The 57,671-nt window shown below is 34.8% G+C and carries 43 protein-coding genes, 2 tRNA genes and 1 pseudogene (2 of these 46 cut by a window edge); 23 read left to right on the top strand and 23 right to left on the bottom strand.

What is annotated here, in order from left to right; genetic code table 11:
• The 10 genes from B0A67_RS03040 to B0A67_RS02990 all read left to right on the top strand — a co-directional run.
• Positions 1 to 124, top strand: partial view of a TerD family protein gene (locus tag B0A67_RS03040; RefSeq protein WP_072959637.1) — the final stretch only. 536 nt of this gene lie to the left of the window's left edge; the window shows 124 of its 660 coding nt (coding positions 537–660); its start codon lies off the left edge, out of view; the stop codon is at positions 122 to 124.
• Entirely contained in the window at positions 124 to 537 is a 414-nt protein-coding gene (locus B0A67_RS03035) for a hypothetical protein (RefSeq protein WP_072959635.1), read from the top strand. The genes B0A67_RS03040 and B0A67_RS03035 overlap by 1 nt, the downstream gene beginning before the upstream one ends.
• A gap of 13 nt (positions 538 to 550) precedes the next feature.
• Complete coding sequence (locus B0A67_RS03030; RefSeq protein WP_072959632.1) at positions 551 to 1,189, top strand: vWA domain-containing protein; 639 nt, start codon at positions 551 to 553, stop codon at positions 1,187 to 1,189.
• A 159-nt stretch (positions 1,190 to 1,348) separates the two neighbouring features.
• Positions 1,349 to 1,984, top strand: a complete 636-nt coding sequence (locus B0A67_RS03025; RefSeq protein ID WP_072959629.1) for a vWA domain-containing protein — start codon at positions 1,349 to 1,351, stop codon at positions 1,982 to 1,984.
• 2 nt (positions 1,985 to 1,986) lie between these two features.
• The gene (locus B0A67_RS03020) at positions 1,987 to 2,475 is read left to right on the top strand and encodes a hypothetical protein (protein ID WP_072959627.1); all 489 of its coding nucleotides are present in this window, start codon (positions 1,987 to 1,989) and stop codon (positions 2,473 to 2,475) included.
• Positions 2,476 to 2,727: 252 nt separating this feature from the next.
• The gene (locus tag B0A67_RS03010; RefSeq protein ID WP_072959621.1) at positions 2,728 to 3,780 is read left to right on the top strand and encodes a TerY-C metal binding domain-containing protein; all 1,053 of its coding nucleotides are present in this window, start codon (positions 2,728 to 2,730) and stop codon (positions 3,778 to 3,780) included.
• A gap of 3 nt (positions 3,781 to 3,783) precedes the next feature.
• Complete coding sequence (locus B0A67_RS03005; RefSeq protein WP_072959618.1) at positions 3,784 to 5,190, top strand: PP2C family serine/threonine-protein phosphatase; 1,407 nt, start codon at positions 3,784 to 3,786, stop codon at positions 5,188 to 5,190.
• A 2-nt stretch (positions 5,191 to 5,192) separates the two neighbouring features.
• A complete protein-coding gene (locus B0A67_RS03000; RefSeq protein WP_072959616.1) occupies positions 5,193 to 6,704 on the top strand; it encodes a helix-hairpin-helix domain-containing protein in 1,512 nt (503 codons plus the stop codon).
• Positions 6,705 to 6,735: 31 nt separating this feature from the next.
• Positions 6,736 to 7,734: a TerC/Alx family metal homeostasis membrane protein gene (locus tag B0A67_RS02995; protein ID WP_072959613.1), complete on the top strand. Its 999-nt coding sequence runs from the start codon at positions 6,736 to 6,738 to the stop codon at positions 7,732 to 7,734.
• Positions 7,735 to 7,988: 254 nt separating this feature from the next.
• The gene (locus B0A67_RS02990) at positions 7,989 to 9,902 is read left to right on the top strand and encodes an ABC-F family ATP-binding cassette domain-containing protein (protein ID WP_072959609.1); all 1,914 of its coding nucleotides are present in this window, start codon (positions 7,989 to 7,991) and stop codon (positions 9,900 to 9,902) included.
• Positions 9,903 to 10,419: 517 nt separating this feature from the next.
• On the opposite strand, the gene B0A67_RS02985 is transcribed toward B0A67_RS02990, so the two are convergent.
• On the bottom strand, positions 10,420 to 11,382 hold the full coding sequence (locus tag B0A67_RS02985; RefSeq protein WP_072959607.1) for an App1 family protein: 963 nt from the start codon (positions 11,380 to 11,382) through the stop codon (positions 10,420 to 10,422).
• A gap of 66 nt (positions 11,383 to 11,448) precedes the next feature.
• Here B0A67_RS02985 and B0A67_RS02980 point away from each other — a divergent pair, with 66 nt between their 5' ends.
• On the top strand, positions 11,449 to 12,318 hold the full coding sequence (locus B0A67_RS02980; RefSeq protein ID WP_072959604.1) for a diacylglycerol/lipid kinase family protein: 870 nt from the start codon (positions 11,449 to 11,451) through the stop codon (positions 12,316 to 12,318).
• A 53-nt stretch (positions 12,319 to 12,371) separates the two neighbouring features.
• Here the strand turns inward: B0A67_RS02980 and B0A67_RS02975 are convergent, their stop codons facing one another.
• Complete coding sequence (locus B0A67_RS02975; protein ID WP_072959601.1) at positions 12,372 to 13,517, bottom strand: peptidogalycan biosysnthesis protein; 1,146 nt, start codon at positions 13,515 to 13,517, stop codon at positions 12,372 to 12,374.
• A gap of 118 nt (positions 13,518 to 13,635) precedes the next feature.
• Positions 13,636 to 14,124 (bottom strand): DUF1761 domain-containing protein, encoded by a 489-nt coding sequence (locus B0A67_RS02970; protein ID WP_072959598.1) that lies wholly within the window; start codon positions 14,122 to 14,124, stop codon positions 13,636 to 13,638.
• 253 nt (positions 14,125 to 14,377) lie between these two features.
• Between B0A67_RS02970 and B0A67_RS02965 the strand changes: the two genes are divergently transcribed.
• Complete coding sequence (locus B0A67_RS02965; RefSeq protein WP_072959595.1) at positions 14,378 to 14,683, top strand: hypothetical protein; 306 nt, start codon at positions 14,378 to 14,380, stop codon at positions 14,681 to 14,683.
• Positions 14,684 to 14,809: 126 nt separating this feature from the next.
• On the opposite strand, the gene B0A67_RS02960 is transcribed toward B0A67_RS02965, so the two are convergent.
• From B0A67_RS02960 to B0A67_RS02950, 3 genes are all read right to left on the bottom strand, one after another.
• Positions 14,810 to 15,343, bottom strand: coding sequence for an STM3941 family protein (locus tag B0A67_RS02960; RefSeq protein WP_072959593.1), 534 nt, complete (start codon positions 15,341 to 15,343; stop codon positions 14,810 to 14,812).
• A gap of 186 nt (positions 15,344 to 15,529) precedes the next feature.
• Positions 15,530 to 15,601 (bottom strand) — tRNA-Glu (locus B0A67_RS02955).
• Between the two features lie 728 nt (positions 15,602 to 16,329).
• A complete protein-coding gene (locus B0A67_RS02950; RefSeq protein ID WP_072959589.1) occupies positions 16,330 to 17,028 on the bottom strand; it encodes a pseudouridine synthase in 699 nt (232 codons plus the stop codon).
• A gap of 377 nt (positions 17,029 to 17,405) precedes the next feature.
• Between B0A67_RS02950 and B0A67_RS02945 the strand changes: the two genes are divergently transcribed.
• Positions 17,406 to 19,418, top strand: a complete 2,013-nt coding sequence (locus B0A67_RS02945) for a M13 family metallopeptidase (protein ID WP_072959586.1) — start codon at positions 17,406 to 17,408, stop codon at positions 19,416 to 19,418.
• 162 nt (positions 19,419 to 19,580) lie between these two features.
• Here the strand turns inward: B0A67_RS02945 and B0A67_RS02940 are convergent.
• Positions 19,581 to 19,653 (bottom strand) — tRNA-Met (locus B0A67_RS02940).
• A 116-nt stretch (positions 19,654 to 19,769) separates the two neighbouring features.
• Here B0A67_RS02940 and era point away from each other — a divergent pair.
• The 3 genes from era (at position 19,770) to B0A67_RS02925 (ending at position 25,195) form a co-directional block, all read left to right on the top strand.
• Positions 19,770 to 20,651 (top strand): GTPase Era, encoded by an 882-nt coding sequence (gene era, locus B0A67_RS02935; RefSeq protein WP_041517423.1) that lies wholly within the window; start codon positions 19,770 to 19,772, stop codon positions 20,649 to 20,651.
• Positions 20,652 to 20,973: 322 nt separating this feature from the next.
• Positions 20,974 to 22,284: a ribosome biogenesis GTPase Der gene (der, locus tag B0A67_RS02930; protein ID WP_072959582.1), complete on the top strand. Its 1,311-nt coding sequence runs from the start codon at positions 20,974 to 20,976 to the stop codon at positions 22,282 to 22,284.
• A 157-nt stretch (positions 22,285 to 22,441) separates the two neighbouring features.
• Entirely contained in the window at positions 22,442 to 25,195 is a 2,754-nt protein-coding gene (locus B0A67_RS02925; RefSeq protein ID WP_072959579.1) for an outer membrane beta-barrel protein, read from the top strand.
• A gap of 124 nt (positions 25,196 to 25,319) precedes the next feature.
• Here B0A67_RS02925 and B0A67_RS02920 read toward each other — a convergent pair whose 3' ends face one another.
• The 8 genes from B0A67_RS02920 to B0A67_RS02880 form a co-directional block, all read right to left on the bottom strand.
• A complete protein-coding gene (locus B0A67_RS02920; protein ID WP_072959576.1) occupies positions 25,320 to 26,063 on the bottom strand; it encodes a DUF2490 domain-containing protein in 744 nt (247 codons plus the stop codon).
• Between the two features lie 177 nt (positions 26,064 to 26,240).
• A complete protein-coding gene (locus tag B0A67_RS02915; protein ID WP_072959572.1) occupies positions 26,241 to 28,787 on the bottom strand; it encodes a TonB-dependent receptor in 2,547 nt (848 codons plus the stop codon).
• Positions 28,788 to 29,037: 250 nt separating this feature from the next.
• Positions 29,038 to 29,451: an RrF2 family transcriptional regulator gene (locus B0A67_RS02905; protein ID WP_041517419.1), complete on the bottom strand. Its 414-nt coding sequence runs from the start codon at positions 29,449 to 29,451 to the stop codon at positions 29,038 to 29,040.
• A 105-nt stretch (positions 29,452 to 29,556) separates the two neighbouring features.
• The gene (locus tag B0A67_RS02900) at positions 29,557 to 30,375 is read right to left on the bottom strand and encodes a TPM domain-containing protein (protein WP_072959566.1); all 819 of its coding nucleotides are present in this window, start codon (positions 30,373 to 30,375) and stop codon (positions 29,557 to 29,559) included.
• Positions 30,376 to 30,378: 3 nt separating this feature from the next.
• Positions 30,379 to 30,816, bottom strand: coding sequence for a TPM domain-containing protein (locus tag B0A67_RS02895; protein WP_072959562.1), 438 nt, complete (start codon positions 30,814 to 30,816; stop codon positions 30,379 to 30,381).
• Positions 30,817 to 30,914: 98 nt separating this feature from the next.
• A complete protein-coding gene (locus tag B0A67_RS02890) occupies positions 30,915 to 31,496 on the bottom strand; it encodes a LemA family protein (RefSeq protein ID WP_072959560.1) in 582 nt (193 codons plus the stop codon).
• Positions 31,497 to 31,541: 45 nt separating this feature from the next.
• Positions 31,542 to 31,874 (bottom strand): MerR family transcriptional regulator, encoded by a 333-nt coding sequence (locus B0A67_RS02885; RefSeq protein ID WP_072959557.1) that lies wholly within the window; start codon positions 31,872 to 31,874, stop codon positions 31,542 to 31,544.
• A 47-nt stretch (positions 31,875 to 31,921) separates the two neighbouring features.
• Entirely contained in the window at positions 31,922 to 32,899 is a 978-nt protein-coding gene (locus tag B0A67_RS02880; protein WP_072959554.1) for a M23 family metallopeptidase, read from the bottom strand.
• 262 nt (positions 32,900 to 33,161) lie between these two features.
• Between B0A67_RS02880 and alaS the strand changes: the two genes are divergently transcribed.
• Positions 33,162 to 35,798, top strand: coding sequence for an alanine--tRNA ligase (gene alaS / locus B0A67_RS02875; protein WP_072959550.1), 2,637 nt, complete (start codon positions 33,162 to 33,164; stop codon positions 35,796 to 35,798).
• Between the two features lie 184 nt (positions 35,799 to 35,982).
• Positions 35,983 to 36,359: pseudogene (locus B0A67_RS02870) on the top strand (GxxExxY protein).
• A 156-nt stretch (positions 36,360 to 36,515) separates the two neighbouring features.
• Here B0A67_RS02870 and B0A67_RS02865 read toward each other — a convergent pair.
• Positions 36,516 to 38,261 (bottom strand): ABC transporter ATP-binding protein, encoded by a 1,746-nt coding sequence (locus B0A67_RS02865; protein WP_072959547.1) that lies wholly within the window; start codon positions 38,259 to 38,261, stop codon positions 36,516 to 36,518.
• 494 nt (positions 38,262 to 38,755) lie between these two features.
• Between B0A67_RS02865 and B0A67_RS02860 the strand changes: the two genes are divergently transcribed.
• The 5 genes from B0A67_RS02860 to B0A67_RS02840 all read left to right on the top strand — a co-directional run bounded on the left by B0A67_RS02860 (position 38,756) and on the right by B0A67_RS02840 (position 48,943).
• Positions 38,756 to 39,424 carry a hypothetical protein gene (locus tag B0A67_RS02860; RefSeq protein ID WP_072959542.1) on the top strand — a complete coding sequence of 223 codons (669 nt, stop codon included), beginning with the start codon at positions 38,756 to 38,758 and terminating at the stop codon, positions 39,422 to 39,424.
• A gap of 106 nt (positions 39,425 to 39,530) precedes the next feature.
• Positions 39,531 to 40,490, top strand: a complete 960-nt coding sequence (locus B0A67_RS02855; protein WP_072959533.1) for a GSCFA domain-containing protein — start codon at positions 39,531 to 39,533, stop codon at positions 40,488 to 40,490.
• A gap of 193 nt (positions 40,491 to 40,683) precedes the next feature.
• Positions 40,684 to 45,786, top strand: a complete 5,103-nt coding sequence (locus B0A67_RS02850) for a translocation/assembly module TamB domain-containing protein (RefSeq protein WP_072959529.1) — start codon at positions 40,684 to 40,686, stop codon at positions 45,784 to 45,786.
• Positions 45,770 to 48,088: a translocation and assembly module lipoprotein TamL gene (gene tamL, locus B0A67_RS02845; protein ID WP_084074542.1), complete on the top strand. Its 2,319-nt coding sequence runs from the start codon at positions 45,770 to 45,772 to the stop codon at positions 48,086 to 48,088. The genes B0A67_RS02850 and tamL overlap by 17 nt, the downstream gene beginning before the upstream one ends.
• Positions 48,089 to 48,313: 225 nt before the next feature.
• On the top strand, positions 48,314 to 48,943 hold the full coding sequence (locus B0A67_RS02840; RefSeq protein WP_072959526.1) for a DUF4230 domain-containing protein: 630 nt from the start codon (positions 48,314 to 48,316) through the stop codon (positions 48,941 to 48,943).
• Between the two features lie 208 nt (positions 48,944 to 49,151).
• Here the strand turns inward: B0A67_RS02840 and B0A67_RS02835 are convergent, their stop codons facing one another.
• The 7 genes from B0A67_RS02835 to B0A67_RS24895 form a co-directional block, all read right to left on the bottom strand.
• Positions 49,152 to 50,927, bottom strand: a complete 1,776-nt coding sequence (locus B0A67_RS02835; protein ID WP_072959523.1) for an aromatic amino acid hydroxylase — start codon at positions 50,925 to 50,927, stop codon at positions 49,152 to 49,154.
• 295 nt (positions 50,928 to 51,222) lie between these two features.
• Complete coding sequence (locus tag B0A67_RS02830; RefSeq protein WP_072959917.1) at positions 51,223 to 51,606, bottom strand: group III truncated hemoglobin; 384 nt, start codon at positions 51,604 to 51,606, stop codon at positions 51,223 to 51,225.
• Positions 51,607 to 51,746: 140 nt separating this feature from the next.
• On the bottom strand, positions 51,747 to 52,991 hold the full coding sequence (ilvA, locus tag B0A67_RS02825; RefSeq protein ID WP_072959520.1) for a threonine ammonia-lyase IlvA: 1,245 nt from the start codon (positions 52,989 to 52,991) through the stop codon (positions 51,747 to 51,749).
• Between the two features lie 343 nt (positions 52,992 to 53,334).
• On the bottom strand, positions 53,335 to 53,874 hold the full coding sequence (locus B0A67_RS02820) for a DUF4136 domain-containing protein (protein WP_072959914.1): 540 nt from the start codon (positions 53,872 to 53,874) through the stop codon (positions 53,335 to 53,337).
• A gap of 65 nt (positions 53,875 to 53,939) precedes the next feature.
• Positions 53,940 to 55,916 (bottom strand): urocanate hydratase, encoded by a 1,977-nt coding sequence (locus B0A67_RS02815; RefSeq protein WP_072959517.1) that lies wholly within the window; start codon positions 55,914 to 55,916, stop codon positions 53,940 to 53,942.
• Positions 55,917 to 56,550: 634 nt separating this feature from the next.
• Positions 56,551 to 57,525, bottom strand: a complete 975-nt coding sequence (locus tag B0A67_RS02810) for a 2-hydroxyacid dehydrogenase (protein ID WP_072959514.1) — start codon at positions 57,523 to 57,525, stop codon at positions 56,551 to 56,553.
• 139 nt (positions 57,526 to 57,664) lie between these two features.
• Positions 57,665 to 57,671: the 3' end of a DUF5522 domain-containing protein gene (locus tag B0A67_RS24895; protein WP_207557304.1), read on the bottom strand. Its footprint extends 170 nt past the window's final position; 7 of the gene's 177 nt are visible here — the last part of the coding sequence; its start codon lies beyond the right edge, outside the window; its stop codon occupies positions 57,665 to 57,667.

Raw genomic sequence — 57,671 nt, 5'->3', positions numbered from 1 at the left:
TTCTATTATAATGGGTAAATTATATAAACGTAATGGCGAATGGAAATTCAGTGCCATTGGAGATCCTACAGACGATACGTTCTTAGGTCAGACGATTCATAAAATAGTGCAGTCTTACCTGTAATGCAAATCAAAAATATAGAAGGGCTAAGAGTTTCGCAGGTGCGGGATTTGGTATATCAGGGAGGTAAATTTGTAGTGTTTCCGTACACTGTTTCACTTGTATTAATGACCTTAAAAAGAAGTTCTGATATTTATTTTATCAGACCTGGTGAAAATACTTTTAAGTATTCTTATGGTTTTGTATTTCTGAATCTGCTTGTTGGATGGTGGGGAATTCCGTGGGGCCCCATTTATACCATAGGTTCAGCCTATCATCATGTAGTTGGCGGTAAAGACCTTACTCAGGTTGTGTTGAGTCATTTAACGCAGCATGATCCTGAAGCCAATACAAGCACGTATAATATCAATGGTATTGAAAGTGCTAATCAGGAAAGTAATAGTACTGACGCACCAACTTACAATATTCCCGTATAAATAAATTATAACTATGAGAAGACTGCCTGTATATTTAGTATTAGACACATCCGGTTCAATGACCGGAGAGCCTATCGAAGCTGTAAAAAATGGCGTTCAGATGATGATCAGTTCATTAAGACAAAATCCGCAAGCCATTGAAACCGCTTTTTTAAGCATCATTACCTTCGATACTACAGCGCAGCAAATCATTCCGTTAACAGATTTGGCCTCTTTTCAGATGGTAGATCTTAAAGCAACAGGAGTAACTGCTCTTGGAGACGCATTGAGATTAGTGGCACAAAAGATAGAAACTGAAGTTGCCAAAACAACAACAGAACAAAAAGGAGACTGGAAACCGTTGGTTTTTATTATGACTGACGGAATTCCAACCGACAATTGGGAAAGTGGTCTGAATGAATTTAAAAAAGCAAAAGTAGCTTTTACAGTTGCCTGTGCGGCAGGGGGCGGTGCAGATACCGCTATTCTGCAAAAAATTACAGATAATGTAGTAAGCCTTGATACAGCAGACAGTTCCAGTATTGGAAAGTTCTTTCAATGGGTAACGGCTTCTATTGGAGTCAGCTCAACAAAAGTGGAAGATTTTGGTAAAGATTTTACAAATTTTAAAGAATTACCTCCACCACCATCTGAATTAAACATCGTGGTTTAGACTTCAGGATGGCGGAGTTTATAATACCGTTTTAATTCAATACACTTTTTTGTATTACAACTTTTTTAGAAAAGCTGTACCAATCAAGTATGCCTGTGAATTTCTAAAACTAATTTTTATAGTTCAGAAATTCCATTTATTAAAATCATTTTTAAAGTTATGAGAAGACTACCCGTTTATTTTTTACTAGATACATCAGGTTCTATGTATGGAGAGCCAATTCAGGCTTTAAATAATGCTTTAAGCGGCATGATTAACACCTTGCGTTCTGATGCTCAGGCGCTGGATTCGCTTTGGATCAGTATTATAACCTATGATCGTGAAGTAAAAGAAATAGTTCCGTTGACAGAGCTCGTTAACTTTCAGCTGCCCGAAATTACCTGTCCGCAAAGTGGGCCTACAAATACAGGTGCAGGATTAGATTTTGTGATTCAAAAAGTAAACAAAGACGTTATCAAAGGTTCTGCAACCCAAAAAGGCGACTGGAAACCGCTGTTGTTTGTTTTTACAGATGGTAAACCTTCAGACATTCAGTTTTACAGAGAAAAAACCCGTGAGATACGAAACATGAGTTTTGGTGCTGTTGTGGGCTGTGCAGCCGGACATATGGCAAACGATGATATTTTGAAAGAATTGACAGATAATGTCGTGCATTTGGCTTCAGCAGATAGTTCTACATTGAAACAATTTTTCAAATGGGTTTCTGAAACCATCGAACAAGGCAATAAAAGCCAGGGAACGGGAGAAAGCGTAACGTTACCGCCACCGCCAAGCGAAATTACGGTTGTTATCTAATTATGGAAGTGTTAGGGACGTTAATATCAATCATTAGTATAATTGTACATATCGTTCATAAAGTAAATCAATCCTCATATGGAAGCGATAACAGCAGAAGTTCCTATACGGACACAACTTATCAGGTCGTTCATGAATTTACTGCAGAAGAAAAACTGGAAAATATGAATATCGACAGCTTAAACATTTGTTATCAAACTGCCGGAGTGAATAATTTTTCTATTACAAACGCCAGACGTACTTTGCTGAATCATTATGTGCAAAATGATTTTTACATAGACGATATTATAATACGTCAGAATTGTATGTATATAAAAGTGTTGCATTCTATCCCGTTCAGAGGAAGTAATAAATGTTACGGAGCTTCTTTTTCAATCAATTATATGATAGTAAATAATGGAGTTTCAGTATACGGATCAAAAAAAATAAATGATGACGAAACTCAGGTTTTCAAAGAAATTTCACAAGAACTAATAAAAGCAGTTTCATAATGTATATCCTAAAAATTTTTATTCAGATTTTAATTGTTGGCCTGTTTTTGTATTCTAAATTATTGCCTTACAAAGAAAAATTAAATCTGCGATACCGGGGGATTTTTAATTTTTTTGACAGTATTTTTTCTCCCCTGTTTAATTTTCTAAAAACAATGGTAAAACCTTTTCAGGTAGGAGTTGGTTTAGCCGTTGATATGACGCAGATTGTACTTTTAATTATTTTTTTAATGTTATTAAACTTCCTTTAAAATGAGAAGACTACCCATATATTTTTTAATTGATATTTCAGAGTCAATGGTCGGAGAGCCTATTCAACAGGTCGAAGAAGGATTGGCGACCATTATTCAGGCATTAAAAACAGATCCGCATGCGTTAGAAACTGTTTTTGTTTCGATTATCGTATTTGCAGGTCAGCCCAAAACATTGGTTCCTTTGCAGGAAATCGTGAGCTTTTACCCGCCAAAATTTCCAATTGGCAGCGGTACATCGCTTAGCAAAGGTCTAGGGCATTTGATGCATGAATTAAGAAGTAATATTGTTAAAACAACATATGAAGTCAAAGGAGACTGGAAGCCGATTGTTTTTTTATTCACAGACGGAGTTCCTACTGATGACAGTCGGGCAGCAATCAACGAATGGAAACAAAACTGGCAGAGAACAGCCAATTTAATTGCGATTTCTTTTGGAAGCGAAACAGATACAAAATTATTAGGCGAACTTACAGAAAATGTACTTCATTTTAAAAATACAAATGTACAGTCCTACAAAGAGTTTTTTAAGTGGGTTACAGATTCCATAAAAACAAGCAGTATAAGTGTCGAAAATAATTCGAGCGGTTTTGAACTGGCAAAATTAGACGGAGAAACACTTTCGAAAATCGATTTAACCAAAGAAACTCCCAATCGTCAATATGTCGATGATAATTTTGTGGTTTTAAACGGGAAATGCCAGAATACCAAAAGACCGTATCTGATGAAATACCGTAAGACTATTGCGGAATCTATTTATGCGGGAATCGAATTGTCGTCTAAAAATTACAAATTAGTGGGTGCTTATCAGGTGGATAATGCTTATTTTGAATTGGCAGATTCAGGTAATTTTAGCAATAAAGTAAATACAGATGAACTTATTGGCGGACCAACTTGTCCTTGCTGTGGCAATCAAGTTGCTTTTGCCGTTTGTGTCTGCGGTAAAATACATTGTATTGGAGATGAAGATATAAGTACTTGTCCGTGGTGCAACAATCAGGGAAGTTATGGTTGTGGCGAAGGCGGATTTGATGTCAACAGAACGCAAGGATAATGTATGGAAGAGACTAAAAGATATATTCAGTCTTTTTTATCCCAAAAGAAAATTGACATTTCTTCAGGTAAAGCCGCTTTATTTGCTGCCTTTGCGTCTGATGAAAAAAATGTTGATGCAGTAAAAATAATTCAGGAAAACCAAAAAATGATTATGCAGAATTGGATATTGAAAAATAGAATTGACGATATTTTGACGCAGACTGTCTCAATACCAAATGGCACAGTGAACAAAAAATATCACGCAAAAATTGATTTCAATACTTTGGGTTGGAGTGATTTTGTTTCCTTTCAAATTATAGGTTTAGAAAATACCGGACTTGAATTTAATGAGAATGATGAATTAACCGGAGTTCCTGAAATAAGCGGAGATTTAAAAATAAAAATATTATTTAGAATTGAAGGCGAGCCCGAAGATTCAGTTTTAAATGAAAAAATAATAACCCTTATTATAAATCCCGACCCAAAATCATTGTGGAAGAACCTTGAAAGTGATAAAAATGATCCTTTTTGGAAACCGGATAATGCAGCAGTTTTAGATCAGTTTTTAGATAAAAATATTGTGGTAGCTTCTAAGCGAGGCCGAAGCCATGCCAATACAGGATCTTTTAGAGAAGATGATTTTGCCTTTAAAAACTTTAAGGAAATTGGCTGGAGCGTTCTGGCAGTTTCAGATGGTGCAGGTTCAGCAAAACTATCCAGAAAAGGTTCTAAAATAGCATGTGATGCTGTAATTCAATATTTTGAACAAAATCTAAATACAGAACAGCTAAAAGAATTCGATCAGGTTTTAGTAGAGCACCACAATAAAGTAACTGACGAAACATCAAAAAAAATAAGCCATTTCGTTTACCAGAACCTTTCGAAAGCAGCACATTTTGCACATCAGAAAATCGAGGAATTTGCGATACAAAACGAAACGGAACTAAAGAATTTCCATGCGACCTTAATTTTTACTTTAGTTAAAAAATATGATTTTGGTTATGCCATTCTAACATTCGGAATCGGTGATTGCCCAATTGGATTATTAAATAAAGAGCTTACCGAAATTAAATTAATGAACTGGCTTGATGTAGGTGATTTTGGCGGCGGAACGCGTTTTATTACCATGCCCGAGATTTTTCAGAGTGATAGATTTTCGACCCGATTTGGTTTTAAACTGGTTGATGATTTCTCTTATTTGATGTTGATGACAGACGGGATTTACGATCCTAAATTTGTAGTGGAAGCCAATCTGGAAAAAATAGAAAAATGGAATGATTTTCTGGAGGATCTAAAAGGCAAAAATGAAGATGGAATTAAAGTTGATTTTGATAAAGAAAATACTGAAATTGCACAGCAGCTTTCGGCCTGGATGGATTTTTGGAGTCCGGGAAATCATGATGACAGAACCCTCGCTATAATTTATTAAGTATGAGTACGATTACAGTAAAATCAATTAATGACACCGCGAAGTCCTATCAGTTTGTTGATAATGGCGAACCTATGCGCGGTGGTGTAAAGGATGTTTATTTTAGTCCTGACAGAAAATATGTTGTGGCAATTTTTAGGGATAAACTGGATTTCAATCAAAAAGAAAGATTACAACGAATCACCAATAAATATTTAGCGCAAATTCAGAACGGCGATGCCGGCGATTATTATCTGAATGAAGTCTACCGATGGCCAACTGATGTTATTGAACATAAAGGTTTAACTGGAATCATTGTGCCTATTTACGATTCGAAATTTTTCTTTAAAAAAGGATATGAAACCAGCGATTTAATTCAGGGAAAAGAAAAGAATGGAAAATGGTTTGCGGGGCCAAAATTCAGGAATCCACATTTTCCGCTTCGTGTAGCAAAATCAGAGCTCGGCGATTGGCTGAGTTATTTTCAGGTGAGTGTTAATCTGACACGTGGTGTAAAAAAAATGCACGCAATGGGATTGGCACATTCTGATTTATCATACAATAATGTGCTAATAGATCCAATTAGTAAATCAGCCTGCATGATTGATTTAGACGGATTAGTAGTTCCGGGATTATTTCCGGCAGAAGTAATAGGAACAGCCGAGTTTATTGCTCCGGAAGTTCTTTCGACAAAACATCTGAACAAGACAGACCCAAATAGAAAATTACCAAGCAGGTTAACAGATCTGCATGCATTACCCGTTTTAATCTATATGTTTTTATTGCACAGACATCCGCTAAAAGGAGGGAAGGTGCATGATCTGGATACTGAAAAAGATGATTTGCTGTCGATGGGCGAAAAAGCAATGTTTATCGAACATCCAACAGACGCAACAAACCGGCCGAAAATCAATCAGGTGTCAAAGTGGGATTTGCCTTGGGCAGACATCACAAAATTGCCTTACAGTATTACGGGGCCTTATCTGAAAACCTTGTTCGATAAAGTCTTTATCGACGGATTACACAATCCGATGCAAAGACCAAATGCCGAAGAATGGGAAATAGCGTTGCTGAAAACAACAGATTTAATGCAAAAATGCCATAATACGTCCTGCGAGCAAAAATGGTACGTTTTTGATAATACCAATACACCAAGATGCCCGTTTTGTAATACGGCCCACAAAGGCACGCTTCCTGTTTTAGATTTGTACTATCAGTTTCAGGAAACTGTCTGGAAACCTGAAAATCACAGATTAATGGTTTATAACGATCAATACTTGTTTCAATGGCACGTTAATCGTAATATTGCCAGAAATGAAAAGCTTACGGCAGAACAAAAAGTACCTGTGGGATACTTTACATTTTTTAATGATAAGTGGGTCTTTGTCAATCAAAAACTAACCTCATTAAAAGATGTGACCGAAGACAAAGAAATTCCTGTCGGAACAATGCTGGAGCTGACAGACGGTAAAAAAATATTGCTTTCAAAAGAAGAAGGCGGCAGAGTGATAGTAGTTACAATGGCGAATAAATAATTTTAAATCCTAATTTAATTAATATATAAAAATGAATCAACACCCTATTTTTTCAGAACATCCCGGTTTAATAATAGTATTTGCGGTCGCAGTAGTAATCATGCTGTTGTTGGATTTAGGAATTTTCAATAAGAAAAGCCATGTCGTAAGTAATAAAGAAGCTATAACCTGGTCATTAGTTTGGATAAGTTTAGCAATGATTTTTAGTGGTTTAATTTATCACTTTGCAGGTGCTACCAAATTTTACGAATTTCAATCTGCTTATTGGATCGAGAAAGCACTTTCTGTAGATAATCTGTTTGTCTTTATATTAGTCTTTAAGTTTTTTGATGTACAAAACGAAAACAAACATAAAGTTTTATTTTGGGGGATTATAGGAGCATTGGTTCTAAGAGCTATTTTTATATTCTCAGGAGCATTCCTTATCGAGCTTACTTATTTAAACAAATTATTGAGCCTTGTTGGAGTAGAAGGTTTCAAATATGATATCAATCTAATCATGACTGCATTTGGATTATTCCTGGTTTACGCCGGAATCAAGTCCTGGTCTGCAGGTGATGAAGACGATGATGAAGATTATAACAATACAAGAGGAGCAAGACTGATCAGAAGATTTTTCAGTGTCAGCGATAAATACGATGGCGATAAATTCTTTACAATCGAAAACGGAAAAAAATTAGCAACACCGCTTTTAGTGGTTGTAGCAGTAATTGAGTTTACCGATTTACTATTTGCAGTGGACTCTATTCCAGCTATTTTTGCGATTTCAAATGATCCGTTTATTCTTTATACATCTAACATTTTTGCTATCTTAGGTTTAAGAGCATTGTTCTTTTTATTAGACAATTTTATTCACTTGTTCAGCAAATTACAATACGGACTGGCTATTATCCTTTCGTTTATTGGTGTTAAAATGATCATAGCTCCATTTTATCATATCGAGTCAATTTATTCATTGATCGTTATCGGAGGAATTTTGGTGATATCAGTAGTATTATCTATTTTGATGCCGGAGCCAAAAGAAGTATAAAAAGTAAAATTTTTAATAAAATAAAAACGGATGAAGGATCTAAAGATCTTTTATCCGTTTTTTTATGGCTATTATATAATGAAATAACAAAGTACAAAATCAGGAAATAGTATTGGGCAGTAGAAAGTGCCGTGTCGATATGTTTTTAAAACCGGGGTCGAAACTTCAATTAATTGTCTTACTTTTGCACTTTCAAAAAGTAAAGTAAAAAAGTACTTAAAACCTTTACTGCCTGTAACAATAGTCACAAAATTATGCTTAATATACACAATCTTTCGGTTTCTTTTGGAGGAACATATTTATTTGAAGAAGTTACTTTCCGTTTAGGTGCCGGTGACCGCGTAGGTCTTGTTGGTAAAAACGGAGCCGGTAAATCGACAATGCTAAAAATGTTAGCACGAGATTTTGCCCCTGATTCAGGAGTTATTTCTCAGGAGAAAGATATCAGAATGGGGTTTTTACGTCAGGATATTGATTTTGAACGCGGAAGGACAGTTTTAGAAGAGGCTTATGAAGCCTTTACTGAAATTAAAATTGTAGAGAAAAAATTAGAAGAAATCAACCATCAGTTGGTGACCAGAACGGATTATGAAAGTGAAGAATACAGTCAGATTATCGAAGATTTATCTGATTATACCCATCGTTTTGACCTTCTTGGAGGTTACAATTATGTAGGAGATACAGAGAAAATCCTTTTAGGTTTAGGTTTCAAAAGAGATGTTTTCAATAATCAAACCGAAACATTTTCGGGAGGCTGGAGGATGCGTATTGAGCTGGCAAAACTATTATTGCAGGCAAATGATGTATTGCTTCTGGATGAGCCAACCAATCACCTGGATATCGAGAGTATTATTTGGTTAGAAAGTTTCCTTCGCAATTATCCCGGAGTTGTTGTAATCGTGTCGCACGATAAGATGTTTTTGGATAATGTTACCAATCGTACCATCGAGATTTCTTTAGGAAAAGCGTATGATTTTAATAAGCCATACTCACAATACTTAGAGCTGCGCCATGAAATTCGTGAGAAACAATTAGCGACTCAAAAGAATCAGGCGAAAAAAATTGAAGAAACAGAAAAATTAATCGAGAAATTCCGTGCAAAAGCTTCAAAAGCTTCAATGGCGCAATCGTTGATTAAAAAATTAGATAAAGTAGAAAGAATCGAAGTCGATGAAGATGACAATTCAGTAATGAACATTTCGTTTCCTGTTTCAAAAGAACCGGGAAAAGTGGTAGTCGAAGCTGAACATGTAACAAAAGCGTACGGAGATAAAGTCATCTTAAAAGATATTGATTTATTGGTAGAACGCGGAAGCAAAATTGCTTTTGTGGGACAAAATGGTCAGGGAAAGTCGACATTCATTAAAGCGATTGTAAACGAATTTGAATACCAGGGAAATATCAAATTAGGACATAACGTGCAATTGGGGTATTTTGCTCAAAATCAGGCCGAATATCTTGATGGCGAAATCACGCTGCTGCAAACCATGGAAGATGCTGCAACAGACACCAATCGTTCTAAAGTTCGTGATATGCTGGGGTCATTCTTATTCCGCGGTGATGATGTAGAGAAAAAAGTAAAAGTACTTTCAGGAGGCGAGCGAAACCGTTTGGCACTTTGTAAGTTGTTATTACAGCCTATCAATGTTTTATTGATGGATGAGCCTACCAATCACTTGGATATTAAATCTAAAAATGTTCTAAAAGCAGCACTTCAAAAATTTGGAGGAACTTTGTTATTGGTTTCTCACGATAGAGATTTCCTGCAGGGAATGTCGAATATGGTTTACGAATTCAAGGATCAGAAAATCAAACAATACTTAGGAGATATCAATTATTTCTTAGAGCAGCGCAATCTTGAAAACATGCGTGAAGTCGAGAAAAAAGATGTAGATAAAGCTGCTGCTCCAAAAGAAAGCAATAAAACATCTTACGAAGACCAGAAAAAAGGAAAATCATTACAAAATAAACTGAGTAAAGTCGAAAGTCAAATCAAGCAATTAGAGCGAGACATTCAGCACGACGACAAAATGTTGGCTTCAAATTATGACAAACATATCGAAGATGCTTCATTTTTTACAGCATACAATAAAAAGAAAGCAGATCTTGATCAGTTACTTCTTGACTGGGAAATCGTTCAGGAAGAGATTGATAATTTTAAGGCTTAATTAGTTTTCAGTCTCAGTGACAGTTTTCGGTTTCTGAGATTAAATCCTATAGTTTAAAATAATCCTTTGTTAAAGTTTCGAGCTTTGACAAAGGTTTTTTTTTATTTAATATTTAGAAGCTATTTCCAGCTTTCCGTTACAAGTCCGGACTTAAAAAAACTATTTTTCTAAGCCATAAAACGAGCTTCCGTTGGTCGCTGTTTTCTGGCAAGAAAAATTATTTTTTTTAGTTCCGGGCTTTTCTCTTCAATCTGGGCTAGGAGTTACAGTTTTCAGTTTAAGAATTTTTTGCAACGTTTGTCATTTCGACCGAAGGGAGAGATCACACGCGAAACTCGACAAAGATTGGCGATTCTGATGGGGTATTTCTAGTGCGATTTCTCCCTTCGGTCGAAATGATACAAATGAGATACAATTGACAAAAGAAAAAAATCCGTTAAAATCCGCGTCATCCGCGTGCCAATATCAACAGCATTTTCACATCCCGTATTTCACATCCCACATTTCACCAAAAAAACTACTGAATAAGTCCAATGCTTTTAGAATGCATAATAGCTTCACTGCTATCTTTATAATAGCATACTGAGACTTCCAGATTTTCAAGGTTTTTCATAATAACCTGAGTAGCTTTCTTTTGATGTTTGCCGGTTTGCCTGATATAAACGGCTTTTACGGTTACGGGAAATATTTTGCAGATACGCTCGTATAAAATGGGATCGTGTTGCGAATCGTCACCCAATAAAACATATTTAAGGTTAGGGTAAAACTCCAGAACGTGTTTTATTTTGTCGAATTTATGATCGTGATTTCCACGTCCGCTCATAAAAAAGTCGGTGATACCTCTTCTAATATCTTTCAGTAAAATTACAGCTCTGGGCAGTTTGTGTATTTTAGTAAATTTTACAATAAAACGATACAAATTCCATTCGCTGCTTGAAACATAAAAAAAAGCATTTTCTTCTTCTTTATTGTTTCTTCCGGCCGAACTCAAAGCCTGATAATGCGGTACAACATCAGTAAATACCTTGCGGTCATTTACATTTTTAAATAAGAGAATATAGATTTTTTTAAAGAAATTCTGAGTATGCGAAATCAAAAAAGTATCGTCAATATCAGATATAATGCCTAGTTTTCCTTTGTGAGGCCTGATAAAACTTCCTTTCTCAGTTATCGTTTCATTTTCGTCCCTGATGCTCACTTCGTATTCCATCCAACCAAAATTAGTTTCGGTTTCAAGCGGAATGCAAAACTTAAAATAACCGTCATCTAATGTTTTGGTATGAATTTCCTGAGTGCCGCACTTTAGATAAATATCAAAATTTTCAAGCGTTTTTATCCTAAACTGATTGATAATTGAACGCGCATTTTTTAAATTTTTCTTCTGAAAATCATAATCATACGTTCTTTTAAAAACATGGCCCATTACAATTAATTCTTCTTCATTGGCATAACCTCGATATAATTGTAAAATTGGTTTCATTAATTGCGTATATTTATAGATAGATGCTGTAAATTAATTATTTTAATTGACTTTAAAAATAAAACTTTGAAAAAGAATATCATATTTGTTGTAAATCCTATTTCCGGAGACCTTGATAAATCAGATTTGATTGAGGCTGTTGAAGAATTTGCAACTACGAATAATTTTGACCTGGAAGTTTATGAAACTACAGGGAAAAGTGACCAAAAAGAAATACAATCACTTTATAACCAATATCAACCCGAACGAATTGTAGTAGCGGGAGGCGACGGAACTATAAAAATGGTTGCCGAAGCGGTAGAACAATTTGATGTAATTATAGGTATTTTGCCCGCAGGATCAGCAAACGGATTGTCAGTAGATCTCAATTTGCCTGCTACAATTGAAGAGAATCTAAAAATTGCTTTTTTGAACCGTTATATCGAAATGGATATGATTTGTATCAACGGTAAAAAGAGCATTCATTTAAGCGATATTGGTGTCAATGCTAATCTGGTTAAGAATTACGAAGAAAGCAACCTGCGTGGTTTCTGGGGATATGCCTTGCAGGCGTATTCGGCGCTGAAAGAGTCCGAAGAACCTTTTGTGGCAACTATTACTGCAAATAATAAAACTGTCGAGCATACGGCAAGAATGATTGTAATTGCAAACTCTCAGAAGTACGGAACCGGAGTTGTTATCAATCCGCATGGCGTGATGAACGACGGGAAATTTGAATTGGTTATCCTGAAGAATCTTGATTTGTTACTAATCGGAAAAATCATTACAGGCAATATGCCTATTGATTCTGATGATGTAGTGATTATTTCAACAGACAAAGCCACCATAAAAACAGATTATCCTGTAAATTTTCAGATAGACGGAGAGTATTGCGGCGCGCAGACTTCTTTAGAAATTCATATTCTGCACAAACAAATGAAAATTGCGATTCAGTAGATGGAAAAAAAACTTTGACAAAGTTTCAAAACTTTGTCAAAGTTTTTTTATAGCTATTTAAACGGATTTCGTTCCTGCCATTCCGTTTTAGGTTCGAGGTAATTGAATAGTTTGGCAATATTATGATTGATCAAAGCATTGCTGTGCGTGATCAATCCGTACATTTTTACAGGTTTTGCCCCAACAGAACTTTTAATTTCCAGAGCCGTTCGTGCAAAAACAATTTCAGAAAAACCCTGATTGATCGAACAGGCAATCATATCATACAGCATATTCAAATACAGCATTTTCTCGCGCTGAATTGTTTCGTCATAACCTAGGAAATAGGTGTCCATTGCCGTTCCGTTTTTGATCAGCGTATTAAAACCTATTAGCTTTTCGTCTAGAAAATAACCGTAAAACAAAAAGTTATCTTTCATGATTTCTTTAAAAAAACTAAAGTGATTTCGGGCTAAGAAAAAAGTGTTGAAAGGTGCATTTTTAGCCACATGAAAATACAAATCATAAATAACATCCTCATATTTTTTAATGTCAGTCAGCGACATTTTCTGTTTTATAATTCCCTCCGCTTTTTTTCGCGCACGTTTGTACTGGTCGCGGTATTTTTTTGATAAGGCATCGATGTAATTCTGCTCAGTTGTCCAGCTTTTATTGATCTCAAAAACCATATTGGGTTGAGTCGAGAACGTATAGTTATTCTTGAATTCAGCTTGTAGAGGTTCTATTTCTGCGGCGGTAAAATCTTTTATACTTGTAATATGTACTTTCCTTCCGCTTGCTTTCAGGTCTTTCTTAAGTTGGTTAATTGCTTTATGAAGTGTTTTGATTGCTTTAGACTGCTTTATGTCTTTGGCAAAAGCAAAAGCATTTTGTCCGGTGAGCATATTATTACCAACGAACAAGACATGAGAAGCAAAATTTTTGAAAGCAAAATTGCGTACAGAAGTTTTTAAACACTGATCGCGTTCGCCAAAAGAATCGAGTTTTTCTGCGAATAAAAATTGCGTCAAAGCAATTCCTGCCAGTTGATCTTCATTAAAAATGCCAATAAAATGACAAATCATATTTACCGGAGAAGAATTTTCCAGTACTTCGAGATATTCTCTGGTCAAAAAAATGTTATCTGCAGCCAGTGAATTCCATTCTAAAGGTAGTAATGATGCGCTGTTGTAGATTTGAAAAGAATAAGTTGTATTCAAAAGTGTGAGCTAATTTTTTCAAAATTAGATAATATTTATAATAACTCACTTTGTTTAAGTTATTATTAAGAAAAACCCGTTTGAATTGTCGTTTCAAACGGGCTTATATTTTTTGAGATTATGCATATGCACATATAATTCCGCCCATAAGCGTTAGGGTTAAAATCCAGTATCCGGAATTGATAAAAATGTATTTCCAAGATTTTCTTTCGAATAAACCATTAATAGCTAACATTGGAAAAGCAAAAAACAAACCCGATATAAAACCGTGAAGGGCTCCGTGTTTAAAAGTACGATAAGCAGTTCCGTAATCGGCCATAAACGCAGCGAACGAAGGTTTTGCAGTTTCTATTAAAGGTGGTCCGCCAACCATGCCTACTGCTCCGGACTGGTGAATTGTTAATGCAGAGATAATCATGGTCATCATTAGGGAAAAGATGTAGGTGAGTCCAAAAATTTTAATCATATTTCCGTTTTTTAGCGCTTCCGGTGTTAGTCCGGCTTCTCGCATCCAGACAGTTCCAAATACTTTAGGATTGTACCAGATAAAACCGGTTACAAGCGTAATTAATGCTGAAATAAAAAAGGGTAAGAAATTCATTTCCATGAGATTAGGTTTTTAGATTAGTTGTTCAAATTTAAACAAAAAAGTAAAAGAATTACTGTTTATATGATGTAATAGTTTTGAGGAATATTGTTCTTCTATTTAGGTTTGAAGTTTGTTATTTCTTCGGATAAAAAAATAATATATAATTAAGAGTTAATTTTTTAAGAATTTGCTTTTTTTTCATAACTTTAATTCATCAATTTGCATAATCAAATAAAATGATAAAATATTCTAACCTTTTAATAGCAAAATTATGGTAGTACAATATCAAGGTGAACAACACGGAAAAGCAGCTACATTTACAATAAGAATTATAGGGAACAATTTGTCTAAAAGCAGTTCTAATTATCAAATCGATTTATTGGTGGGAGATAAAAAATTGCCAACATTTACAACGGCAATTCATCAGAGTTTATCAAATTGTTTAAAAGAAATTTATTTATTCAGAAAACATAACGGGATAAAGTTCGATGCTGCTTCAGAAAAAATAGCACCGCTTTTAGTGCCTTACGATTTGGTTTTATACAATTATAACAAAGGAGCTTTGTTTATGGCTTAATGATTTTAATTTGATTAAAACAAAAAAAAGACTGTTCGATTGAGCAGTCTTTTTTTTGTTTTGCATTTTATTGCAGCTTCGTTTCGCTTTTAATTTGTTTGAATTAACAAAGCTTCAGTTTTATTTTTAATTATTTGCCGTACTTTCTTTCCAGAATGTAGTAAATGAGGTAAAAAGGGCATCAGCATCAATGTCAATTTCAGAAGCTGAATACATTAAAGTGAGCTGATTGGTATTTTTGTCATGAGCCATATTCCACATCATTTTCGAAAGTCTTCCTTCGTATTTTTCAGGATTGTTAATTGTAACAACAACCAGAGTATCTCCTCCTGTTTTTTCTAATTGAATATCCGTAACATCAACCCAATTAACGGTTCCAAAAGATTTTGACATTGGAGTAGTTTTTCCGTAAAAGTTCTGATTGTTTAATTCAATTAAAGGGCTTTTGTCTTTTAGGCTCAGAAGACTTTTTAATAAAAGAATGAACATGATTAAAAATGCCGCGATCGAAAATACAAGCGGTTTGGTTTTTAATACATTGTCAAATATTCCCGCACTGTAAATAACGACAGCAAGCAAAATAAGACAAACTCCCAGAGAGGTGAATAATAGTTTTTTTGTTTTTTTTGAATCACGATATAACTTTATTTCCTTTTCCATTTGTGTTTTATTTCTGTGCGGTTTTGAATTTAATTAAGGCTGATTTAGAATAATGCTATGTCCGAAGATATATTTAAAGATAGAGGAGAGGGCGAAAGGATCCTGATCCTTGTTTACTGGAAGTGACAATCTCGCTGTATGTTATCTAAAAATAAAAAGCTCCAGATTTCTCTGGAGCTTTTTCAGTAGCCCGTAGCGGAATCGAACCGCTCTTACATGGATGAAAACCATGCGTCCTAACCGATAGACGAACGGGCCAACTTCTCTAATGCGGGTGCAAAAGTGCAACTAATTTTAAGAATACACAAAAAGATTTTGCGTTTTTTTTTAATAGATATTTTAAAAAATATCACATTAAGAAATAATCAAACGCAAATAAATGGGGTTAAGTAATGTGTATTTGTTTGATTAATAATTGGTTGTTTTTACTCTAAAAATGGAATAATGAAGTTTTTTTTCCTGTTTTGCAGATGGAATAAATTTTGAAAAAAAATGACAATTACTATTATTTGAAAGAATATTCTTTCGGTTTTTTTGTTGTTTGTCTTTGTTAATGTTATCTTGAATAGATATATTTACTTAAAATTCGTTAAATTTCATCATATGGAATTTAGTTGCAACATGAAAATAATAGCTAACAGGCGACTGAAATTAGTTGAAGTTGTCAAAAAAAAAAGATAAGTTATGTCAAGAATTTTAATGGCAATAGGTTTGACGGTCGTTTTCCTGGGTTGGATTTTATATCGACTTATAGTTAAAAAGGATTTAAAGAAAAATTTAAATAACATGTACCTTGGATTCTTTTTTATAGGAACCTGGGTGCTTTTCTATTTCTTTATTGTTGAGTTTTTTTAAATTCTTGAATGTTTCAAAAGCATCAGATTTGTCTGAAGTTTTGTTTTTAGGAAGCATCAATTTATCTAACGAGATTGTTGAGGATTATTATAGAGGTATAAAATGTGTATCTAAATTTTAAAATTATTGTCCTACTTATAATTACTCAAATCCAGATTAAGAATAGTACCTACTCTGCTAAACTCTTCATTAATCTTTGCATTCAGGATTAGTTGTTCATTTTTTATCGGATGATTAAAAATCAACTGATGGGCATGAAGCATCATTCCTGTCAGGTCATAATTCTCCAGCCATAATTTGTTTTGTTTGTTACAACCATGTGGACGACTTCCTAAAATGGGATGAAAAATATGTTTGAAATGTTTTCGTAATTGATGCATGCGTCCGGTTTCAGGAATCGCTTCTACCAAACAATATCGTGACGTTGGCCGGTTGTTAAATTCTAACTCAACTTCGGTATTTTGCAAGCGATGAAAGTATGTTATTGCATTTTGTTTAATGTCATCGTCATTGGTTAAATCATAATCAATCGTTAGCTCTTCAGGTGACCAGCCACGTAAAATGGCTAAATATTTTTTTTCGACTTCGCGTGTGGCAAAACGATCATTCATGATTTTCAAAACTTCTTTATTCAATGCAAATAACAAGACACCGGATGTTTTGCGGTCTAACCGATGAATAGGATAAACGTGTTGTCCTCCTATTTGATTTCTCAATTCCTGAATAGCATACACTTTTGCATCGCGCGCATAAAATGATTTGTGAACCAGCAATCCGCTTGGTTTATTAATTGCTATAATATATTCGTCCTGATAAAGAATTTCTAACATTTGGCAAAAGTAGACGAGATTTCGATTAAAATCACTTTTATTATTTATTTAATTCTGTGCTTTCGTTTTTTATTTTAGATCTAAAAGTAGAAGATTTCCATTGCAAAAACGGTTATTAAAATTGCATCCAAATGTTCTTTTATATATCTGTTGATTATATTCCCTGTCTCTTCCTGAAATAAGTTATTGGTGATCTTATTCAGGGTAATAGATGAAAAAAAGCTTTTATAACAATAACAATAAGGTCGATAAACTTTAGAATTAAAAACTGAATTCGTATATTGTTCTGCTAAAATTAACTATGCCAGATATATACATTTTTAAAATATTGGCTTTCAAACATTTTTCAGTTCATTTTAATAGAAATAGTCCAGATTATGAAAAAATCATTAATGCTCTTCATGGCAGTCTTAGCTTTTACAGCCTGCTCAAAACATCAGAGTAAAAAAAATATTGCTATCACCGGAATAGATTCCACATTGCGGCCTGGTGATGATTTTTTTCGATATGTAAATGGCAAATGGTACGATTCTGTGTCAATACCTGCATCTCAATCCGGAGTTGGTGCCTATATGTTTATGAATTATCCACAACGAATGCGCCTGCAAGGAATATTAGACAGTATTTCGCAAAGCAAGAATTCAGCAGGAAGTATAGCACAAAAAGTAGGAGACTTTTATGCATCAGGTATGGATACTGTAACCATTGACAAACGCGGTTATACACCTATAAAACCGTTACTTGCCAAAATTGAAGCCATTAGCGATTTGCCGTCCTTGATGAACTTTGTTGTTAATGAAGAAAAAGTGAACAATTCTTCTATTATAGGTTTTGGAGTGGGACCTGATGATAAAAATAGCAGTATGAACATTGCACAAATTTATCAAACAGGTATCGGTTTGCCTGACAGAGATTATTATTTCAAATCAGATTCATCGACTGTTGCTATACAGAAATCGTACAAAAAATACCTTGCTACATTATTTCAGCAAACAGGCAGTAACATCCAAGAGGCTCAAAAGAATGCTAATTTGGTTTATGATATAGACAAACAACTCGCCATTTCGCATAAAACAAAAGTTGAACTTCGCGATGTGCAGGCCAATTATAATAAACTGGCTGTGACAGATCTTGTAAAAAGACATCCCAACATCAACTGGACTACTTTTTTAAATACTTTAGGAGCTCAAACCGATTCTATTAATGTAGGTCAGCCTGCTTATTATGATGTCCTAAACAAGCTTTTGAAAACAATTCCCATTAATAATTGGAAAATTTACCTAAAAGCAAATTCTCTCGAAAGATATGCAGATGATCTAAGTAAACCTTTTGCAGATGCTTCATTTGAGTATACCAAGGTGCTTTCTGGTCAGGCTGTTCAAAAATCACGTGGCGAAAAAATGGCTAATGTCGTAGATAATTACTTAGGCGAAGCGTTGGGTGAATTGTATGTAAAGAAATATTTTCCGGAAGATGCCAAAAAGCGTATGTTGGTGCTCGTGAATAATCTGCAAAAAGCGTATGCCAAAAGAATTGATAAATTAGAATGGATGAGTCCTGATACGAAGCAAAAAGCGAAAGAAAAATTGGCAGCCATGACTAAGAAAATAGGATATCCGGATAAATGGAGAGACTATAGTTCGGTAAAAATAGCCAGAAATACCTATTTTGAGAATATGGTTTCGGCTGCTACAGCTGCATATCAGTTTCAATTGGCAAAATTGGGCAAGCCGGTAGATAAATCAGAATGGTATACTACAGTTCCAACAGTTACAGCATATAATAATCCTACTGCAAATGAAATTGTTTTTCCTGCAGGTATTTTACAAGCCCCATATTTTGATAATAATGCAGATGATGCTCTTAACTACGGAGGTATCGGAATGGTTATAGGTCACGAAATAACCCATACTTTTGATGATCAGGGTGCGCAATATGACAAGGATGGCAACTTAAAAAACTGGTGGACAAAAGAGGATTATGCAAAGTTTAAGGCAAGAATACAACAGGTTATCAATTTGTACAGTACATACACCGTTTTAGGCGATCTGCATATTAATGGCGCAATGACAGTGGGTGAAAATACGGCGGATATTGCCGGAATAGCAGTTGCCTATGATGCTTTTAAAATGACAGAACAAGGAAAAGGAAATGTAAAAATTGACGGTTTTACTCCAGACCAACGCTTCTTTATTTCCATAGCCAAAATATGGAGAGTAAAAATGAAAGACGAGTTCCTGCGTTTGTGGATTAACAATAATCCGCATTCTCCACCAAATTGGCGTGTTAATGGTCCTCTAATGAATACGACACCTTTTTACGAAGCGTTTAATGTAAAAGCCGGAGATAAAATGTTTGTGCCAAAGGAAGACAGAATAACAATTTGGTAATTTCGTTCTTCGAAGTGTGACCATGAAAAACTGCGCAAATGTCTCTGTGATCTTTGCGCAGTTTTTTTTTTTTTTAATCGTAAATTTTATAAATGCCTCCTGAATTTTTACTTTTTAGCTTAAAACAAAAAAGCTCCAGATTTCTCTGAAGCTTTGTGTTAGTAGCGGGAACAGGACTCGAACCTGTGACCTTCGGGTTATGAGCCCGACGAGCTGCCTACTGCTCTATCCCGCGATGTTTCGGGTGCAAAGATACGCCGATTTTTAAGAAATCCAACGAAAACTTTAAAAAATGTTTTATTTTCTGTATTGAGTTGATATGACTACCTTTGCAAAATAAATATTACGCAAATGTCACATAAAGCAGGTTTTGTAAACATCATCGGGAATCCAAACGTTGGAAAATCAACATTGATGAACGCCTTTGTTGGAGAAAGATTATCAATCATTACATCAAAAGCACAAACAACTCGTCACCGTATTCTAGGAATCGTGAATGGCGAAGATTTTCAACTTATATTATCGGATACTCCCGGAATCATCAAACCCGCTTATGAAATGCAGGAATCGATGATGAACTTTGTAAAGTCAGCTTTTGAAGATGCTGATATACTGGTTTATATGGTCGAAATAGGAGAGCAGGACTTAAAAGATGAAGCTTTCTTTAATAAAATCATTCACGCTAAAATCCCGGTTTTGTTATTGTTGAATAAAATCGACAACTCAAATCAGGAACAATTAGAGGAGCAAGTAGCATTCTGGACAGCAAAAGTGCCCAATGCTGAAATCTTCCCAATCTCGGCGCTACAGAATTTTAATGTACCGGAAGTTTTTGGAAGAATCATTGAGTTGTTGCCGGAGTCACCGGCATACTATCCAAAAGATCAATTAACAGACAAACCGGAACGTTTTTTCGTAAACGAAACGATTCGTGAAAAAATCTTGTTGAATTACAGCAAAGAGATTCCATATGCAGTTGAAATCGTAACTGAGGAATTCTTTGAAGACGAAAATATAATCAGAATCCGTTCGATCATTATGGTAGAACGCGAAACGCAAAAAGGAATCATCATTGGACATAAAGGTGCGGCTCTTAAAAAAGTGGGTACTGAAGCTCGTGCTGATCTGGAGAAATTTTTTGGAAAACAAATTCACATTGAACTGGTTGTAAAAGTGAATAAAAACTGGAGAAGCAATGCTAATATGTTGAAACGATTTGGTTATAACCAGTAGTTTTTGTTGAATTGGTGAATGGTTTATTTGTTTAATCGTTAAACGAAAGTTCTTGAAATCCTGAAAACCCTAGCCCAGATGGAAGCGGCATCCTTTTTCTGGCTCCTTTAGCCAGGAAAAGATATAGCGGACAGCTGGAAATAGCTTCTTAAAATAACAATAAAAATAATAAAAAGCTTAGGTGCTTAGAAACTTAGCGACTTAGTCACTTTTTTAACTACCTTTGCAAAAAATTAAAATAAAGCATTTTGAATGTATAAGTGATAGAATTTTAGGAAACTAAAGTCTAAAATGGAAGATTCAAAATCTAAAATTTACAAAAATGAATAACATTGTTGCGATAGTAGGAAGACCTAATGTAGGGAAATCAACCCTTTTTAATAGGCTGATACAAAGAAGAGAAGCTATTGTAGATTCGGTTTCTGGAGTTACCAGAGATAGAAACTACGGTAAAAGCGAGTGGAACGGAAAAGAGTTTTCTGTCATTGATACCGGTGGATACGTTCGCGGGTCCGATGACGTTTTTGAAGGCGAAATCCGTAAACAAGTAGAATTAGCGATCGACGAAGCTGATGTTATTATTTTTGTGGTTGATGTTGAAGAAGGAATTACACCAATGGATGATGTTGTTGCGCGTTTATTGCGTAAAGTAACAAAACCGGTTTTATTGGCGGTGAATAAGGTAGATAATGCTATGCGTGAAAAAGATGCAATTGAATTTTATAACCTTGGTTTAGGGGAGTATTTTACATTTGCAAGTATTTCAGGTAGTGGAACAGGAGATTTATTAGATGCGTTAATTGACTCTTTTCCGGTAAAAGCGGAACCGGTTCAGGAAGAAGTGGTTTTACCTCGTTTTGCTGTTGTTGGACGTCCGAATGCAGGAAAATCAAGTTTTATCAATGCATTAATTGGTAAAGAACGTTTTATGGTAACCGACATTGCGGGAACAACCCGTGATGCAATTGATACTAAATTTGACCGTTTTGGTTTTGAATTTAACCTGGTAGATACAGCGGGAATCCGTCGTAAAGCGAAGGTAAAAGAAGATTTAGAGTTTTACTCAGTAATGCGTTCTGTTCGTGCGATTGAACATGCCGATATTTGTATCCTGGTTATCGACGCTACTCGTGGATTTGAAGGTCAGGATCAGAGTATTTTCTGGTTGGCTGAGAAAAACCGTAAAGGTGTTGTGATCTTAGTAAACAAATGGGATTTGGTAGAAAAAGATACCATGTCGACCCGTGATTACGAAGAGAAAATCAAAAGAGAATTAATGCCATTTACAGATGTGCCAATTTTGTTCGTTTCGGCTTTAACGAAACAGCGTTTGTTGAAAGCATTAGAAGCTACAGTTCAGGTTTTTGAAAATAGAAAACAAAGAATTCCAACTTCTAAATTCAATGAGTTTATGCTGAAAGTGATCGAAGCATATCCGCCGCCTGCAACAAAAGGTAAATATGTAAAAATTAAATATTGTATGCAGTTGCCAACTTTAACGCCGCAGTTTGTGTTTTTTGCAAATATGCCACAATACGTTAAGGAACCGTATAAAAGATATCTTGAAAATAAGATTAGAGAAAATTGGGATTTTTCAGGAGTACCAATCGATATTTATATCAGAGAAAAATAAAATAAAAAAGTCCTCACAATGGGGACTTTTTTTACGCCTTGTTTTTAATCGAATTGATAGTAGCCTTCGTAAATGGCATGCTATTTGAATAAATGTTGAAATTACAATTAAACCTTTTAGCTCTTTTTGAGTCTTACTGTTTCTAACTAACCAATTTATGACCAAAATTTATTATTTCCTGATTTTCACCCTTTTTTGTTATTCTGCAAATGCCCAGAGTGACATTGTTCTTAAGGGAACTGTTGTTGATATCAACACACAATTGCCGCTCGAGCTGGCGACCGTTTATTTTACAACCGTAAAAGATTCTACAGTAATCGAATATGCTACAACAGATAAAAACGGTTCTTTTACGATCAAGACCAAAAAATACGATAAGCCTATTTTTCTAAAGGTAAATTATATGGGGTACCAGCCTTATTTTGAGGAAGAAAAAGGACTTCTGGAAAGTAAGGATTTTGGAAAACTGTATTTACTTGAGGCCGCAAATGCTTTGGATAATGTGGTGATCAAAAGTGAAGCACCGCCAATTACAATCAAAAAAGATACTCTTGAGTTTAATGCCGCTTCGTACAAAGTCAGGCCTGACTCGAATGTAGAGACTTTGCTAAAGCAATTACCGGGATTTGAAGTGGGTACTGATGGTAAAGTGACCGTAAACGGGCGCGAAGTCAATCAGGTATTAGTAAACGGAAAAACATTTTTTGATAAAGATGGTGCCATTGCCTTGAAAAACCTTCCGGCAGAAATCATCAAGAAAATTCAGGTTTCTGATTTTAAAACAAAAAAAGAAGAACTCTCGAAACAAGAATCGACTTCAGATTTTTCGAGTATTAATATCACAATCGACGAAAAGAAAAACAAAGGCTACTTTGGTAAAATTCTGGGAGGATACGGTTCTGATGATCGTTATGAAAGCAGTTTGCTTTTGAACTTTTTTAATAATAAACAAAAAATTAGTGTTTTGGCTTCTTCAAACAATATCAATTCTACCGGTTTTGCGATGGATGAGGTATTTGATAATATGGGAGGCGGAAGAAACAGCAAAGGAAATGGTGGTAGCTCAGGAAGCGGTAAAGGAATTACGCAATCGAACCTTATTGGACTAAACTATTCTGATGATTGGTCTAAAAGTTTAGCCGCTATGGGGAGTTATAATTTTTCGAACTCCGTTAACAATAACGAAAGTAAATCGGATCAGGTTAGTTTCCTGCCAACAGGTAATATTGCCACTTCAGCTGATTCTAAAACAAGAAACGAAAGTACAGGAAATAATGTAAATTTTGAATTAGAATATAAAATCAATCCAACAACGCGATTGGTAGTCATTCCAAAAGTCAATCAATCCCGTACGAATAGTAATTCGACATCTTCTAGTTTTTCTGAAGATGAAAACGGAGATGCTTTGAATGAAAGTACGGCAAAAAATTATTCAGAAAGTACCAATACAACCTTTGGAAATACAATTAATTTCAATAAAGCATTTAAGAAAAAGTCCCGTAATTTCAGTGTTGTCTTTGATAATAACAACGCCAAAACAGATGCTGAAGCACTCAATCTTTCTCAGACTATTTTTTATCAGGACAGTAAGCCCAACGACGACAGGAACCAGCAGAGTAAAAATGCAAGTAAAGCAGATACTTATTCTCTTGAGCTTGAATACACAGAACCCGTTACTGATTCGTTAAGGATAAGGTTTGGTTCTGATTTTGACTGGAAAAGTGAAATGAAAGATATGAAAACGTACGATTTTGATGCTGCATCACAATCGTATAATAATCTAAATGAATCTTTGACCAATTATACTACTTCAAAACAAAATTCATTCAGCCCTAAAGTTGGGATTACCTGGCAGAAGAGCAAGTTTACTGTCAACCTGAATTCGAGAACTGCAATCGTAGAGTTCGATAATCACTCTTTGTACCTTAATAATGCAACAGATCTCAATAAAAGATATGCTTTGCCTTATGGTGATTTTCAGATCAGGTACAAGTTTAGCCGTTCAAAGAATCTGTCGTTCAGATATGATTACTCTAATGCACTTCCGACTGCAGTTCAGTTGATGCCGGTTTTAAATTTAACCAATCCATTAAATACAATTACGGGAAATCCGGATTTGAATCCTATCGAAAAAAACAGCGCAAATTTTAGTTTTAGAAATTATGATTTCCGTACGCGTTCCGGTTATAGCCTGTATGTAAAAGGAGATTATTATAACAACGATGTCGTTTCGACTTCAATTTATGACGATAGCGGAAAAAGAACGACTACTTATGTAAATATATCCGGTACTTATATTGCCTCAATTGGCGGAAACTGGAATCAATCGATAAAATGGGATGCGCATGTTCTGCGATATGGTTTCGGATTAAATGGAAGTTATTCCTTTGATAAAGGTTTTACAAATGCGGTTTTATACAATGCAAAATCGACCGCCATTACACCAAAAGTAAATATGACGTATGAGTACGGAGATTTGCTTATCATTTCGCCATCGTATAGTTTATCATACAATCAAACTGATTATGAGAATTCATCCAGAGATGCCAGTTCGAATGTAGTACACAGAATCAATCTGCAAACGACAAGTTACTGGCCGGCCAATTTAATTTTTGGAAATGATTTTGGATACACATACAACTCCAGTATTTCGAGCAATTTCAAGAAAGATTTCTATTTGTGGAATACGAGTTTGTCTTATGGTTTTTTTGATAAAAAAATCTATGCCAAAGTAAAGGTTTATGATGTTCTGAACCAGAATTTAAGTGCAACAAGAACGATTTCAGCAACTTCGATTCGTGATGAAGAAAACACAGTTCTGAAACGTTATGTAATGTTTTCTCTTAGTTATAAAATTGGAAATTTTGCAGGTGCAGAAAAAGGAGGGAAGAAAAGACAGAGAATGGATTAATAAAGGTTCAAAGGTTTTAACGCAGAGACGCAGTACAAGCAGTGCGTCTTTTTTTGTGCCCACAGACTTGCTTCGGCTGATTTTTTTACTGGAGTTTAGAATTTTTAGATTGAAATTTTATTTTCTAAATCCTCGGTTTCCTATTTATTCTATGATAAACAGTAAATCTGATAATATCGCGATCATAAAAATCGACTCCGCTCGAGCGTCTTTGAAAACTGTTGAGATATCCTGCTTCTAAGCCTGTATTGGGGTTGAAATGATAACGTAATGCAAGGTAAATTCGGTTTTGATCGAAAGTGTTTCTTTTATTGTCTTTTCCAAAATTGAACATTATTTCATCTGAAATTGTTCCTTTTAGACTTCGTTTTTCTTTTTTCCAAAGATCAAATGTTGCTTGTAATCGGTATCTAAACCGGTAAGCAAAAGCAAAGTCATTGAGTAATGCTGTTTTACTTGCTTTTTGAATGAAACGCTCTTCTAGCTGAAGACGATTGTGAAAAGTAATTTTAGCAACATCATTAATAAAAGTAACATCCTGCTGGATTCTGTATTCCGGAATAGAAAAATCAGGATCAACGTCAGGATCTTGTGTATTGACATTAAAATAAGCTAGGCCGCTGCCTAAATCGATGTTTTTATGAATTCGATATCTTCCCTGAACTCTTATAACAAATAAATTTTCATGAATAGGATTTAGGAAATTTCTGTTATCAAACTCAGAGTGAATTGCCCATTTTTCGGTTAAAGGCAAAATATTGTAATACCGGATCCAGGTTAAGGTTTGATGATCTGTCTTTTTTAGACTTTGTGCCGATAAAAAAGGACTTATCAATCCCGTAAATAATAGTAATCTGAGAACTTTCATTCAATTTGTATCAATTCAGGCTGCGAATATATACAAATCATGATGTATCTCCCGAACAATAAAACTTGTTTTAAGGGCTATTTTGTGATTTTAGAGATTTGATTCCATAAAAAAAAACGAGGTAAGTTTTATAAACCTGCCTCGTTTTATCTATTTAAACTAACTAACTAACTGTGTTTATAAGGAATACTTTAAAGTAACACCATAAGTTCTTTGGTCGCCAATTACACCGGCATATTGACCTGTATTTCCACCGGCAGGTAATAATTGTTCGTAGTAATCTTTATTTAAAAGGTTACGTCCCCAGAAATGAACAGATAAACCCTGAGCAGTACGGAAACCTAAACGGGCATTGAAGATCGCGTATCCCGGAACTACTAAATATTTTGAAGCTGATGGGCTTGAAGAAAATTCAGAACGAGCGTAAGAGTCTAAAGCAAGAAATATTTTTCCTGAGTTACCGAAGAATTTAGCTTGATCAGATAATTCTCCGCCTAAAGATCCTGCCCATTTTGATGCACCTGGCAATTCAGTTCCTGAAACATCTTTGAAGGCTACAGGAGCTCCTGTTTCTTCTAACGGAAGTGGTGCATTTGTAAATTTAATGTATTTACCATCAGTATAAGTGGCAGCACCATTAATTGTTAAGTGCTGGCTGATTACAAAACTGGCATCAAGTTCAGCACCTCTTACACGTACTTTATCAGCATTGGCAAGATATCCACGGTTTACACCTAATTCAGCTGCCTGAACATTTGTTTGAAAATCTTTGATGTCTGTATTAAAGAATGCAAGGTTGAATACTGAGTTTCTAAATGGTGAAGTTTTTACTCCTATTTCGTAATGATTTACTTTTTCTGGTTTGATAACTGCAAGATCAAGTAATGGCAAACCTTTTGAATCCGTTGGAAGTCCGGCCACATTCACACCAACCGGTTTGTAGCTTTTTGCATAAGTGGCATAAGCATTGATTTTATCAGAAGCTTTAAAAGATATTGTGATATTTCCTGAGAAATCTGTGTTGTCAGTACTAGAGTCAAAAGCCTGATCAGAATAAACAGATTTTTTCAAAGCAAGTAATGCAGGGTCGGTAGTTTGCAGACCTCCGTATGTTGTACGGCTGTAATCAGCATCTTTTTTATCAAAGTTATATCTCAAACCCGGTAATACATGCAAACGATCTGTAATCGCCCAGTCTAATTGTCCAAATACAGCAGCACTTGATGATCTGATACGAGCGTCAGTTTTGATTCCGTATCCTTCAAAAAGACCCGGAGTTTTCCATAACGGGCTTGTAGAACTTTGTGCGAATCTCCATTGTGCATTACCGGATTCTTCAGTACCATTTGTTTGTGAAGTCTGGTCTATAAAAAATACACCAACAACTCCGCTTATTTTAGAAGTTAACTGACCTGCGTAACGAACCTCTTGTGTAAATTGTGTTTGTCTTGTTGGGTTTTGTGATTTTGCCAATACTTGCAATCCAGTAAAATCCCTGTCATTTGACGGATCCCAGTTCCAAAAACGCCATGCTGTAGTCGAAGTAAGTGTTCCTGATCCAATTTTAGTATCAACATTAAGAGAAATACCTCCCATATCCTGACCTGAACGCCATGGAGTATCATGATCGATTTTACGGTCAAAAGCATTTAAGCTCGGAAGCTGATAATTTAAATCTTTAATAATGGCATCAAACTGGCGATAAGCGGCTCTTTGCGTAGGAGCAACACCGGCAACAACTTGTGCATATCCGTCAGGACGCTGTGTTGTGATATCTGCAGCTAGTATAATATTAGTATTTGTAGTTGGGGTCCAGAGTAACTGACCTCTAATTCCCTGATTGTTCAAACTATTGGTAGGTCTTCCTGTTGCAACATTGTCAATAAGACCGTCACGTTGTGTACCTGAAAAAGATAAACGACCTGCTACTTTTTTTCCTAATGCTCCGGTAACAGAAGCTTTAGCTTGTAGAAAAGCATAATTTCCGTAGCTCAGTTCAAAATCAGCCCCTGAAGTAAAACTTGGTTTACGGGTAGTGATGTTAAATGCTCCTGAAGTCGTGTTTTTACCAAACAATGATCCTTGTGGGCCGCGTAATACCTCAATTTGCTCCACATCGATAAAATCTAAAGTTGTTGCAGCCGGACGTGCAAAATATACACCGTCAACATAAAAACCAACTCCGGGATCAATACCGTCATTCGTAAGTCCAAATGGGGAACCAAGACTACGAATGTTAATACCAGTATTTCTAGGGTTCGATGAATACAATTGTACTGAAGGAACCAATTCTTTAATTCTGTTCACATTAAATGCTCCTGTTTGTTCCGCTTGTTTACCAGTTATAACGGATATTGCAATTGGCACATCCTGAACTTTTTCTATTCTGCGTCGTGAAGAAACAACCACTTCTATAAGTTCATTTTCTTCTTTAAGAGTTATTTGTAGTGGAGTAACAGGTAAATCAGCAAGTTCAATCTCAGTAGTTTTGTAGCCTACATATTGAACTAAAATTGTGATAGGAAGTTTTCCTTTTGTGTCAAGGATAAATTTTCCATTAGAGTCTGTAGTGGTATTAGAAGTAGTTCCCTTTATAACAACGTTTACGGCTTCTAGTGGAGTGTTTTCACTTGTTTTCACTACACCTTCGATATTTTGTGCAAATGAAATTGAGAAAGTTAAAACAGCTAGTAATGTAAGTATATTTTTTATAGAATTTTTCATTTTTATATTAGTTATATGTGATTAGTAGAATTTAAAATAAATTTTTTTTACCAGCACATACACATCATAGAAGAATTGTTTTTCACGGTAGTGAATTGAATATTTTGATTTTTTTGCAAAAGGTTTTTTGACGCACCCGATCGATTGTAATTTACTTTCATATTGGTTAAAATTTGTAAATTGGTTAGTTGATTTTTTTTGCAAATATATGTAAATTCTATAGATTTACTAGGAATTAGAAAATATTTTTTTATTTCTTTACTAGTGAGGCGATTGTAATGCCTTGCATTGCTTTAAGAGTCTCGTCACGAATGATCATTAGACCATGTCTTAGACTGCATTCTTCCTCGGTTTTACAATCGGAGCATGGTTCGTAAAAGTTTAACGAAGCACATGGTAAAAGCGCAATTGCACCGTCAAATAAACGGTGAATTTCTGCCAGAGTAATATCATTTTTGGAGCGTATCAGATAATATCCGCCAAATTTTCCTTGCTTACTGCTCACAAAACGTCCTCGTTTTAGATCTAATAAAATCTGTTCTAAAAACTTTTTAGGAATATTGGCGCCATCAGCAATTTCTATCGTTCTGGAAATGTGATTTTCGTCTTGTTCTGCTAAATAAAGTAAGGCCTTAAGGGCGTATTTTGCTTTATGTGATAACATCTATTTTGAATTATAAATTGTAAATTATGAATGATAAATTTAAACTAAATTTTCTTAGTACCAACTTAAAAACCTGAAACTATAAAAAACTTGGAAAATAAGACTTTACCAGCCTCCACTGGAACCTCCACCGGAGAAACCGCCTCCGCCAAAACCTCCGCCAAAGCCGCCGCCTCCGGATGATCCGCCGCCAAAACCTCCAAATCCGCCTCCGCCACTTCTGCCAAGGCTGCTTAGAATAATAACGTCAAGCAGGCTGGGGCCGCCACCACCATTGTTCCCTGAATTTCCTCCACCGCCTTTGTTTCGAGACAGCAAAATTAATACAATTACAACAATGACTATAAAGGGAAGTATTGGAAAATCATTTCCTTTGGCTTGCTTTCGTTCGCCTTTGAATTTGCCTTTAAAAACATCAATTATCGCATCTGTTCCTTTGTCAAGACCATTATAAAAACTGCCTGCTTTAAACTCCGGAATGATAATATTTCGGATTATTGTTCCTCCAATTCCGGCAGTCAGTCTGTCTTCCAGACCGTAACCGGGATTAATAGCAATTTTTCTTTCGGCTTTAGCCAATAATATAATTACACCATTGTCGTCTTTTGCAGTTCCTCCAATTCCCCAGGTTTGTCCCCATTTTGTAGCAAGCTGACTCACATCTTCTCCTTTCAGACTTTCGATTGTAATGACTACAATCTGCGTTGTGGTAGAGTCAGAATAGCGAATTAGTTTTTCTTCCAGTTGTGCTTTTTCAGAGGCACTTAAAACATTCGCATAATCATAAACCGAGGTTTGAAAACTTGGTTTTTCAGGAATCGTAAATTGTGCAAAAATACAATTGGTGGTAAAAAAAGCGATGAACAAAAAGGTAAACTGAAAAAGTCCTTTTGAATGAGATATTTTGTTTTTGGAAATTTTCATTATTTATCCTTTTGAGATTTCGTTTGATAATTCGTTAGTGTCACCATCAAACGAAGGAAAATATTTTTTTAATTGTTCGCCGGCATTCAGAATGCCATCAACAATACCTTGTTTGTAGTTTCCTGACTTAAATTGGGTAATCATGGCCTCTTTGGTACAGTCCCAAAAATCAGCTGCAACGACATCGTTAATGCCTTTGTCTCCACAAATTGCAAATGTTTTATCTGCTACCGCAAAGTAAAATAAAACCCCGTTTTTGAGCTGGGTTTCATTCATTTTTAATTCGTGAAAAACTTCTAAAGCCCTGTCAAAAGGAACCTTAGAGGTTGTTTGTTCGATATGTACTCTAATTTCGCCGGAAGTATTTTTTTCAGCCACGCAAATAGCATCAACAATATGTTGTTCTTCTTCTTTGGATAAAAAATCTTCTACTTTTGACATTGAAATTATTTTTTAAAATTAAGATTAACGTTTTCAAATTTCAGAAGGATTTCTCCTTAGAAATTTAAAAACGTTAATCAAAAATAGTATATCTTTTTTTAGAATTTTACTTCAACTGGTTTATCAGCACCTGCAACAGCTTCAAAATATGGTTTTTCTTTGTAATCTAAGAACCATTTGTTTGGGATAGCAAGTATGTAACCATTATATTCCTGTACAGCTTCATTGAAACGTGTTCTTGCTGTCAAAATTTGATTTTCTGTACTGGCCAATTCATCCTGTAATTTAAGGAAATTTTCATTTGCTTTTAATGTTGGATATTGTTCAACAGAAACTAATAATCTTGATAAAGAAGATGATACGCCACTTTGAGCCTGATTGTACTGAGCCAATTGTTCAGGTGTTACGTTACTTGGATCAATAGTTACCGAAGTAGCTTTTGCTCTTGCCTCAATAACGGCAGTTAAAGTTGATTTTTCGAAATCTGCAGCACCTTTTACTGTGTTTACTAAGTTCCCGATAAGATCATTTCTTCTTTGATAAGTAGTGCTTACATTTCCCCACTCTTTGTTAACAGCCTGGTTGTATTTTAACCCGGTGTTTTTAATTCCAATTGACCAAAAAGCAATAATAGCAATTAGCGCTATAATAATTCCTACGGGGATTAACCATTTTTTCATATCTGTTTTAATTTAAGTTTGTTTTTGATTTATTTAATAAATATACTATAATTCGTTCTTAATTTCGTTTAATTGTGTTTTTATTGTCTCTAATTTACGGATTATTTCGAATTTGTCTAAGGTTTTCTTTTGTCCTTCTTTCAAATGTGTTCTGGCGCCATCTAGTGTAAAACCTCTTTCTTTTACCAAATGATAAATTAATTGCAGGTTGGTGATATCATCCGGAGTAAACATTCTGTTGCCCTTGGCATTCTTTTTTGGTTTTAGAATGTCAAATTCACTGTCCCAAAATCTAATTAATGATGCATTGACATTAAAAGCTTTGGCTACTTCGCCAATGCTATAATACCTTTTATCTTTTGAAAGCTCAATATGCATATTTTATAATTTTCTATTTTATTCCAAAAATACTACTTTTTAGAGTATTAATCTAATGACTGATTTTCGAGGTTTGCCATTTGCGAAATCGCGACATATTCTACTGCAGATATATTGCCGTAGTAGAAGTTCAGCGGGTTAACGACTTTTCCGTCTTTATGCACTTCATAATGACAATGCGGACCTTCGGATCTTCCGGTGCTGCCAACATAACCTATGACATCGCCGCGTTTGACATGTTGTCCGGCCCTGCAGTTGTATTTGCTTAAATGGGCGTATAAACTTTCGTATCCAAAACCATGCCTGATGACAACATGATTTCCAAATCCCGAAGCCGAGTTATCTGCTCTTTCTACGACACCATCGCCTGTGGCATAAACAGGAGTTCCTGTGTTGACTGTAAAATCCATCCCATTATGCATTTTTCGCACTTTCGTAAAAGGATCAGTTCGATATCCAAAACCGGAAGCCATTCTTTTAAGGTTTTCATTACGTACAGGCTGAATTGCCGGAATTGCTAATAATAAATTGCCTTTTGTACTCGCGAGCTTCAAAATTTCATCTAATGATTTCGACTGAATAGCCAGTTCTTTCGATAATCGGTCAATGCGTTTTGTAGTATTGAGAACCAATTGCGAGTTGTTATAACCTTCTAAATCTTTGTAGCGCTTAGAATCTCTAAAACCGGCTTTTCTGATAGAATCCGGAATTTCGGTTTTATTAAAATAAACCCTGTATATATTATTGTCCCTGTTTTCTAATGCTTCAGTTACATCATCTATTTCATCCAGTTTTTTGTTTAAAATGGCATATTGCAATTTTAAGTTTTCGATTTCACGCGCTTGTAAACGATCTTTTGGAGTCTCAAAATAAGGGGTGTTCAGTAATAGTACAAAAACTAAAAAACCAAACAGCGCCGAAGCCAGCAAAAACAATAATGCATAGCCAAATTTGATTCTTTTTCTGGTCTTTATTTTCGTATAAGCCAGATTTTCTGAGTCGTAATAATATTTTACTTTCGCCATATTTTAAAATACCCTATTTTTGCAGCTTGTAAAATAAGTTAGTCGAACAAATTTAATAAATGTTTCAGATGTTCGAAGCTTTTTTTCAAGAATAAAATAGAATTAGATAATGTGTCAATTTGATAATTAGATAATGTTTTTAAGGTGAAATTTATTGTTTTGAATGGTAAATTTCTAATTAAAAAACAACATTAACATATTTTCAGACGAAGTAAATTATCTAATTGACACATTATCAAATTATCACATTTCTAATTATCACATGAAATCACAAGACGTACGTAAACAATTTCTAGACTTTTTTAAAAGCAACGGACACTTAATCGTTCCGTCGGCTCCTATTGTGCTTAAAGACGACCCAACCTTAATGTTCAACAACTCGGGAATGGCCCAGTTCAAGGAATATTTTTTAGGAAACGGAACTCCAAAAAGCAAAAGAATAGCCGATACGCAAAAATGTCTTCGTGTTTCAGGAAAACATAACGATCTTGAAGATGTAGGTTTTGATACCTATCACCACACCATGTTCGAGATGCTGGGTAACTGGTCTTTTGGTGATTATTTCAAAAAAGAAGCGATCAACTGGGCGTGGCAATTATTGACAGAAGTATATAAAATTCCAAAAGAGAATCTTTATGTTTCTGTTTTTGAAGGAAGTAAAGAGGATAATGTTCCGTTTGATCAGGAAGCGTGGGATATCTGGAAAACATTAATCGATGAAGACCGAATCATTCTTGGAAACAAAAAAGATAATTTCTGGGAAATGGGAGATCAGGGACCATGCGGGCCATGTTCTGAAATTCACGTTGATTTACGTCCGGAAGCTGAAAAAGCTTTAGTTTCAGGAAAAAGCCTGGTGAATAATGATCATCCTCAAGTAGTTGAAATCTGGAATAATGTATTCATGGAATTCAACCGTAAAGCAGATGGATCTTTAGAAAAACTTCCTGCACAACACGTAGATACCGGAATGGGATTTGAGCGTTTGTGTATGGCGTTGCAAGGAAAAACATCCAACTATGATACTGATGTTTTTACACCGCTTATCGAGAAAGTAGAACAAATTACAGGTTTGAAATATACATCTGATGAAGTTAAGAACATCAGCGAGGAACAAAATAAAACTAATATTGCGATTCGTGTCGTGGTAGATCACGTTCGTGCGGTTGCATTTGCAATTGCAGACGGACAATTGCCATCAAACACCGGAGCGGGTTATGTAATTCGTAGAATTTTACGTCGTGCGATTCGTTACGGATTTACATTTTTGGGTACAAAAGAACCTTTTATCAATAAATTGGTAGAAGTTCTGGCAAACCAAATGGGAGAATTTTTCCCGGAAATCAAATCGCAGCAGCAATTGGTTACGAATGTAATCCGCGAAGAAGAAGCTTCTTTTTTAAGAACTCTTGATCAGGGCTTACAATTGTTAGACAATGTAATTGCACAAACTAAAGGATCAGAAGTTTCTGGTGCTAAGGTTTTTGAATTGTATGATACATTTGGTTTTCCAAAAGATTTGACCGCTCTAATTCTAAAAGAAAAAGGTTTCTCCTATAATGAAGAAGAATTTGAAGTTGAATTACAAAAACAAAAAACACGTTCTCGTGCAGCATCAGAAGTTTCAACAGAAGACTGGACCGTTTTGATTCCAGGAAATGTAGAAACTTTCGTTGGTTATGATAAAACAGAAAACGAAGTAAAAATTACCAGAATTCGTAAAGTAGATTCTAAGAAAGACGGAATTCTATACCAAATCGTTTTAGACAATACACCATTCTATCCTGAAGGTGGTGGACAAGTTGGTGATAAAGGAACATTAGTTTCTGCAAACGAAACGATCGAAATCATCGACACTAAAAAAGAAAACAATTTGATTTTGCATTTTGCAAAACAATTGCCGGAAAATATCGAAGCTGGTTTTACAGCAAAAGTAAATAACGATTTAAGAAGTTCAACTTCTAAAAATCACTCGGCTACGCATTTAATGCATTTGGCTTTGAGAAACCTTTTGGGAACTCACGTAGAGCAAAAAGGTTCATTAGTGAATCCGAATTATTTGCGTTTTGACTTTTCGCATTTTTCTAAAGTTTCCGATGACGAATTACGTCAGGTTGAGGCAAGTGTAAATGCGCAGATTGAAGCACAATTGCAATTGACAGAACACAGAAATATTCCAATTAAAGAAGCATTAGATAAAGGTGCAATGGCTTTGTTTGGAGAGAAATACGGAGATAATGTCCGAATGATTGAATTTGGTGAAAGTAAAGAACTTTGTGGTGGAATTCACGTGAAAAACACAGCAGAAATCTGGCATTTCAAAATCATTTCTGAAGGAGCAGTAGCGGCTGGAATTCGCCGTATTGAAGCGATTACAGGTGACGCAGTAAAAGACTTCTATCAAAATCAGGAGAATACTTTAGCTGAAATAAAAGAGACATTAAAAAATCCTCAGGATATTTTAAAATCAGTAGCTTCTTTACAGGATGATAATGCTAAACTGAAAAAGCAGGTAGAGCAATTGCTTAAAGAAAAAGTAGGCGCTTTAAAATCTGAATTAGAGAAAGATTTCCAGGAAGTAAACGGCGTAAATTTCCTTGCAAAACAAGTAGATTTAAGCATGGCTTCGACGAAAGATTTAACTTCTGCATTAGGAAGTTCAAAAGCAGATTCTTTTGTATTCCTGGCTTCTGTAGAAGATGGTTTGCCAAATATTCATTGTTATATCGCTAAAGATTTAGTAGCAGGCAAAAGCTTAAATGCAAATGCAGTGATCAAAGAATTAGGAAAATATATTGAAGGAAATGGAGGAGGACAGCCTTTCTTCGCTTCTGGAAAAGGTAAAAATGCAAATGGAGTTGCTGAGGCTTTGGCTAAGGCAATTGAGTTTGTTAAATAAGGTTTTTTATTTCGCGCAAAGACGCAGAGTCGCAAAGTTTTTTTAAGCTTTGCGACTTTTTTTTAAGCTTTTTTTTTTTTAATCTTGCAATCCCGATAACTATCGGGAGCTAAGTCGCAAAGTTTTTTATTTTTTATGGTTTTGTTTTAAATAAGCATTTGTAAGTTTATACTTTTTTTTTAAAATGACTGAAAATGAAATTTCAGCTGTTGTAGTTGATGTTTGCTATAAAATATACGTTAAACTTGGCCCAGGATTATTAGAATCAGTATATGAAGCAATTTTGTTTCACGAACTAACAAAAGAGGACTATTTGTGGAAAGACAAAAAAGTCTTCCTGTAATGTGGGATGGAATTAAATTAGATATAGGTTTTAGAACTGATTTGATAGTAGGAAATAAAGTACTTCTAGAGATAAAATCTATCGAGCAAATTACAGACGTTCATGCCAAACAGGTATTGACTTATCTTAAAATCACAAAAACGAAATTAGGCTTATTGATAAACTTTAATGTACCAATAATTAAATTTGGCATCAAAAGAATAGTTTGTAATCTATAGCTTTTTAAACTTAAAAAATTATTATAAAAAAAATCGCAAAGCTTAAAAAAAAACTTTGCGACTTCGCGACTTTGCGAGATTTTTTCTCTTTCAAGGCTAAAAAAAAACAAAGCCGCAAAGCATAGAAAAACTTTGCGACTTTGCGCGATTAAAAACTTACTTACGTTCCCCAATTTGCTGACGCCACATTGCGTAATACAATCCTCTATCAACAATCAAATCCTCGTGTTTACCGGATTCGATGATTTTACCTTGTTCTAATACAAATATCTTGTCAGCATGCAGTACCGTAGATAGTCGATGTGCGATTAGAACCGTAATTCTGTTTTGATCTGATATATTTCTAATGGTAGCATTGATTTCCTCTTCGGTGATCGAATCCAGAGCAGAAGTAGCTTCGTCAAAAATCAATAAATTTGGATTTCTTAAAATAGCACGAGCGATAGACAAACGTTGTTTTTCTCCACCGGAAACTTTAATTCCGCCTTCACCAATTGTAGTGTTTAAGCCGTCTTCGGCACGTTGCAGTAATTTTTCGCAACTGGCTTTTTTCAGGGCATCATATAAATCTTCATCGGTTGCATTAGGTCTTACAAACAATAAGTTCTCACGAATAGTTCCGGAAAATAACTGAGCATCCTGAGTTACAAACCCTAATTGTTTTCTTAAATCTAGCAAGTCAATTTCGGTAGAATCAATATCATTATAAAGCACTTGTCCTTCAGCAGGCGTGTACAATCCGACTAATAATTTTACTAAAGTCGTTTTTCCCGAGCCTGATGGGCCAACAAAAGCGACGGTTTCACCTTGTTTAATTTCAAAATTAATGTTTTCTACCGCCTTGAATTTGGCAGTTTTATGCTGAAAACTCACATTGGTAAAAAGTAAAGACCTGATTGCTCCCACATGTTTAGGGCTTTTTGGGCGAAATTCTTTTGGAGCGCTTAATAAAGTTTTAAAATTTTCCATTGAAACTTTAGTCTCATTCAAGGCGATAATGAAATTTCCTAATTCCTGTAATGGTCCAAAAATAAAGAAGGTAAAGAATACCATAGTCAATAAATCGCCCACGATTATTTTATGTCCAAACAAGAAATAGTACAAAGTAAAGACAACACAAGTTCTTAGAAAGTGTACGGTTGTACCCTGAATGAAACTCAAACTTCTGATAAAACGGATTTTTTCTAATTCTAATTGCAGAATTTTAAAAGTGTTTAAATTCAGACGTTTTTCTTCCTGGTACGTTAATCCAAGACTTTTTACCAATTCGATGTTTCTTAAACTCTCGGTTGTAGAACCGGCCAGAGCATTGGTTTGATTGACAATTTTTCGGGAAACGATCTTAATTTTTTTACCCAAATACGAACTGATTAAAGCAATAATTGGAGCTGTTACTAAAAAGATAAGCGAAATACGGTAATCGATTCTGGCAACATATACAATTACGAATATAAAACCGATAATGGTCTGAAAGATCAAAGAGATCGAAAGCGTAATTAATTTTTCAGAATCGGAGCGTACTTTTGTCAATTTGCTTAATGTTTCACCACTTCGCTGATCTTCGAATTCAGCGTAAGGCAAATCAAGCGATTTTTTAATACCATCCGTATACATTTGTGCTCCGGTTCGTTGGATCACAACATTGGTGAAATAATCCTGAAAGTTTTTGGTAATTCTGGAAATCATTGCGGCACCAAGCGAAAGTCCCAGCCAGAAGGATAAAGATTTTAAAAAACCGATTTCATTTCCTTCATATTTATGCAGACCAACACCGCAATCCTGCATTAATTTACCGGTAATAATAGAGTCAGATAAGCTGAAGCAAATGTTTATAGAGGCCATAATCAAAGCAAAAAGCAAAAGCATTTTGTGCTTGATTATATAAGAATATAATAATTTCATGTGTGAGTTTAAATTTATTGAAGATGCAAAAGTAGTGAATAGTTTGGCTTTGTAAAGTTGCTTTTAGTTATTAAAAAACTAATTTTTTTGCAGCTGAAGTTAGCAGTGTGTTTTTTTAGTATTGAGTATTTTAATTTTTTATAAAATATATTTTTTAACACTGTCGCAATAAAAAAAACGAAGAAAATAACCAAGTATTTAGACAATATTGCTTTTGGCTCAATTTTATTACTAATGTAATTATTTTTTTTATGTTGTTCTTTATTAGTGTTTTACTAAGTAATGGAGTTGCATGATGTATTTTTTTACTTTCAATGTGGGATGCCGTAAGGTTTTGGTTTTGGGTTGCACTAAGTTTGCGCCAATAATAAATCTAACAAATCAAAATGAAAAAAATTTTATGCCTTTTTAGTGCTTTATCTATGGTGCTAATTTCTTCTTGTTCTAGTGATGATTCAACAGACGTTGCATCTGAAACATTATTACCTTAAAAAATGGTTGAAACAACTGTTGAAAATGGAAAATCAGGAAGTCTTGATTTTACGTTCACTTACGACGGAAATAAATTAAAACAAATTTCTCTTTCAGACGCTTCTAAATTTGTTTATACCTATACAGGAGAAGTAATCACTAAAGTTGAGGAGTTTAAATCAAGTGAATTGCAGTCTACAGATGTGTATACGTACGAAGCTGGAAAATTAGTTTCTAAGCTTACTACCAGAGCTTTCGGTTCTACTCCTCCACAAAAACTAACTTTTGTTTACAATGCAAACGGTACTGTTAACGCAAATTATTCTGAGATAATTAACAAACAGGAAATTAAATATGATGCAACTAGACTTTATACTTTTGCAAATGGAAACATACTTTCTACTGAGTATATCGATGCTGTAAGAGAGAAAAGCACAAATACATTTGATGACAAGAAAAGCCCTTTTACTAATATAACGGGAGTTAAACTTTTATTGGATTTAGATGATAATTTTGATTTTTATTCAGCAAATAATGCAGTTAAAAATGTTACTGTAGAAACTGATGGTTCAGGAAAAGTGATTGAAACAGTAACAGTAACGAATACTAATAAATACAATGCCAATAGTTTTATAACAGAAGTGTTTTCTGGCGATGCTAAAGATTCTTTTAAATTGGAGATTACTTATTAATTAGCTTATAATGCAATAATAAATCCCCAATCATCAATAATTGATGTTGGGGATTTTTTTTGATCTTTAAATGAGTTTTAAACTGTATTTTTGAATAAAAAAACTCATGCAATTCAGAACCCAAATACCGATTTCTAAAACCAATAATCCAATCGATTATAATGCAAAGATCATTTCTATTGGTTCCTGTTTTGCAGAAAACATGGCAGAAAAATTTGATTATTTTAAATTTCAGAATGCGGCAAATCCGTTTGGGATAATTTTTAATCCGGTTTCGATCGAGAAAATTATTAGTAGGATAGTTAAAGAAGAATTTTATACAGAGAAAGACGTTTTCTTTTATAACGAGCGCTGGCATAGTTACGAAGTACATTCTGATTTAAGCAATTCAGACCGACAGGAATTGCTGGAAACGCTCAATAAAGCGATTTCAGAAACCTACAAATATTTAAAAGAAGCCACACACATTATCATTACTTACGGAACTTCCTGGATTTACAGAAATACAGAAAACGATGCAATTGTTGCCAATTGTCATAAAGTACCTCAAAAACAATTTCTAAAAGAATTGCTATCGGTAGATGTGATTGAGAAAAGTGTTCAAAATACTATTGATTTAGTTCAGGTTTTAAACCCTGATATAAACTTTATTTTTACTGTTTCGCCTGTACGACATATAAAAGATGGTTTTGTAGAAAATCAATTAAGTAAATCACATTTATTTGCTGCAGTTCATGAGGTTTTAAAAACTCATAACTCACAACTCACAACCCATAATTATTTTCCTTCTTATGAAATCATGATGGATGAACTTCGTGATTATCGTTTTTATGCCGAAGATATGCTGCATCCTAATCAGGTAGCAATCGATTATATCTGGCAAAAGTTCAGCGAAAATTATATGGCTGAAAGCAGTATTGCTACGATGCAGGAAATCGCAGAGATACAAAAAAGTTTGCGCCATCGAAGTTTTAATCCGGAATCAGAACAACATCAGAAATTCTTAGCAAAACTTCAGGAGAAAATAAAACTTGTTGAGGCAAATTGGACTCATATTAAGTTCTAATATCAATTTTCTTTGTGTCTTAGCACCTTCGTAACATATTTTAAAGTAAGAAAATAATTATTTGTTCATAAAATTTTAGAATAATTGCGTGTAATTATGTAAATTGTTAAAATTTAAAATCCACAATTTTGTAAACTGTAGCAATACAGTTTTATAATAACGCAACTTTAATCTAATCGTGTTTTATTGACGTATGAATAAGAAACCCATTCATTTTCTTAAAAAAACACTACGTATACTTCTTTGGTGCGTGGTTGCTATCATTGCACTTTTGTTACTTCTAATTGTTTTAATTCAGGTTCCGTCCGTTCAAAATTATGCAAAGGATAAGGCCATTACCTATCTTCATAATAAGATTAAAACCAAAGTTGCCTTAGATCATATTTCGATCAAATTCCCGAAAGATATAGTTTTGGAAGGTTTCTATTTTGAAGATCAAAAGAAAGATACTTTACTGGCAGGTAAACGTTTAGAGCTTGATGTTGATTTGTTTAAACTAATAAGCAGCCAACTGGAGATCAATTCGGTTTCACTTGAAAATGTCAATGCCAATATTTCCAGAAATAAAAATGGCGTTTTTAATTTCGATTATATCATAAAAGCTTTTGAATCAAAAGAACCAAAAGTAGAAGATCCGGATAGTAAACCTTTTAAAATTTCGGTTGTAAAAGTTAATCTTGATAATGTGAAATTCAACTTTAAAGATGATTTTTCTAAGAATGATGTCAAAGTCAATCTAACCCATTTCGATACAAAATTTAAGGAATTCGATTTAGATAAAATGACTTTCGATATTCCGAACATTAAATTAGACGGATTAAAATTGGTTTTAGACCAGGATGCAGTCGAAAAAATTGCAGAAGTATCGGTAGAAACTGTTGATACTATTTCGAAAAGACAAGATTTTAATTTGAGTTTAGGTAAAATCAGTTTGTCGAAAATTGATATCGCATACGATAATAAAGATTCCAAATTAGACTCAGGAATAAAATTGGGTAATCTTGATTTGTCTGTCAATAAAATCGATCTGAACAATCAGCTTTTAGATTTTGATACTTTCGAACTAAAAAATCTAAAAGGAAACTTACGATTAGGTACAAAAGACAAACAAATAAAAACTCCCGATTTAGATTCGACTGCCATTAAACAGGCAGGATGGAAAGTAAAACTGAATGACATCGATATACAGGATGTCGCATTCAAATTTGATGATATGCAATCGAAACCGGTTTTAAAAGGTATTGATTACAGTCACCTTGATTTGGATAAAGTGAATTTTAAGGCAGAGAAACTATATTACGGAAACGACACGATTTCCGGGAATATTAAAACCTTAACGGCAAATGATAAAAGCGGATTACAAATTCAGTCTTTAAAAACCAATTTCTTTTACGGACCTAAAAATGCATATCTGAATGATTTGTATTTAAAAACGCCACAGACTCTTTTGCAAAATAAAATAAATGTAGTGTATCTTTCAATTGCATCGATTTCTAAAGATTTAGGAAACCTTTCTATAGACGGCAATCTAAGTCAGTCGAAAATAGGTTTTAAAGATATCTTGTTGTTTGTTCCGGATTTACAAAAAACAAATCCGTTTAAAAGTAACCCAAATGCGATTTTATACCTGAATACGCGTTTAAGCGGAAAAATAAAAGACCTGGATATTCCGCAATTCGAAATGAGCGGAATAGGAACTACAAAAGTTTCTCTTTCCGGGAAAATAAAAGGATTGCCGGATGCTCAAAAAGCGTATTATGATCTCGATATAAAGAAAATTTCAAGTACTTCTAAAGACATATATTCGTTTGTGCCGGCGGGAACAATTCCAAAAAATGTTCAGTTGCCTTCTCAATTAAACCTGCAGGGGAAATTTAAGGGTTCAGTTCAGAATTTCAAAACAAATCTGGCTTTAAACAGTAGTTTCGGAAATGCGAAAGTAGATGCTTTATTTGATCAGCGTATTAAGAAAAAAGAAAAGTACAACGCGACCGTTTATTTGCTGGATTTTGATTTAGGAAAATTAATTAAAAATGATTCCATCGGAAAAATTACGCTCAAAGCAAAAGTGGATGGAAAAGGTCTTGATCCTAAAACGGCTCAGGCGCAATTTGACGGATTGGTTCAGAAAGCCGTTTTTAATAAATATACCTATAAAGATTTAGCTTTAAAAGGAAATATCGAAAACGGATCATTTGCGGTTAAATCCGGAATGAAAGATCCTAATCTGCATTTTGATCTGGTTGCCAATGGAGATACCAAAGATAAATATCCGTCGATACAATTAAAATTAAACCTGGATATTGCAGATCTTGAAAAATTGAATCTACATGCAGGTCCAATGAAATTGCGCGGAAATGTTGATGCGGATATTGCCAATAGTAATCCTGATTTGTTGAACGGAAAAGTGTTTCTGTCGAACATTCAGGTTGTACAGGATGCAGAGCCAATTGTTCTGGATTCAGTACGCATAATTGCTTTTGCAGATAATAACCGTAACAATATCAAAATTGCCTCTCAGTTTTTGAAAGCTGAAGTGGATGGAAAATACAAATTGACAACATTAACAGCCGCAATAAAAAAATCATTGTCGAAATATATTGATTTAAAAAATCCAAAAGTAAACGGAGAATCAGATGAACAACGATTGGCATTTAAGCTAAAGATTGATAATGATCCGATACTTTTTAAACTGGTTCCGAAATTAACCGGTTTAGAGCCTATCAACATTACAGGGAAATACAATAATGTAACAGATTCATTAGAAATAAAAGGAACTATTCCAAGAATTGTGTATGCGGATAATACCATTTCTGATGGAAAAATAAATATCGAAGCCCAAGAAAATGCTTTAGAATACTCAGTTTCTGTAGCAACAATCGAAAGCGGTTCTTTAAAAATCCCATTTACAAGTTTATCAGGGAAAGTCGAGAATAATCTTTTGACTTATGCACTTGAAGTGAAAGATGTAAAAGACAAACAACAGTATTTTATTGCCGGAGAATTCAAAACAGAAGATTCTAAAAATATCTTCAAAATCGATGCCGAAAACTTCATCCTGAATTATGATAAATGGGATATTGATCCTGAAAATGTAATCGAATTTGGTGGAAAAAGACTTTATATCAATAAGTTTTATTTAACGAATTCCGGAAATGAGTTGAAAATACAATCGCAGGGCGAACAGGATAATGCGCCACTGAAAGTTGATTTTGTGAATTTCAAAATTGAGACCATTATGAACATGGTCAAAAAAGATGAAATTTTGATGCAGGGTTTAATCAATGGTAATGCATTGGCTGAAAATATAATGACAAAACCCACTTTTACATCTGATTTAAAAATAGATCAGTTTGCTTTTAAAGGCGAGCCTGTTGGTGATATTGGAATAAAAGTAGATAATAAAACGGACAATTTATTGGCTGCAAATGTTACACTTACGGGTCAGGATAATGATGTAAGCCTTACCGGAAATTATAAAATTGATGATGGCAATCTTGATTTCAATTTAGATTTGAATAAGCTGAATATCAAAAGTATTCAGGGCTTTACAATGGGCAACGTTACGGACGGAACGGGATATTTATCCGGAAATTTTAAAATTATCGGAAATGCATCAAGTCCAAAAGTTGCGGGCGAATTAAATTTTAATGATACAGGTTTTAGAATTACACAGTTAAATTCATTTTTTAAAACAGATCAGGAAAAAATCACCTTTAATAATGATGTAATCACTTTTGATAAATTTGCGCTTCACGATGAAAATGATAACGAATTATCTGTAGACGGAACCATTCAGTCTCCGGATTTTAAAGTTTATAATTTTGGTTTAGTGATTACGGCGGACGATTTTAGAGCCATACATTCTAAAGAAGTAGATAATGATTTGTTTTATGGCGATATGTTCCTGGATACAAAACTAAATATCAAAGGAAATTTGGACAGTCCTGTTGTCGACGGAACGATAAAAATAAATAAAGAAACCAAATTTACGGTTGTAATGCCGCAGTCAGATCCTTCAATTGTAGATCGTGAAGGTATTGTAGAGTTTGTCAATGAAGATAATATGTATTTGAAACAGACCGTTGATTTGCAAAATAAACTCGATCAGTCTGAGGTAAAAGGAATGGATGTAAATGTGGCCATTTCGATTGATAAAGAAGCTGAATTGACTTTGATTATTGACAAAGGCAACGGGGATTATTTAAAACTAAAAGGGGAAGCAGAGTTAGTTGGAGGAATCGATAAATCAGGAAAAACGACTCTAACGGGTAAATATGAGTTCTCGGATGGTGCTTATGAAATGAATTTTAACGGAATCAAAAGGAAATTTGATATTCAGAAAGGAAGTTTTATTACCTGGAATGGTGAGCCTACAATGGCAAATTTGAATATTACGGCAATTTATAAAGTAAACGCTGCGCCAATTGATTTGCTTGGAAATCAACTTCCAAGTGATAATTCGGCGATAAGAAATACATACAAACAAAAGCTTCCGTTTCAGACTTTATTGAAAATGAACGGAGAGTTAATGAAACCGGATATCTCGTTTGGGATTGTGCTTCCGGATGGTAATTATGATGTTTCTTCGGATGTTGTGACCTTGACGCAGACTAAACTAAAACAATTAGAACAGGATCCTGCAGAATTAAATAAGCAGGTTTTTGCCCTTTTATTATTAAACCGATTTGTAGGCGAAAATCCGTTTGCGAGTGAAAGCGGCGGTACAAATGCAGAATCTTTGGCCAGACAGAGTGTGAGTAAAATTCTTTCGCAGCAATTAAACAATCTTGCCGGAGAATTAATTACCGGATTTGAAGTCAATTTTGATTTAGAATCTACAGAAGATTACACTTCTGGAACGATGCAAAACAGAACTGATTTGAATGTTGCTGTTTCTAAAAAATTGCTCGATGACAGATTGAAGGTAACCGTAGGAAGCAGTTTTGGTGTTGAAGGAGCGGAGCGTGCCAATGAAGAAAGCACCAATATTGCCGGAGACGTAGCATTAGATTATCAGCTTACAAAAGACGGCCGTTACATGGTTCGTGCCTACAGAAAAAATCAATATCAGGTAGCGGTTGAAGGCCAGGTTGTAGAAACGGGTGTTGCTTTTATTATTACCATGAGTTACAATAAATTCAGAGAGCTTTTTCATCGTTCAGAACAAGAAAAGGAAATGATAAAAGAAGAAAAAATCCGCAAAGAAAAAAGAAAGCAAAAAGAGAAAGAAGAAAAAGAATTAAAAGAGAATCAGGAAGAAAATCAAATTGAAGGCAATGAACAAAAAACATAAACATATAGAAAATTGGTATATAAACTATTTTGTACTGTTTTGCCTGTTTTTTGTTTTAGGCTGCAGTAATACTAAATACCTGCCGGAAGGCGATCTGCTTTATACAGGAGCTTCTGTGACAGTAAAAGATTCTTTAATAAAGAAAAAAGAAAAAAAAGCACTTGAAACAGAATTAAAAGGTTTATTACGTCCGAAGCCCAACAAACAAATTTTGGGATTACGTCCGAAATTATGGATTTACAATCTGGCCGGTGAACCTAAAAAACAAAAAGGAACCAGATATTGGCTTCGTAATAAAGTAGGAGAGGCGCCTGTGCTTTTCAGCAAAGTCGATTTAGATTATAATGCTTCGGTACTGCGAAATTTTACCGAAAACCGAGGGTATTTTAAAACCCGTGTCAGCGCTGATTCTACCGTTCGAAATAAACGGGTTACGGCAGAATATACCGTTATACCCAAAAAGCAATATATTATTAAAAGCGTGATTTTTCCTGATGATTCTCTGGCAATGTCCAGAATCATTGGAAGATCAAGCCGAAGAAGTTTATTGAAAGTAGGAAAACCATATGATTTGGATGTTATAAAAGCTGAAAGAGAAAGAATCGATGCAAGGCTTAAAGAAAAAGGATATTTTTACTTTAATCCGGATTATCTTTTGGCTCAGGTAGACAGCAGTAAAGGCGATCATGAAGTAAAAATCAGGCTGGTGATAAAACCAGATACACCGCCAAAAGCACTTACAGCTTATAAAATCAATAAAATTTTTGTTTATCCCAATTATTCTCTTTCGAATGATACTACCGTTTACAGGCTGAAAAATGTAACGCAATACAAAGATTTTACTATTATAGATACAACGGAGACTTTTAAACCAAGAGTTTACGATCGAACAATATATTTTAAAAGAGGAGATTTGTACAACAGAAAAGATCATAATTTAACCTTAAATCGTTTCGTAAATCTGGGTACTTTTAGTTTTGTGAAAAATGAATTTAAACCGTCGGATAGTATTCCGAAGACTTTAGATTCATATTATTATCTAACCCTTTTGCCCAAAAAGTTTATTCGGGTTGAGGTTCTGGGAAAAACAAATTCAGCCAGTTATACCGGAACAGAACTTAATTTGAACTGGAATAATCGAAATTTACTAAAGGGCGCAGAATTATTTACCGTATCTGTTTTTGGCGGTGCCGATTTCCAGCTTGGAGGAGTTAACAAAGGAAAGAACATCTATAAACTGGGAGCAGAAACAAGTTTGACGTGGCCTAGATTTGTAACGCCGTTTAATATCGAAGGAAACAGCGAGTATGTGCCAAGAACCAAAGTAGCTTTGCGATATGAGTATCAAAAAAGAACACAATTGTATGCGCTTAATTCCTTTAATACCTCTTTTGGATATTTGTGGAAAGAAAACATCAGGAAAGAACATCAATTAAATGTTATAGATGTTACCTATGTAAGTCCCAATCATGTTACGCCGGAATATTTAGAAGATATTGAGCAAGATCCTGCGTTAGGAAAAGTAATTGAAAAGCAGCTTATTTTTGGTCCGACTTATAATTACACTTTTACGAATACCATGCAGAAGCGCCGAAAAAATACGTTCTATTTTAATGGCGAATTAGATTTGGCCGGAAATATTACGGGACTGGTTTCAGGTGCAAATTATAAAAAAGACGACGTAAAGACCATATTCGACGTTCCGTTTAGCCAATATGTAAAAATCAGATCCGATTTCAGGCATTATTTAAAATTGGGGAAAGAAAGCGAATTGGCCAGCAGATTAATTATAGGAGCAGGATTGGCTTACGGAAATTCAAAAACGCTGCCAACCTCAAAACAATTCGTAGTAGGAGGAACCAATAGTATCAGGGCTTTTAGAGCGAGAACTTTAGGGCCGGGAAGTTATGTGATTCCGCCAACAATAAACAACAATTATACACCAGACCAATCGGCAGATTTGAAACTGGAATTTAATACCGAATACAGAGCAAAGCTGTTTAGTATCGTAAGGGGAGCGGTGTTTATAGATGCCGGAAATATTTGGCTTTTACACGCCGATCCTGATAAGCCCGGAGCCGAAATCTCAAAAGACTTTATGAAAGAGATTGCCGTTGGTGCAGGAGCAGGTTTACGTTTCGATTTATCGTTCCTGGTTTTAAGAACAGATTTGGCTTTTCCTCTTAGAAATCCATCACTTCCGGATGGGAAGCGTTGGGTAATCGACGATATTAATTTTGGAAGCGGACCGTGGAGAAAAGACAACCTGATTTTAAATATCGCGATTGGATATCCGTTCTAGTGATTTACAATGATTTTTTGCGACGAATTTACACTAATACTTTGTGTATAATTTATTAATGACGTGAATTTAAAATTTGTGAAATTGATTATTATGCGCAAACTATGAATTTGTGAAAATTTGTGAAATTTGTGGCGAAAAAAAACTTTACGACAAAGAAACTTCATAGCCAAAAACTTTTATCCTCTTAGAAAAAGAAGTAAATTGGTCTAATAAAATAATAGAATGCAAAATTTAGTCAAAAGAATTATTGGAGTTGGTGTCATTGTTTTAATCATTGTTCTTGCTTTCAGATATTGTGAGTTCAAGAAAGACGACGATTCGACAATCGATTATAACACCAATCTCATTCAGCAACAGATTTTGAATGTTGGGAAATTGGTAGTAACCGAAGGACATTTCTCTGAAGTTATTACTTATAAAAACCAGCAAAAGTATTTGATGGACATGGTTTCTTTTGAGAAAAAAGCACTTGTTGTCGTAAATGCAAACGTTACCGTGGCGTATGATTTGCATAAAATGAAGTACGATATCGACGAAAAAAATAAAACGATTACGATTCTTAATATTCCAAAAGAAGAAATTACCATCAATCCCGATATTCAGTTTTATGACGTCGAGCAAAGCAAACTGAATCCGTTTACGGGAGACGATTACAATAAAATCAACAAGTCCGTAAAAGCTAATCTGGCCAAGAAAATCGAAAAATCTACTTTAAAAACCAATGCTCAAAACCGTTTAATTAGCGAATTGTCTAAGATTTTGATTCTGACGAATTCAATGGGCTGGAAATTGCAATACGAAGGAAAAACAATCGAATCTGATAAAGATTTTAATGAAGATTTGAAGTTGTGATTTGCCACGAAGGTGCTAAGACACAAAGTTCTTTTATAGACTATAAGAATTAAAGCGGCTAAATAAATAATCTCGCAAAGACGCAAAGTCGCAAAGAAAAAAACTTAAAGTTAAAAACTTTGCGACTTTGCGAGATTAAAAATCTGCGAAATCTATTTAAATTTATGAAAATCTGCTTGAAATTACGATACTATAAAAACTTTGCGTCTTAGTGTCTTTGTGGCAAATTAGGCAAAGAGCTATTAAAAATCAAATCCAAACCACCGCCAATCAAGTGCGCGACTTCAGGACGTTTTACTTTCAATTGATCCAAATAAACCAAGACTTCCTGTAGAAGTTGTTCTTCGTTTGCATCTTTCAAAAGCTCAGCAATTTCAATAGACAATAACCAATCACTAGAATGGTTTTTTTGAAGTTTTTCAAACACAGCTTTCAATTCAGATTTAGAATCTTTGTTTTCTCTTATCATGCGAACCGTTTGATACAAAATCTCTAAATCATCGCGTTCGTCCGTATGTTTGGCTTTAATAGTAGTTGTTTTTGGAACAGAATTAATCAGATCAAAACTATTTACATCGGCTGGACCGGAAAAAGCGGAAACCACTTTTTTACCAATTGCCATATCATAATTTCCCCACTCAGGCTGAAACAAAATTGTTTCGCCATGCGTTACCGTACAATTTCTAAAACTAATCAGGATAATTTCTCCATGTAAGTTTCTTGATCCTGTAATGATTTCGCCTTCAACAATAATATTGCCTTCAAATTCCAGTTTTACGGTTTCATTTTCAACAATAGAATAAGCCTGTAAATCCTTCGGACTCATATCTTCAATTGCCAGATTAAAACCTTTCAGTTTCCCAATCGGACTTCCAAATCCTTCAGGATGTGTCAATGTTCCGTGGCCCACTAATTCTTTTTCACGGTACGATAAAGCAGTTTTTCCGGTAGTCTGAATGTAAACCGGTTTTCCTTCCTCTTCCAGAACATTGGTAAAAACACCGGAAATTTGCAGGCCTGTGCTCAACTCAATTGTCCCTAAAGCATTCGAATGAATCAGTTTCTGAATCCCCGAAAGACCTCCCGTGCGTAAAGCCATTTTATTAGCAAACTCTTCCAAAATCAAACTTAAATAAGAAAAATTTGGAGTTACATATAGTTGAGGTTGTAACTGCGTAATATCAAAATTTTGATTCGCAGCCGAGATATCATAAGGTATTTTCTTTACGTTATCTGTCATACACCAGGCACTTTCACCAATAGACGAAAGTAATCCGGCTCCATATATTTTTGGGTTTTCAACAGTTCCAATCAAGCCATATTCAACCGTCCACCAATGCAGGTTTCTAATTTGTGCCATTTCAGACAATTCACCCATATTATTCTGCAAATCAGCAACCGCTTTTTCGGCTTCATCTATTTTTTCTTGAGGCGTATCTTCGGCTTCTTTCAAAATCGAAAGCAATCGAATTGCTTCATACATTTGATAATCTTTGTGTGATGAAATCGCTTTACAGCCAATTTCGCCAAAGCGTCTTAAATATTCAGCATATTCAGGATTGGCTATAATAGGAGCATGGCCGGCACCTTCGTGAATAATATCCGGCGCAGGCGTATATTCAATATGTTCAAGCTGACGAATATCTGAAGCAATAACCAAAACGTTATACGCCTGAAATTCCATAAATGCATTGGGCGGAATAAACCCATCAACGGCAACAGCAGCCCAGCCAATTTCGGTCAGAATTCTGTTCATCCCGTACATACTTGGGATCGAATCAATTTCGATTCCTGTTTTGCGTAAACCGTCTAGATATGAATTATGGGCAACTTTCGATAAATAATCTACATTTTTACGCATTACATAACGCCAGACCGCTTGATTTATAGGAGTGTAATCGCTATAATCCTGAGGTTTGATAAATTGCTTTAAATGTTTAGGCAATCGCTCTAATAATGGATTTGTTTCAATACTTGCATTCATTTCGAAAACGTTGTAGATTAGAATGTAAAATTACGAATTAAGACCGCTATTTTTTGCTATTTGTTACAATTTTTTTGTTCGAAATGATTTATTATTGCGTTTTTCGTGAAGTTTATCTTAAGAGCTGGTGTAAGTTTTAGGAGCTATTTCCTGCTGTCCGCTGTATCTTTTTGTTTTTAAAGAAAAAACAAAAAGGATGCCGCTTCCATCAGGGCTAGGACTCCCATTTCAAAAGAACTTTTGTGCCACGACTCAGGCGACAGCGAATAAGCGAAGCAAATTTGTGGCAAAAAAATTAATGATTCTCCGGATTTCTAAAATATTCAATTTTGTAATTGAACATATACGCCATATTTGCCGCGCGAACTTTAGCTTCTTCGGCTAATTTTCCAACAAATAAACCATCAACAGTTGCTGTGAAAATTTCCATCCAGCGGTCAAAATGAGATTGGTTTACAGGTAATTGTTTGTGCGGTGGAAAAGGGCTTCCAGAATACGTATGTTCTTCTAAAAGAATAGTTTGCCAAAAGCGATACATTTTCTCTAAATGTTCAGGCCATCTGCCCAACATTTTCTCATTGAAAATTGGTCCAATTAAATCGTCTTTCTGAACTTTATCGTAAAAGGTATTTACTAATAGTTTAATGTCTTCTATATTTGATATATCCTGAGTTGCCATTTTTTTAGAATAAAATAAGTGTTCTCTTTTCGCAAGTTTGATAAAATCTTTGATGATCCCTGCGAAAAGCGATTGCACAAAGTTACACAAAGATCACGCAGCCAAACTCAAAGAAAAACAAAAAGCGAGTTAAAGTTTGGTTATCCTATTAGCTGTGTAAACAAATCCTGATTATCATTCAAATATTGAAATTCAAAACCATTTTTGGTCATGTTCAATTTGATTGCCAGAATATCTTTTTTGTTTTTCAATTCTAATCCAACCACTACCGAGCCAACTTCGCGACTATTTTTTTTGGCAAATTGAAAATAAGTAATGTCATCATCCGGACCTAAAATATTATTTACAAATTCTTTTAGGGCTCCGGGACGCTGTGGGAACTGAATCATAAAATAATGCATCAAACCCTCGTAAAGCAAAGAACGTTCTTTTATCTCGGCGGTTCTTTCGATATCATTGTTGCTGCCGCTTACTACACAAACAACCGTTTTTCCTTTTATTTTATCCTTATAAAAATCCAGTGCCGCAATGGTCAATGCTCCTGCAGGTTCGACAACCATAGCTTCTTCATTGTACAAACGCAAAATTGTGGTGCAAACTTTACCTTCAGGAACGAGAATAATATCTTCGAGATTGTATCGGCAGATTTCAAAAGTTTTGTCGCCAACTTGTTTTACAGCTGCACCATCCACAAATTTATCGATAGTGGTTAAGGCGGTATTTTTATTCTCTTCAATCGAGGTTTTCATCGAAGGGGCACCTTTGGGTTCAACCCCAATAATTTTGGTATGTGGACTCAGATGTCTGAAAACTTCAGATAAACCGGAGGCTAATCCGCCGCCGCCAATGGGTACAAAAACATAATCTATAGGTTCTTTGTAGTTTTCCAGAATTTCAAGTCCAACAGTTCCCTGACCCGCAATTACTTTTTCATCATCAAAAGGATGAATGAAAATTTTATGATTCTGAATTGCATCTGCAGTTGCCGAGGCATAAGCATCATCAAAAGTATCTCCGGTCAGCACAATTTCTACGAACGACTTTCCGAACAATTGAACTTGTTTTACTTTTTGTTTCGGAGTTGTTTTAGGCATGTAAATTTTGCCTTGTATTTGCAAAAGATGACAGGAATAAGCTACGCCCTGTGCATGATTACCGGCACTTGCACAAACAATTCCGGTTGCTTTTTCGCTATCGTTCAACGAAGAAATCTTGTTATAAGCTCCTCTGATTTTGTATGACCGTACAATTTGTAAATCTTCCCGTTTTAATAAAATAGTAGATTTAAACTCGTCCGAAAGATTTAAATTTTGTGTGATTGGAGTAGCAGCAACTACATTTTCGAGTTGCTTTTTTGCAGCAAGTACTTCGTTGAATAAATTCATTTTGTTTGTTTTTTTATTTTTGCCACAGATTAAATGATTTAAAAATACTTTTAATCTGGGGCTAGAAAAATATAGTTTTTGTTTTTACCACAAATTGAACAAATTTCCGCTAATTTATTTACTCAAACACAGGAAAATAATTTTTGAAAATATGTGTAATTTGTGGTTATTTTTTAATTGATAAAATAAAAAAACCTCCCGGTTTGGGAGGTTTAATAAATTGTATTTTGTTTACTTATTTATATAATACCTCGCCATTATTGCTGAATTGCAATAATGTTGATAGAGATAATAATGATATTTAAGTTTTTCATTTCAGATAATTGAATGGCAAATGTATTAATTATTTTTTAACCGGAGGATATTGTGCCAAAACTTTTGATACAATTTCTTTTACTTTTGCGTCTTTTTTATCCACGTTTTTGGTTAAAGTTCCAACACCTTCACCTTGCCAGATCATTTCTTTCTTTTTAGCATCGATTAAATCAATGAACAAAGTTCCTTCTGTAGAAGTTGATACAGTAGTTTGGTTTCCTCCGTACATCATATAAGGATTCCATCCCCAGCCCCAACCGTAACCCCAGCCGGCGCTAAATTGGTTTACATTAACCTGCTCTCTTGATTTTGTAAAAATGTTTACTAATAAATCAGGGTTGTCGCTTTTTGTAAAACCTTTGGCTTGCATTTCTTCGTCTATGGCGTGTAGGATACGTCTTTTATCCAAATCAGAAATTTCGACCTTATCAATTCCGGGCTTAAAAAAGGCATAAGTCTTATAAGGCGCAAAATCTACGTTTTTATCATAATCAGAATATACACTTACCGTGCTGCATGAGGCTAGTATCAAAAGCAAAAAAACGGGTACTAATTTGAATGTTTTCATATGTTTAAAAATTTTAATGTTCTTGTTCATTTTGTCAGGCTGAGCGGAGTCGAAGCCCTCTTTGTCTAAAATAGATTTTCATCTACAATATTAGGTAAAGTTACTTTTAATAAAGGCTGAACTTCCATCGCTCTTTTTATAGCAAAAATAGCTTCGTCATTTCGAGCCCAGCTTCGTCTTGAAATTCCGTTGTTAACATCCCAAAAAAGCATTGATGCTAAACGTTTTGAAGCCTCTTGAGAACCATCAAGAACCATACCAAAACCACCATTTATGACCTCTCCCCAGCCAACTCCGCCACCATTATGAATCGAAACCCAGGTTGCACCTCTGAAGCTGTCTCCAATCACGTTCTGAATGGCCATATCGGCTGTAAAACGAGATCCGTCATAGATATTAGATGTCTCTCGATAGGGAGAATCCGTTCCGGAAACGTCATGGTGATCGCGGCCTAAAACAACCGTTCCAATTTCGCCTTTGGCAATTGCCTGATTAAAAGCTTCGGCAATTTTAATTCGGCCTTCAGCATCCGCGTATAAAATACGCGCCTGAGAACCTACCACCAGCTTATTTTCCTGTGCACCTTTGATCCATTTAATGTTATCCTGCATTTGCTGCTGAATTTCATCTGGAGAAGTCTTTGCCAATTCTTCTAAAACCTGACTGGCGATATTATCTGTTTTTTGTAAATCTTCTGGTTTCCCGGACGTACAAACCCATCTAAACGGGCCAAACCCATAATCAAAACACATAGGTCCCATAATGTCCTGAACGTAACTAGGATATCTGAAATCGATATTATTCTCCGCCATTACATCAGCACCAGCGCGGGAAGCTTCTAATAAAAAGGCATTTCCGTAATCAAAAAAGTAAGTTCCTTTTTCAGTGTGTTTGTTAATAGCCCTGGCCTGACGGCGTAAAGATTCCTGTACTTTTTCTTTGAATAAGTCCGGATTATTGGCCATCATATCGTTGGCTTCTTCAAACGAAATACCAACCGGATAATAACCACCTGCCCAGGGATTATGAAGTGAAGTTTGGTCTGAACCCAAGTCAATTTTGATGTTTTCTTTGTAGAAACATTCCCAAACATCCACTACATTTCCTAAATAAGCAATCGAAACCACTTCTTTATTGGCTTTCGCCAAAGTGACTCTTTTTACCAATTCCTCAGTCGAAGTTACGATTTCGTTAATCCAGCCTTGTTCGTGACGGATTTTAGTGATTTTAGGATTTACTTCGGCACAAACCGTGATACAACCCGCAATATTTCCTGCTTTTGGCTGTGCACCGGACATTCCGCCAAGACCTGAAGTTACAAATAAATTGCCTTCAGGATTGAGTTTTATTTTTCTGAAACCATTCAAAACCGTGATTGTAGTCCCGTGTACGATTCCTTGCGGGCCAATATACATATAACTTCCAGCGGTCATTTGTCCGTATTGTGAAACGCCCAAAGCATTCATTTTTTCCCAATCATCCGGTTTGGAGTAATTCGGAATCACCATTCCGTTTGTAACCACAACTCTTGGCGCTTCTGAATGCGATGGAAATAATCCCATTGGATGTCCTGAATACATCGTTAAAGTCTGCTCATCTGTCATTTCAGACAAATATTGCATCGTCAGTAAATATTGTGCCCAATTCTGAAAAACAGCACCATTTCCGCCATACGTAATCAATTCATGAGGATGCTGCGCTACAGCATAATCCAGATTGTTCTGAATCATGTGCATAATCGCTTTTGCCTGCAATGATTTTCCGGGATATTCGTCAATTGGTCGTGCATACATTCTGTAATCAGGACGCAGGCGATACATATAGATACGGCCGTATTTTTCTAATTCTTCTGAGAATTCTTTAATTAATTCGGCGTGATGTTTGGCTTCAAAATAACGTAATGCATTTTTTAAAGCCAGTTTTTTTTCTTCTGTAGAAAGAATATCTTTTCGTTTTGGCGCGTGGTTAATCGCTAAATCGTAATCTTTTTTTGGAGGAAGTATGGATGGAATTCCCTGTTGTATTTGTTCTTGAAAAGTCATTTTTTTTAGAGATACTAAGTTGCTAAGATTCTAAGACGCTAAGGTATTTTAGTTAGATTAACAACAGATTAATTTTTTGTTTTTTTTACTATATCGCTCCGCTGGAGTTCAAATTTTAGATTTTAGATTGTTGATTTTAGATTTTGTAAAAACGTAAAATTCAACATCTGAAATTATTATGTTTCGCTCCGCTGGAGTTCAAATTTTAGATTTTAGATTGTTGATTTTAGATTTTTGTAAACGTAAAATTCAACATCTGAAATTATTATGTTTAAATTATATCGCTCCGCTGGAGCTCAAAGTCGTGAGAATGTTTTATTCTATAAATATGCCACTCCAAACCGAGTTTTCTTAGCCTTGGAAAGGCGTAATATTTATAGAAAACAATATGCGTCATTTCATAAAAGCTCCAGAGGAGCGAAATATTAATTGATGCAATTGGAATTTGGAATTTAAAATTTGGAATTTATTTAAATTATCTACTTCCCAATATTGCCACATTTTCTAATTAAACTAAGGATAACGAATATCCGACCTGTGATACGATTTGTGGATCGTAATCTTAAATTTTCTTGAGCGGATATCCATATATAATTTTAGATTTTAGAGTTCAGATTTTAGATTGGAATTTATTTTAAAAGTAAACTTCTTCATTTACACAAAACGGCATTTTTTTATCTTCAAAAAGCGCTATTACATTTTGTGCGGCACAAACTGCCATTGCATTTCTGGCTTCAAATGTTGCTGAGCCAATATGTGGCAAAACACAACAATTTGGCAAGGACAGTAACGGGTTGTCTTGTTTCATGGGTTCCGGATTGGTAACGTCAAGTCCGGCGCCCCAGATAATGTCATTCGTTAAGGCCTGAAATAAATCATTTTCGTTATGGAATTTTCCTCTTGCTGTATTAATGAAAATAGCATTTCGTTTCATTTTCGCAAAAGTATCTTTATTGAAAAGTTCGTTATTTTCTGTGGTGTAATTAGAATGAATACTCAAAACATCACTTTCTGAAAGCAGAGTTTCAAAATCTACATATTGAGCGTTCAGTTCTTTTTCGGCATTTTCATTATGAGAACGATTGTGGTAAATTATATTCATTTCAAATGCCACTTTACATTTTCTGGCCATTTCAAAGCCAATTCTTCCCAAGCCGAATATTCCTAATGTTTTACCATACAGTTCTTGTCCTAAATTTTCTAATGCATTAAAGGTATTCCAGTCTCCGTTGATAATTTTTTTGTGATTAAAAAATGCCTTTCTCGCCACATTTTGCATCAGCAAAAAAGCAATATCTGAGGTTGCTCTGTTTAAAACGTCAGGCGTATTACCAACAGGGATTTTGCGGCTATTAGCAGATGTAATCTTGACAGCATCAAATCCTACAGAAAATAAAGCGATACCTTTTAAATTGGGGCATTGCTGAAAAAAGTCTTCATCTAAATTATTGGCTCCAACATTAAGGAGAACATCGTTTTCCTGACAGATTTTGATGAACTCATTTCTTGATAATACATTCTCTGTAGGGTTTATGGTAAGATTGATTCCTTTTTTTCGAAGTAATGAAATGCCTGCTTCTGGTATATCTTTATTTATAAAAACGTTCATTTTTGTTTAGATTTTTAGATGTTAGATTGTTAGATTTTTTGAAGTTGAAAAACATATCTATCCTTAATGAGGTTAGTTTAATTTAAAATTCTCTTTCAATAATTATCTAATGATCAAACTGGCACATTTTCTAATTAAATTATTTC

Origin of the sequence: Flavobacterium aquidurense (genome assembly GCF_002217195.1) — a bacterium.
GTDB classification, from domain to species: Bacteria; Bacteroidota; Bacteroidia; order Flavobacteriales; family Flavobacteriaceae; genus Flavobacterium; species Flavobacterium frigidimaris.
This window is presented reverse-complemented; position numbering and strand designations above follow the sequence as displayed.

Coding starts and splice junctions, on each gene's coding strand:
- B0A67_RS03035 (WP_072959635.1), top strand. CDS start 124: ATGCAAATCAAAAATATAGAAGGGCTAAGAGTTTCGCAGGTGCGGGAT.
- B0A67_RS03030 (WP_072959632.1), top strand. CDS start 551: ATGAGAAGACTGCCTGTATATTTAGTATTAGACACATCCGGTTCAATG.
- B0A67_RS03025 (WP_072959629.1), top strand. CDS start 1,349: ATGAGAAGACTACCCGTTTATTTTTTACTAGATACATCAGGTTCTATG.
- B0A67_RS03020 (WP_072959627.1), top strand. CDS start 1,987: ATGGAAGTGTTAGGGACGTTAATATCAATCATTAGTATAATTGTACAT.
- B0A67_RS03010 (WP_072959621.1), top strand. CDS start 2,728: ATGAGAAGACTACCCATATATTTTTTAATTGATATTTCAGAGTCAATG.
- B0A67_RS03005 (WP_072959618.1), top strand. CDS start 3,784: ATGGAAGAGACTAAAAGATATATTCAGTCTTTTTTATCCCAAAAGAAA.
- B0A67_RS03000 (WP_072959616.1), top strand. CDS start 5,193: ATGAGTACGATTACAGTAAAATCAATTAATGACACCGCGAAGTCCTAT.
- B0A67_RS02995 (WP_072959613.1), top strand. CDS start 6,736: ATGAATCAACACCCTATTTTTTCAGAACATCCCGGTTTAATAATAGTA.
- B0A67_RS02990 (WP_072959609.1), top strand. CDS start 7,989: ATGCTTAATATACACAATCTTTCGGTTTCTTTTGGAGGAACATATTTA.
- B0A67_RS02985 (WP_072959607.1), bottom strand. CDS start 11,382: ATGAAACCAATTTTACAATTATATCGAGGTTATGCCAATGAAGAAGAA.
- B0A67_RS02970 (WP_072959598.1), bottom strand. CDS start 14,124: ATGGAAATGAATTTCTTACCCTTTTTTATTTCAGCATTAATTACGCTT.
- B0A67_RS02965 (WP_072959595.1), top strand. CDS start 14,378: ATGGTAGTACAATATCAAGGTGAACAACACGGAAAAGCAGCTACATTT.
- B0A67_RS02960 (WP_072959593.1), bottom strand. CDS start 15,343: ATGGAAAAGGAAATAAAGTTATATCGTGATTCAAAAAAAACAAAAAAA.
- B0A67_RS02950 (WP_072959589.1), bottom strand. CDS start 17,028: ATGTTAGAAATTCTTTATCAGGACGAATATATTATAGCAATTAATAAA.
- B0A67_RS02945 (WP_072959586.1), top strand. CDS start 17,406: ATGAAAAAATCATTAATGCTCTTCATGGCAGTCTTAGCTTTTACAGCC.
- era (WP_041517423.1), top strand. CDS start 19,770: ATGTCACATAAAGCAGGTTTTGTAAACATCATCGGGAATCCAAACGTT.
- der (WP_072959582.1), top strand. CDS start 20,974: ATGAATAACATTGTTGCGATAGTAGGAAGACCTAATGTAGGGAAATCA.
- B0A67_RS02925 (WP_072959579.1), top strand. CDS start 22,442: ATGACCAAAATTTATTATTTCCTGATTTTCACCCTTTTTTGTTATTCT.
- B0A67_RS02920 (WP_072959576.1), bottom strand. CDS start 26,063: ATGAAAGTTCTCAGATTACTATTATTTACGGGATTGATAAGTCCTTTT.
- B0A67_RS02915 (WP_072959572.1), bottom strand. CDS start 28,787: ATGAAAAATTCTATAAAAAATATACTTACATTACTAGCTGTTTTAACT.
- B0A67_RS02905 (WP_041517419.1), bottom strand. CDS start 29,451: ATGTTATCACATAAAGCAAAATACGCCCTTAAGGCCTTACTTTATTTA.
- B0A67_RS02900 (WP_072959566.1), bottom strand. CDS start 30,375: ATGAAAATTTCCAAAAACAAAATATCTCATTCAAAAGGACTTTTTCAG.
- B0A67_RS02895 (WP_072959562.1), bottom strand. CDS start 30,816: ATGTCAAAAGTAGAAGATTTTTTATCCAAAGAAGAAGAACAACATATT.
- B0A67_RS02890 (WP_072959560.1), bottom strand. CDS start 31,496: ATGAAAAAATGGTTAATCCCCGTAGGAATTATTATAGCGCTAATTGCT.
- B0A67_RS02885 (WP_072959557.1), bottom strand. CDS start 31,874: ATGCATATTGAGCTTTCAAAAGATAAAAGGTATTATAGCATTGGCGAA.
- B0A67_RS02880 (WP_072959554.1), bottom strand. CDS start 32,899: ATGGCGAAAGTAAAATATTATTACGACTCAGAAAATCTGGCTTATACG.
- alaS (WP_072959550.1), top strand. CDS start 33,162: ATGAAATCACAAGACGTACGTAAACAATTTCTAGACTTTTTTAAAAGC.
- B0A67_RS02865 (WP_072959547.1), bottom strand. CDS start 38,261: ATGAAATTATTATATTCTTATATAATCAAGCACAAAATGCTTTTGCTT.
- B0A67_RS02860 (WP_072959542.1), top strand. CDS start 38,756: ATGGTTGAAACAACTGTTGAAAATGGAAAATCAGGAAGTCTTGATTTT.
- B0A67_RS02855 (WP_072959533.1), top strand. CDS start 39,531: ATGCAATTCAGAACCCAAATACCGATTTCTAAAACCAATAATCCAATC.
- B0A67_RS02850 (WP_072959529.1), top strand. CDS start 40,684: ATGAATAAGAAACCCATTCATTTTCTTAAAAAAACACTACGTATACTT.
- tamL (WP_084074542.1), top strand. CDS start 45,770: ATGAACAAAAAACATAAACATATAGAAAATTGGTATATAAACTATTTT.
- B0A67_RS02840 (WP_072959526.1), top strand. CDS start 48,314: ATGCAAAATTTAGTCAAAAGAATTATTGGAGTTGGTGTCATTGTTTTA.
- B0A67_RS02835 (WP_072959523.1), bottom strand. CDS start 50,927: ATGAATGCAAGTATTGAAACAAATCCATTATTAGAGCGATTGCCTAAA.
- B0A67_RS02830 (WP_072959917.1), bottom strand. CDS start 51,606: ATGGCAACTCAGGATATATCAAATATAGAAGACATTAAACTATTAGTA.
- ilvA (WP_072959520.1), bottom strand. CDS start 52,991: ATGAATTTATTCAACGAAGTACTTGCTGCAAAAAAGCAACTCGAAAAT.
- B0A67_RS02820 (WP_072959914.1), bottom strand. CDS start 53,874: ATGAAAACATTCAAATTAGTACCCGTTTTTTTGCTTTTGATACTAGCC.
- B0A67_RS02815 (WP_072959517.1), bottom strand. CDS start 55,916: ATGACTTTTCAAGAACAAATACAACAGGGAATTCCATCCATACTTCCT.
- B0A67_RS02810 (WP_072959514.1), bottom strand. CDS start 57,525: ATGAACGTTTTTATAAATAAAGATATACCAGAAGCAGGCATTTCATTA.